The 56,417-nt window shown below is 73.9% G+C and carries 48 protein-coding genes and 1 pseudogene; 31 read left to right on the top strand and 18 right to left on the bottom strand.

The window, feature by feature from the left end; all coding sequences use genetic code 11:
* Window positions 1-18: 18 nt before the first annotated feature.
* Window positions 19-660 (top strand): GNAT family N-acetyltransferase, encoded by a 642-nt coding sequence (locus ABZ883_RS35925; RefSeq protein ID WP_360913882.1) that lies wholly within the window; start codon window positions 19-21, stop codon window positions 658-660.
* Between the two features lie 24 nt (window positions 661-684).
* On the opposite strand, the gene ABZ883_RS35920 is transcribed toward ABZ883_RS35925, so the two are convergent.
* The gene (locus ABZ883_RS35920) at window positions 685-1,122 is read right to left on the bottom strand and encodes an ATP-binding protein (RefSeq protein ID WP_360913880.1); all 438 of its coding nucleotides are present in this window, start codon (window positions 1,120-1,122) and stop codon (window positions 685-687) included.
* Between the two features lie 276 nt (window positions 1,123-1,398).
* On the opposite strand from ABZ883_RS35920, the gene ABZ883_RS35915 reads away from it, so the two are divergent.
* Window positions 1,399-2,253 carry a helix-turn-helix transcriptional regulator gene (locus ABZ883_RS35915; protein ID WP_360913878.1) on the top strand — a complete coding sequence of 285 codons (855 nt, stop codon included), beginning with the start codon at window positions 1,399-1,401 and terminating at the stop codon, window positions 2,251-2,253.
* A gap of 14 nt (window positions 2,254-2,267) precedes the next feature.
* Window positions 2,268-2,519, top strand: a complete 252-nt coding sequence (locus ABZ883_RS35910) for a DUF397 domain-containing protein (RefSeq protein ID WP_360913876.1) — start codon at window positions 2,268-2,270, stop codon at window positions 2,517-2,519.
* Window positions 2,520-2,521: 2 nt separating this feature from the next.
* Here ABZ883_RS35910 and ABZ883_RS35905 read toward each other — a convergent pair whose 3' ends face one another.
* Window positions 2,522-3,670, bottom strand: coding sequence for an 8-amino-7-oxononanoate synthase (locus ABZ883_RS35905; protein WP_360913874.1), 1,149 nt, complete (start codon window positions 3,668-3,670; stop codon window positions 2,522-2,524).
* 147 nt (window positions 3,671-3,817) lie between these two features.
* Between ABZ883_RS35905 and bioB the strand changes: the two genes are divergently transcribed.
* From bioB to ABZ883_RS35875, 6 genes are all read left to right on the top strand, one after another.
* Window positions 3,818-5,032 (top strand): biotin synthase BioB, encoded by a 1,215-nt coding sequence (bioB, locus tag ABZ883_RS35900; protein ID WP_360913872.1) that lies wholly within the window; start codon window positions 3,818-3,820, stop codon window positions 5,030-5,032.
* Window positions 5,025-6,326, top strand: coding sequence for an adenosylmethionine--8-amino-7-oxononanoate transaminase (locus ABZ883_RS35895; protein ID WP_360913870.1), 1,302 nt, complete (start codon window positions 5,025-5,027; stop codon window positions 6,324-6,326). Before bioB ends, ABZ883_RS35895 begins: the two co-directional genes overlap by 8 nt.
* Window positions 6,323-7,048 (top strand): dethiobiotin synthase, encoded by a 726-nt coding sequence (gene bioD / locus ABZ883_RS35890; protein WP_360913868.1) that lies wholly within the window; start codon window positions 6,323-6,325, stop codon window positions 7,046-7,048. Before ABZ883_RS35895 ends, bioD begins: the two co-directional genes overlap by 4 nt.
* A 138-nt stretch (window positions 7,049-7,186) precedes the next feature.
* Window positions 7,187-7,852 carry a class I SAM-dependent methyltransferase gene (locus ABZ883_RS35885; protein ID WP_360913866.1) on the top strand — a complete coding sequence of 222 codons (666 nt, stop codon included), beginning with the start codon at window positions 7,187-7,189 and terminating at the stop codon, window positions 7,850-7,852.
* Window positions 7,853-7,891: 39 nt separating this feature from the next.
* A complete protein-coding gene (locus ABZ883_RS35880) occupies window positions 7,892-8,452 on the top strand; it encodes a TetR/AcrR family transcriptional regulator (RefSeq protein WP_360913864.1) in 561 nt (186 codons plus the stop codon).
* Window positions 8,453-8,460: 8 nt separating this feature from the next.
* The gene (locus tag ABZ883_RS35875; protein ID WP_360913862.1) at window positions 8,461-9,057 is read left to right on the top strand and encodes a DUF4865 family protein; all 597 of its coding nucleotides are present in this window, start codon (window positions 8,461-8,463) and stop codon (window positions 9,055-9,057) included.
* A 16-nt stretch (window positions 9,058-9,073) separates the two neighbouring features.
* Here ABZ883_RS35875 and ABZ883_RS35870 read toward each other — a convergent pair whose 3' ends face one another.
* Together ABZ883_RS35870 and ABZ883_RS35865 are read right to left on the bottom strand one after the other, a co-directional pair.
* Window positions 9,074-9,445 carry a fic family toxin-antitoxin system, toxin component gene (locus tag ABZ883_RS35870; protein ID WP_360913860.1) on the bottom strand — a complete coding sequence of 124 codons (372 nt, stop codon included), beginning with the start codon at window positions 9,443-9,445 and terminating at the stop codon, window positions 9,074-9,076.
* Window positions 9,442-9,669 carry a toxin-antitoxin system HicB family antitoxin gene (locus tag ABZ883_RS35865; RefSeq protein ID WP_319660692.1) on the bottom strand — a complete coding sequence of 76 codons (228 nt, stop codon included), beginning with the start codon at window positions 9,667-9,669 and terminating at the stop codon, window positions 9,442-9,444. Before ABZ883_RS35865 ends, ABZ883_RS35870 begins: the two co-directional genes overlap by 4 nt.
* Before the next feature lie 195 nt (window positions 9,670-9,864).
* Between ABZ883_RS35865 and ABZ883_RS35860 the strand changes: the two genes are divergently transcribed.
* Together ABZ883_RS35860 and ABZ883_RS35855 are read left to right on the top strand one after the other, a co-directional pair.
* Window positions 9,865-10,614, top strand: a complete 750-nt coding sequence (locus ABZ883_RS35860) for an ABC transporter ATP-binding protein (RefSeq protein WP_360913858.1) — start codon at window positions 9,865-9,867, stop codon at window positions 10,612-10,614.
* 8 nt (window positions 10,615-10,622) lie between these two features.
* Entirely contained in the window at window positions 10,623-13,190 is a 2,568-nt protein-coding gene (locus ABZ883_RS35855; protein WP_360913856.1) for an FtsX-like permease family protein, read from the top strand.
* Window positions 13,191-13,472: 282 nt separating this feature from the next.
* On the opposite strand, the gene ABZ883_RS35850 is transcribed toward ABZ883_RS35855, so the two are convergent.
* Together ABZ883_RS35850 and ABZ883_RS35845 are read right to left on the bottom strand one after the other, a co-directional pair.
* Window positions 13,473-14,171, bottom strand: a complete 699-nt coding sequence (locus tag ABZ883_RS35850) for a hypothetical protein (RefSeq protein ID WP_360913854.1) — start codon at window positions 14,169-14,171, stop codon at window positions 13,473-13,475.
* Window positions 14,172-14,436: 265 nt separating this feature from the next.
* The gene (locus tag ABZ883_RS35845; RefSeq protein ID WP_360913852.1) at window positions 14,437-14,949 is read right to left on the bottom strand and encodes a hypothetical protein; all 513 of its coding nucleotides are present in this window, start codon (window positions 14,947-14,949) and stop codon (window positions 14,437-14,439) included.
* A 1,083-nt stretch (window positions 14,950-16,032) separates the two neighbouring features.
* Here ABZ883_RS35845 and ABZ883_RS35840 point away from each other — a divergent pair.
* The 4 genes from ABZ883_RS35840 (at window position 16,033) to ABZ883_RS35825 (ending at window position 19,804) form a co-directional block, all read left to right on the top strand.
* Window positions 16,033-16,488, top strand: coding sequence for a GNAT family N-acetyltransferase (locus tag ABZ883_RS35840; RefSeq protein WP_360913850.1), 456 nt, complete (start codon window positions 16,033-16,035; stop codon window positions 16,486-16,488).
* Between the two features lie 97 nt (window positions 16,489-16,585).
* Window positions 16,586-17,965 carry a hemolysin family protein gene (locus ABZ883_RS35835; RefSeq protein WP_360913848.1) on the top strand — a complete coding sequence of 460 codons (1,380 nt, stop codon included), beginning with the start codon at window positions 16,586-16,588 and terminating at the stop codon, window positions 17,963-17,965.
* Complete coding sequence (locus ABZ883_RS35830; RefSeq protein ID WP_360913846.1) at window positions 17,962-18,987, top strand: hemolysin family protein; 1,026 nt, start codon at window positions 17,962-17,964, stop codon at window positions 18,985-18,987. Before ABZ883_RS35835 ends, ABZ883_RS35830 begins: the two co-directional genes overlap by 4 nt.
* 37 nt (window positions 18,988-19,024) lie before the next feature.
* On the top strand, window positions 19,025-19,804 hold the full coding sequence (locus ABZ883_RS35825; RefSeq protein WP_360913844.1) for an SGNH/GDSL hydrolase family protein: 780 nt from the start codon (window positions 19,025-19,027) through the stop codon (window positions 19,802-19,804).
* Between the two features lie 15 nt (window positions 19,805-19,819).
* On the opposite strand, the gene ABZ883_RS35820 is transcribed toward ABZ883_RS35825, so the two are convergent.
* Complete coding sequence (locus ABZ883_RS35820; protein ID WP_360913842.1) at window positions 19,820-20,332, bottom strand: NUDIX domain-containing protein; 513 nt, start codon at window positions 20,330-20,332, stop codon at window positions 19,820-19,822.
* Between the two features lie 196 nt (window positions 20,333-20,528).
* Here ABZ883_RS35820 and purB point away from each other — a divergent pair, with 196 nt between their 5' ends.
* Window positions 20,529-21,971 carry an adenylosuccinate lyase gene (gene purB / locus ABZ883_RS35815; RefSeq protein ID WP_360913840.1) on the top strand — a complete coding sequence of 481 codons (1,443 nt, stop codon included), beginning with the start codon at window positions 20,529-20,531 and terminating at the stop codon, window positions 21,969-21,971.
* 59 nt (window positions 21,972-22,030) lie between these two features.
* Entirely contained in the window at window positions 22,031-22,519 is a 489-nt protein-coding gene (gene mug, locus ABZ883_RS35810; RefSeq protein WP_360913838.1) for a G/U mismatch-specific DNA glycosylase, read from the top strand.
* Between the two features lie 9 nt (window positions 22,520-22,528).
* Here mug and ABZ883_RS35805 read toward each other — a convergent pair whose 3' ends face one another.
* Both ABZ883_RS35805 and ABZ883_RS35800 read right to left on the bottom strand, forming a co-directional pair.
* Window positions 22,529-23,842, bottom strand: a complete 1,314-nt coding sequence (locus tag ABZ883_RS35805) for a glycoside hydrolase domain-containing protein (protein ID WP_360913836.1) — start codon at window positions 23,840-23,842, stop codon at window positions 22,529-22,531.
* A gap of 258 nt (window positions 23,843-24,100) precedes the next feature.
* A complete protein-coding gene (locus ABZ883_RS35800; RefSeq protein ID WP_360913834.1) occupies window positions 24,101-24,502 on the bottom strand; it encodes a hypothetical protein in 402 nt (133 codons plus the stop codon).
* A gap of 128 nt (window positions 24,503-24,630) precedes the next feature.
* On the opposite strand from ABZ883_RS35800, the gene ABZ883_RS35795 reads away from it, so the two are divergent.
* Complete coding sequence (locus ABZ883_RS35795) at window positions 24,631-25,788, top strand: ROK family transcriptional regulator (RefSeq protein WP_360913832.1); 1,158 nt, start codon at window positions 24,631-24,633, stop codon at window positions 25,786-25,788.
* A 236-nt stretch (window positions 25,789-26,024) separates the two neighbouring features.
* Window positions 26,025-27,569, top strand: a complete 1,545-nt coding sequence (locus ABZ883_RS35790) for an alpha/beta hydrolase (RefSeq protein ID WP_360913953.1) — start codon at window positions 26,025-26,027, stop codon at window positions 27,567-27,569.
* 22 nt (window positions 27,570-27,591) lie between these two features.
* Here ABZ883_RS35790 and ABZ883_RS35785 read toward each other — a convergent pair whose 3' ends face one another.
* The gene (locus ABZ883_RS35785) at window positions 27,592-28,356 is read right to left on the bottom strand and encodes a GntR family transcriptional regulator (RefSeq protein ID WP_360913830.1); all 765 of its coding nucleotides are present in this window, start codon (window positions 28,354-28,356) and stop codon (window positions 27,592-27,594) included.
* Between the two features lie 274 nt (window positions 28,357-28,630).
* Here ABZ883_RS35785 and ABZ883_RS35780 point away from each other — a divergent pair, with 274 nt between their 5' ends.
* Window positions 28,631-29,377 carry an SDR family oxidoreductase gene (locus ABZ883_RS35780; protein WP_360913828.1) on the top strand — a complete coding sequence of 249 codons (747 nt, stop codon included), beginning with the start codon at window positions 28,631-28,633 and terminating at the stop codon, window positions 29,375-29,377.
* A 10-nt stretch (window positions 29,378-29,387) separates the two neighbouring features.
* Here ABZ883_RS35780 and ABZ883_RS35775 read toward each other — a convergent pair whose 3' ends face one another.
* Window positions 29,388-31,217, bottom strand: a complete 1,830-nt coding sequence (locus ABZ883_RS35775) for a hypothetical protein (RefSeq protein WP_360913826.1) — start codon at window positions 31,215-31,217, stop codon at window positions 29,388-29,390.
* Between the two features lie 65 nt (window positions 31,218-31,282).
* Entirely contained in the window at window positions 31,283-32,182 is a 900-nt protein-coding gene (gene sigJ / locus ABZ883_RS35770) for an RNA polymerase sigma factor SigJ (RefSeq protein ID WP_360913824.1), read from the bottom strand.
* A gap of 207 nt (window positions 32,183-32,389) precedes the next feature.
* Between sigJ and ABZ883_RS35765 the strand changes: the two genes are divergently transcribed.
* Together ABZ883_RS35765 and ABZ883_RS35760 are read left to right on the top strand one after the other, a co-directional pair.
* A complete protein-coding gene (locus ABZ883_RS35765; protein WP_360913822.1) occupies window positions 32,390-33,838 on the top strand; it encodes an NCS2 family permease in 1,449 nt (482 codons plus the stop codon).
* A 445-nt stretch (window positions 33,839-34,283) separates the two neighbouring features.
* The gene (locus ABZ883_RS35760; protein WP_360913820.1) at window positions 34,284-35,498 is read left to right on the top strand and encodes an MFS transporter; all 1,215 of its coding nucleotides are present in this window, start codon (window positions 34,284-34,286) and stop codon (window positions 35,496-35,498) included.
* A gap of 1,006 nt (window positions 35,499-36,504) precedes the next feature.
* Here the strand turns inward: ABZ883_RS35760 and ABZ883_RS35755 are convergent.
* From ABZ883_RS35755 to ABZ883_RS35745, 3 genes are read right to left on the bottom strand one after another with little or no spacing between them, the layout of a single operon-like run.
* A complete protein-coding gene (locus ABZ883_RS35755) occupies window positions 36,505-38,364 on the bottom strand; it encodes a glycoside hydrolase family 15 protein (protein ID WP_360913818.1) in 1,860 nt (619 codons plus the stop codon).
* Between the two features lie 57 nt (window positions 38,365-38,421).
* Entirely contained in the window at window positions 38,422-41,394 is a 2,973-nt protein-coding gene (locus tag ABZ883_RS35750; RefSeq protein WP_360913816.1) for a tetratricopeptide repeat protein, read from the bottom strand.
* On the bottom strand, window positions 41,391-43,241 hold the full coding sequence (locus ABZ883_RS35745) for an HSP90 family protein (protein WP_360913814.1): 1,851 nt from the start codon (window positions 43,239-43,241) through the stop codon (window positions 41,391-41,393). Before ABZ883_RS35745 ends, ABZ883_RS35750 begins: the two co-directional genes overlap by 4 nt.
* A gap of 281 nt (window positions 43,242-43,522) precedes the next feature.
* Here ABZ883_RS35745 and ABZ883_RS35740 point away from each other — a divergent pair, with 281 nt between their 5' ends.
* From ABZ883_RS35740 to ABZ883_RS35730, 3 genes are all read left to right on the top strand, one after another.
* On the top strand, window positions 43,523-45,109 hold the full coding sequence (locus ABZ883_RS35740; protein ID WP_360913812.1) for an alkaline phosphatase D family protein: 1,587 nt from the start codon (window positions 43,523-43,525) through the stop codon (window positions 45,107-45,109).
* Between the two features lie 152 nt (window positions 45,110-45,261).
* On the top strand, window positions 45,262-45,795 hold the full coding sequence (locus ABZ883_RS35735; RefSeq protein ID WP_360913810.1) for a DUF1990 domain-containing protein: 534 nt from the start codon (window positions 45,262-45,264) through the stop codon (window positions 45,793-45,795).
* A 76-nt stretch (window positions 45,796-45,871) separates the two neighbouring features.
* On the top strand, window positions 45,872-47,263 hold the full coding sequence (locus ABZ883_RS35730; RefSeq protein WP_360913808.1) for a GNAT family N-acetyltransferase: 1,392 nt from the start codon (window positions 45,872-45,874) through the stop codon (window positions 47,261-47,263).
* Here ABZ883_RS35730 and ABZ883_RS35725 read toward each other — a convergent pair.
* Window positions 47,217-48,398 carry a PLP-dependent transferase gene (locus ABZ883_RS35725; protein WP_360913806.1) on the bottom strand — a complete coding sequence of 394 codons (1,182 nt, stop codon included), beginning with the start codon at window positions 48,396-48,398 and terminating at the stop codon, window positions 47,217-47,219. The two genes, ABZ883_RS35730 and ABZ883_RS35725, sit on opposite strands and share 47 nt — an antisense overlap.
* A gap of 59 nt (window positions 48,399-48,457) precedes the next feature.
* Between ABZ883_RS35725 and ABZ883_RS35720 the strand changes: the two genes are divergently transcribed.
* From ABZ883_RS35720 to ABZ883_RS35700, 5 genes and pseudogenes are all read left to right on the top strand, one after another.
* Entirely contained in the window at window positions 48,458-48,940 is a 483-nt protein-coding gene (locus ABZ883_RS35720; protein WP_360913804.1) for an Lrp/AsnC family transcriptional regulator, read from the top strand.
* Window positions 48,941-48,989: 49 nt separating this feature from the next.
* Window positions 48,990-50,663, top strand: coding sequence for a DUF885 domain-containing protein (locus tag ABZ883_RS35715; protein WP_360913802.1), 1,674 nt, complete (start codon window positions 48,990-48,992; stop codon window positions 50,661-50,663).
* 359 nt (window positions 50,664-51,022) lie between these two features.
* The gene (locus tag ABZ883_RS35710) at window positions 51,023-51,553 is read left to right on the top strand and encodes a GNAT family N-acetyltransferase (protein WP_360913800.1); all 531 of its coding nucleotides are present in this window, start codon (window positions 51,023-51,025) and stop codon (window positions 51,551-51,553) included.
* Window positions 51,554-51,727: 174 nt separating this feature from the next.
* Window positions 51,728-51,874: pseudogene (locus ABZ883_RS35705) on the top strand (GNAT family N-acetyltransferase); the annotation flags it as partial.
* 53 nt (window positions 51,875-51,927) lie between these two features.
* A complete protein-coding gene (locus tag ABZ883_RS35700) occupies window positions 51,928-52,737 on the top strand; it encodes an ATP-grasp domain-containing protein (protein WP_360913798.1) in 810 nt (269 codons plus the stop codon).
* 703 nt (window positions 52,738-53,440) lie between these two features.
* On the opposite strand, the gene ABZ883_RS35695 is transcribed toward ABZ883_RS35700, so the two are convergent.
* Window positions 53,441-53,950 (bottom strand): rhodanese-like domain-containing protein, encoded by a 510-nt coding sequence (locus tag ABZ883_RS35695; RefSeq protein WP_360913796.1) that lies wholly within the window; start codon window positions 53,948-53,950, stop codon window positions 53,441-53,443.
* A 94-nt stretch (window positions 53,951-54,044) separates the two neighbouring features.
* Here ABZ883_RS35695 and ABZ883_RS35690 point away from each other — a divergent pair, with 94 nt between their 5' ends.
* Entirely contained in the window at window positions 54,045-54,494 is a 450-nt protein-coding gene (locus ABZ883_RS35690) for an Lrp/AsnC family transcriptional regulator (RefSeq protein WP_360913795.1), read from the top strand.
* Here ABZ883_RS35690 and ABZ883_RS35685 read toward each other — a convergent pair.
* Window positions 54,459-56,417 (bottom strand): SbcC/MukB-like Walker B domain-containing protein (locus tag ABZ883_RS35685; RefSeq protein WP_360913793.1); only part of this gene is annotated, 1,959 nt, incomplete at its 5' end. The two genes, ABZ883_RS35690 and ABZ883_RS35685, sit on opposite strands and share 36 nt — an antisense overlap.

The raw sequence follows: 56,417 nt of genomic DNA, 5'->3' as shown, positions 1-56,417 counted from the left end.
GGTCGTAGCGTTGCGCCCATGACGTTGCCGCGCCTGCTCGCCGACGCCGCCCGGGGCGTCTTCCCGCCCGCCGACGGGTCGGTGACGATCGTGCCCCAGCCCTCGGCACGCGACGCGGGCGTCATCGCCTTCACGGCGCACAGCGTGGTCTTCGCCGACACCGACCCCGCTCGGATCCGGTCGCTGCTGCCGCCCGGTGACCTGTCGGCGCCGCTCAACCCGCCGTTCCTGACGGCGCTGTGCGGGCTGCTGGGGCGCCGGGTGAACAACATCGACCTGCTGGCGACGGCCACCGCCCTGCCCGGTCCGCCGCCCGGCCCCCCGCTCGCGCTGCGGGAGACGGCCGCCCGCGAGCACCCCCGTGCCGCGCGGGCGCTGTCGCACCGGGACGAGGTGCGGGTCTGGACGGTGCCCGGCGGCACCGTCCTCATCGGGCGCGGGGTGGCCGGTCGCTGGGAGATGGCCGTCGAGGTCGAGCCCGCGGCGCGCGGCACCGGTCTCGGCCGCCGCCTGGCCCTGGAGGCGCGCCGGCTGGTCCCGGACGGCGGGACGCTGTGGGCCCAGATCGCGCCGGGCAACGCGGCGAGCGTACGGGCGCTGCTGGCGGCCGGCTTCACCCCCGTCGGCGCGGAGGTGCTGCTCGTACCCGGCCACGGCTGACCGGCGGGCGGCCCCGTCGCGCGTTCACTCCACGGGGGCGGGCGCCGCCACCCACGGCAGGGTGATCCAGACGGTCTTGCCGCCCTCGACGGTGGGGGTGACATGGAGCCGGCCCCCGGCCTCGGCGGTGAGATGCCGGATGATCACCATGCCGCGGCCGTTGTCCTGCTGGACGGCGGCCGGCAGCCGCTGGGGCCAGCGCGGATGGCTGTCGGTGACCCCGATCCGCAACTGCTCGTCGCGGTCGAGCCGGATGTCGAGGGTGAAGGTAGGCGACTGGCCGAGGGTGTGCAGGACGGCGTTGGTCGCGAGTTCGGAGACGATGAGCCGGACGGCGTCGGCGGGCGACGAGTCCTCCGTCATCCCCCACTCCACCAGCAGGTCGCACACGTATCGACGGGCCGCGGGTACCGAGGCAGGGTCGCTCGGCAGGGTGACGGATACTTCCTGATGGTCTGCCATGGCGACGCTGTCCCTTTCCCGCCGTGACCGGGACTCCGGCACGCGCCTGTCCGGGCCGCACGCCCGGGCCGCCGGGAGCCCGTACTTCCCATACGGTGCCCACCGGCTTCCACGCGCCAGAGTGCCACCTATCGTGCCGTCAAACCGGTGCCACCACAGCTATATGCATATATCTGTCGCCCAAAGCGGTGAACTCTGCTACGAGAGAACGTATTTGCGCGGCAGACTTCGCCCGGGGACCGGCGGAGCATGCCGGGAACCAGGAGGTACACAGTCATGCAGCAGGTGCCGGCGGTCCGCCGCCGCAAGATCGGCTCCGAATTGCGCCGTCTCAGGGACACGGCCGGCCTGACGAGCGGAGAGGTCGCCCTCCGCGTGGGCTGGCACCAGTCCAAGGTGAGCCGCATCGAGACCGGCCGCAGCGGTGTGCGACCGGAGGACGTGACCGCACTGCTGGACGCGTACGACGTCCGCGACCAGCGGCTGCGCGACATGCTGGCGGCGCTGGCCGGGGGCGAAGGCGCCCGGCGCGGCTGGTGGCACGAGTACCGCGAGGAACTCCCGGACACCTACCGGGACTTCATCTCCCTGGAGACCGACGCCTGCCGCGCCCGCACGCTGGAGACCACCGTGGTGCCGGGACTGCTGCAGACCCCCGACTACGCCCGCGAGCTGACCCGTTCGGTGCTGCCCCACCTGGGCCCGCGGCAGATCGCGACGCTGGTGGACGTGCGCATCGCGCGGCAGGCGGTGCTGCGCGCCTCACCGCCACTGGAGCTGTGGGCGGTGCTCGACGAGGCGGTGCTGCGGCGCCGGGTGGGGGGACCGGAGGTGATGGCGGCGCAATTGAGCCATCTTGTGGAGCTCGGTTCCCTGCCCCATGTGCATCTGCAGGTGCTGCCTTTCTCGGCCGGTGGTCATATCGGCGTCACGGGGCCTTTCGTCATCTTCTCGTTTCCGCGCATTGCTGATCTGGATGTTGTCGTTCTCGACCAGTTGACGAGTAGTCTCTATCTGGATCAGGAAGAGGACATCAGGGCGTACGGTGCCGCTTTCAACCGACTGCGCTCCCACGCCCTGTCGAGCGAACAGTCGCTGACCTTCATCAGCGGCATCGGCAAAGGCGCGTAAGGAGGCACACCCCCATGTCCAGCGCACTGCCTCAGTACGTTTCCTCCAGTGCGTCCCTGTTCGGAATGAATTGGCGACGCAGCAGCTACAGCACGGCGGCGAACAACTGCGTCGAGACGGCCCTCGTCCCCTCGGGGCCGCTCTCGGGACAGCTCGCCGTACGCGACTCCAAGGATGTGCGCGGCCCGGCCCTGCTCTTCACCCCCACCGAGTGGAACGCGTTCCTGGACGCCGTGCGCACGGGAACCCTGACCGGGCGCCCCTGAGCTCAGCGGCGTGGCGGCGCCGTACGGACGATCGTCCCGACGGCGTCGCCGATCTCCCGGTCCGTCAGGTCGGCGCGCGCGGTCAGCCGCAGACGGGAGATCCCGTCCGGCACCGACGGGGGCCGGAAGCACCCCACGGCGAGCCCCGCCTCCCGGCAGTCCGCGGCCCACTGGACGGCCGCCTCCGGCGAGGGCGCCCGCACCGACACCACGCACGCGTCCGGCGCGGTGGCCTCCAGGCCCGCGGCGGCAAGCCTCTTGTGCAGTTCCCGGGCCACCTCACGCGCCCGCGCGGCGCGGTCCGGCTCCCGGCGCAGCAGCCGCAGCGCCCCCAGCGCGGCACCCGTGGCCGCCGGCGCCAGACCGGTGTCGAAGATGAACGTCCGCGCCGCGTTGACCAGATGCCCGATGACCCGGGCCGGGCCGAGCACCACGCCGCCCTGACTGCCCAGCGACTTGGACAAGGTGGCCGTGCACACCAGCCCCGGCGCCCCGGCGAGCCCGGCGGCCGCCGCCGCCCCCCGCCCGCCGTCACCGAGGACGCCGAGCCCGTGCGCGTCGTCGACCAGCAGGGCCGCTCCCGCCTCCGCGCAGGCCGCGGCCAGTTCGCCGAGCGGGGCCGCGTCGCCGTCGACAGAGAAGACGGAGTCGGTGACGGTCACGGCGGGCCCGTCGTGCCCGGACAGCGCCTTGCGCACGGCGGCGGGGTCGGCGTGGGGGACGACCTCGGTGGTGGCCCGGGAGAGCCGGCAGCCGTCGATGAGTGAGGCGTGGTTGCCCGCGTCGGAGACGATCAGGGTGCCCGGCTCACTGGTCAGCGCGGTGACCGCGGCGAGGTTGGCCGCGTACCCCGAGGCCAGCACCAGGGCCGCCTCGAAGCCGCAGAAGGCGGCGAGTTCGGCCTCCAGCTCGGCGTGCAGCTCGGTGCTGCCGGTCACCAGCCGTGAGCCGGTGGACCCGGCGCCCCAGCGCAGGCAGGCGTCGGCACCCGCACGGGTGACCTCCGAGTGCCGGGCCAGGCCCAGGTAGTCGTTGGAGGCGAGGTCGAGCAGCGGCGACCGGGCCGGCCGGGGCCGCAGGGTGCGCACCAGCCCTGCCGCGCCGCGCCGTTCGGCGTGCGCGTCGATCCAGTCGAACGGGTCGCGGGCCATGGTCGTCCCCGGGGTCGGTGTGAGATGTCTCCAGCACCGTAGTCTGCCCTGCCGGTTCGCACGGTGTGGTGATCCACACACCCTGCGCGAACGGTCTTGTGGGGTGCCTCATTGGCCGATGGTCGCCGCGTGCGTCAGGATCGCGGCATGGATCTGCTCAATGGGTTGGTGGAGAAGGGGCTGCGCCGCGAGCTGCCCACGCGCGAGGAGGCCCTCGCCGTGCTGGCCGGCTCCGACGACGAACTGCTCGACGTGGTGGCCGCGGCCGGCAAGGTGCGCCGCGCCTGGTTCGGCCGCCGCGTGAAGCTGAACTACCTGGTGAATCTCAAGTCGGGGCTGTGCCCCGAGGACTGCTCGTACTGCTCGCAGCGGCTGGGTTCCGAGGCCGGCGTGCTCAAGTACACCTGGCTGAAGCCCGAGGAGGCGGCGGCCGCCGCGGCGGCGGGGGTCGCCGGCGGCGCCAAGCGCGTGTGCCTGGTGGCCAGCGGACGCGGGCCCACCGACCGCGACGTGGACCGGGTCTCGAAGACCATCGAGGCCATCAAGGGTGAGAACGAGGGCGTGGAGGTCTGCGCCTGCCTCGGCCTGCTCTCCGAGGGACAGGCCGGCCGGCTGCGCGGCGCGGGCGCCGACGCGTACAACCACAACCTGAACACCTCCGAGTCGGTATACGGCGACATCACCACCACGCACACCTATGCCGACCGCGTCGACACGGTGCAGCAGGCCCAGGCGGCGGGACTGTCCGCCTGCTCCGGCCTGATCGCGGGCATGGGCGAGAGCGACGAGGACCTGGTCGACGTCGTGTTCGCGCTGCGGGAGCTGGACCCGGACTCGGTGCCCGTCAACTTCCTCATCCCCTTCGAGGGCACGCCGCTGGCCAAGGAGTGGAACCTCACCCCGCAGCGCTGCCTGCGCATCCTGGCGATGGTGCGCTTCGTCTGCCCCGACGTGGAGGTCCGTATCGCCGGAGGCCGCGAGGTGCACCTGCGCACCATGCAGCCGCTGGCGCTGCACCTGGCCAACTCGATCTTCCTGGGCGACTACCTCACCAGCGAGGGCCAGGCCGGCCAGGCCGATCTCGACATGATCGCGGACGCCGGCTTCGAGGTGGAGGGCGCCGGTACGGTCACCCTTCCCGGTCACCGCGCCGATGCCGCCGACGCGGTGGCGGCCGCCGGATGCGGCTCGCACGGCTCCGCGCAGGGCGGCTGCGGCTCGCACGGCACGGCGGACGGCGGCGGCTGCGGGCCCTGCGGCGGCCACGCGGGGAGTGTCCCGCTTCCGGCGGGTGCCGCGCGCACCGACCTGGTGGCGGTCCGCCGCCGCGGCACCGGAACGGACCTGCCGCCCAATGCCTGAACCGCTCACCGCCGGCGAGCTCCTGGCACTGGACCGGGAGCACGTCTGGCATCCGTACGGGCCGATGCCGGGCCGTCAGGAACCGCTCGTCGTCGCGTCCGCGGCCGGGGTCCGGCTGCGGCTGGCCGAACCGGTCGAGGGCGTGACCGAGCTCGTGGACGGCATGTCCTCCTGGTGGTCGGCGATCCACGGGTACAACCACCCGGTGCTCAACGAGGCGGCACGCGGCCAGCTGGACCGTATGAGCCACGTCATGTTCGGCGGGCTCACGCACGAGCCCGCCGTCCGGCTCGCCGCCCGTCTGGTGGAGATCACCCCGGAGCCGTTGCGGCATGTCTTCCTGGCCGACTCCGGCTCGGTGTCGGTGGAGGTCGCCGTCAAGATGTGCCTGCAGTACTGGCGCTCCCTCGGGCGGCCCGCCAAGCAGCGCCTGATGACCTGGCGCGGCGGCTACCACGGCGACACCTGGCAGCCCATGTCCGTGTGCGACCCCGAGGGCGGCATGCACGGGCTGTGGTCGGGGGTGCTGCCCCGCCAGGTCTTCGCCGACGCCCCGCCGGCCGCGTACGAGGAGGCGTACGCCGACCATCTGCGGGAGACCGTCGCCCGCCACGCGCACGAGCTCGCCGCGGTGGTGGTGGAGCCCGTGGTCCAGGGCGCGGGCGGCATGTCCTTCCACTCCCCCGCGTATCTGCGGGTGCTGCGCGAGACGTGCGACGAGCACGACGTGCTGCTCGTGTTCGACGAGATCGCCACCGGCTTCGGGCGGACGGGCACGCTCTTCGCCGCCGAGCAGGCGGGCGTCTCCCCCGACGTCATGTGCGTCGGCAAGGCCCTGACGGGCGGCTATCTGACGATGGCCGCGACGCTGTGCACCGCGCGCGTCGCCGACGGGATCTCCCGGGGCGAGGTCCCCGTCCTCGCCCACGGCCCCACCTTCATGGGCAACCCGCTGGCGGCGGCCGTCGCCTGCGCCTCCCTCGACCTGCTGCTCGGGCAGGACTGGGCGCAGGAGATCAAGCGCATCGAGGCCGGACTGCGGGACGGGCTCGCGCCCGCGGCCGCGCTCCCGGGCGTGCGGGACGTACGGGTGCTGGGCGCGATCGGGGTCGTCCAGCTCGACAAGGCCCTCGACGCGGCTGCCATGGCGACCGTCACGCGGGCGGCCGTCCGCGGGGGGGTATGGTTGCGCCCGTTCCGGGACTTGATCTACACGATGCCCCCGTACGTGACGGGGAACGAGGACGTCGCGCGCATCTGCGCGGCGGTGTGCGCGGCGGCGGAGGCGGCATGACGGTGTTGTTCGTGACCGGTACGGGCACGGAGATCGGCAAGACGGTGGTCACGGCGGCCGTCGCGGCGACCGCGCTCGCGGTGGGCGCCAGTGTCGCCTACCTCAAGCCCGCGCAGACCGGCCTCCGTCCCGACGAGCCGGGAGACGCCGCGGAGGTGACGCGGCTGGCGGGGTACGAGCTCACCGGAGTCGAACTCGCCCGCTACCCCGACCCCCTGGCCCCGGCCACGGCGGCCCGGCGCGCCGGCCGGCCGGCCGTGGGCCCCGGTGAGATCGCCGAGGCCGCCGCGAAGCTGGCGGCCGTCCACGACATCGTGCTGGTCGAGGGCGCGGGCGGGCTCCTGGTGCGGTTCGACGAGGAGGGCTCCACGCTGGCGGACGCGGCGAAGATGCTGGGCTCACCGGTCCTCGTCGTCGCCCCGGCCGGGCTGGGCACGCTCAACACGGCCGCGCTCACCGCGGAGGCGCTGCGGGCCCGTGCGCTGACGTGCGCCGGCTTCGTGATCGGCAGCTGGCCCGACGACCCGGACCTGGCGGCCCGCAGCAATCTCGCCGACCTCCCGGTCTGCACCGGCGCGCCGCTGGTCGGCGCCGTCCCGGCCGGGGCCGCCCAGCTCACGCCGGAGGCGTTCCAGCGGGCCGCGCCGGGCTGGATCGCCCCCCGCATCGGCGGCCTGTGGGACGTGGACGCGTTCACCGCCGTCTGGAGTTCCATCATCTGACGTCACGTCGGTTCCGGGGCGGGGCGCGCGCTCGCGCTCCCGCCCCTCGGAAGGAACCGCGCGCAAGGAGGCATGGCGGCCCCGCTCCGGCGGCACAATCCGGAAGAGGGGGGCACGACGAGGCAAAGGGGACCTGCCATGCCCAGCCGTTCCGGCGCGATGCGCGAGCCCGTCCGCCACCCGCTGTTCGCCCGCTTCTACGCCCGCTGCGCCCGGGGCGCCGAGACCCGCATGGGCCTGGCGGAGCTACGGGGGGAACTGCTGGCCGGGCTGTCCGGCCGGGTGATCGAGATCGGCGCCGGACCGGGGCTGAACTTCCGTCACTACCCGCGCACGGTCGCGGAGGTCGTGGCCATCGAGCCCGAGCGCCATCTGCGCCGGCTCGCCGCCGAGGAGGCGCGGCGGGCGCAGGTGCCGGTGGATGTGGTGCCGGGTGTCGCGGAGGCACTGCCGGTCAAGACCGAGGGTTTTGACGCGGCGGTCTCCTCCCTGGTGATGTGCTCGGTGCGGGACCCGGCACGGGCGCTCGGCGAGTTGCTGCGCGTCCTGCGGCCGGGCGGTGAACTGCGGCTGCTGGAGCACTGCCGCGCCACGGGCCGCGGGGCCGCCGCGGCACAGTGGGCGGCGGACCACACGTTCTGGCCGCTGCTGTTCGGGGGCTGCCGGACCGGACGCGACACCCCCGCGGCCGTGCGGGCGAGTGGCTTCGAACTGCTGGAGCTGCGCCGTTTCCGCATTCCGGAGCGGGGGCTGCCGGTGCCGAGCTCGCCGCACGTCCTGGCCACGGCACGCCGTCCGGGCTGATCTTGCCCGTTGTACCTACTGGTATGTACAGTCCTCCGTGTGGACACCCCCGACCGGTTGATCGAGAGCACCCGCGAACTGCTGTGGGAACGCGGCTACGTCGGCACCAGCCCCAAGGCCATCCAGCAGCGCTCCGGTGTCGGCCAGGGCAGCATGTACCACCACTTCTCCGGAAAGCCCGACCTCGCGCTCGCCGCCGTGCGACGCACCGCCGCGGAGATGCGGGCACTGGCCGAGGAGCAACTGGCCGGGCCCGGTACGGCCGTCGAGCGGATCACCCGCTACCTGCGGCGCGAGCGCGAGGTGCTGCGCGGCTGCCCTGTGGGAGGGCTCACGCAGGACCCGGAGATCGTCTCCAGCGCGCGGCTGCGCGCCCCGGTGGACGAGACCTTCGAGTGGCTGCGCGGCCGGATCGCCGACGTCCTCGCCGACGGCCAGGCGCACGGCGAACTCGCCCCCGGGCTCGACGCCGACGACATCGCCGCGACCGTGGTCGCCGTCCTCCAGGGCGGCTACGTGCTCGCCCGCGCGGCGGGCTCGGCGGCGCCCTTCGACCAGGCCGTCAGCGGAGTGCTGGCGCTGCTGTCGCACCACTCCTAGGGAGCGCCGTGTACGCGATGCAGTACGAGATCACCCTGCCCGCCGACTACGACATGAGGATCATCCGGGATCGTGTGGCCGGCCGCGGACACCTCACCGACGCGTACGAGGGCCTGGGCTTCAAGGCCTACCTCGTAAGGGAGCGCGGCATCGACGGCTCACCGGTCAACCAGTACGCGCCCTTCTACCTCTGGGGCGACACCGCCGGGATGAACCGCTTCCTGTGGGGCGGCGGCGGCTTCGGGGGCATCGTCGGCGACTTCGGCCGCCCCGGCGTGCACCACTGGACCGGCGCCGCGTTCGGGCCCGGTCCGGAGCACGGCTCCACGCCCCGGGCGGCGAGCCGCCTGCGCGAGCGCCTGCCCGAGGGCGCCGACCCGCGCGAGCCGGTGGCCCGCGCGCTGCGGCGCTGGGAGGAGCGCCGCGCCGCGCCGGGTGTCCACGCGGCGCTGCTCGCGGTCGACCCCCGGCACTGGGAGATCGTCCAGCTCACCCTGTGGGCGGACGCGGTGGCGGGCGACGACCCGGACCGCTACGCGCTCCTGCACCTGTCCGCGCCGCACTGGCGGGACCTGCCCGTCGGCAGCCGGTGGCCGCGGGACTGACGCGCGCCGCCGCCGTTCAGGCGCTCCAGCCGCGCAGCACCTCGGCGATCTCCAGCACGTCGGCCGTGCCGCTCTTGACCAGCCGGGCCAGCTCCCGCACCCGCTCCGGCGAGGTGACGACCTTCAGCCCGCTCGCGACCAGGTAGGCGTAGGCCACGGCAGAGGCGAACATGACGTTGGACCGCTCCAGGGCAGGGACGTGCACCAGCAACTGCATGAGGGCCGCGGCGCACTCATGGGGGTCGCCGTACACGGGCACACCGAATATCTCGGCCTCGTGCCGGCTGACCGCGGCGACGAGCGCGCCCCAGTCGGCGACCTGGGGGTCGCCGGGTGTGTTGTGCTCGGCGACCATGAGCAGCCAGGCGAGATCGATCCGCAGGGTCAACGACGGCCTTCGTGCTCCGCGCCGAACTCCTCGGCGAAGACGGACTCGTACTGCTTCATGAAGTCGGCGGCCGCCTCGACGAAGGTCCGCCCGTTCTCGCCCGCGTCCTGCTGGACGAGTTCCTCGATGTAGCGGTTCACACTGATCCCCCGCTGCGCGGCCCGTTCCCGGGCGGTCGCGGCGGTGGTCTCGTCGACCCGCACGTTCAACTGGGTCTTGGCCATACCGACAGGCTAGCGCCAAGGTGCTAGCAGTGACAAGTGCCCCTTACACGGACGATCCGGAGCGCGACCGCCGGACGATGCACACCGGCCCGCGACGACCTACCCTCGCCCCATACGACAGCACGCACATCGGCATGATGGGGGACAAGCGTGTCGACACCGGCAACACCGCCAACAACCGGCACACAGGACACCGTGACGGGCGCCGGGCCGGCCGCCCGGGCCCTGGCGCTGACCAAGGCGTACGGAACGGGCGAGACCCGCGTGGTGGCACTGGACGCGGTGGACGTGGACATCCAGCGGGGCCGGTTCACCGCCGTCATGGGCCCGTCCGGCTCCGGCAAGTCCACGCTGATGCACTGCCTGGCGGGGCTGGACTCGGTCACCTCCGGGCAGGTGTGGATCGGCGACACCGAGATCACGCGCCTGGGCGAACGGCAGCTGACACGTCTGCGCCGGGACCAGGTCGGATTCGTCTTCCAGGCCTTCAACCTGCTGCCGACGCTGACCGCCGCGGAGAACATCACGCTGCCGATGGACATCGCCGGTCGCAGGCCCGACCAGGAGTGGCTGGACCGCGTCATCGACACCCTGGGCCTGCGCGACCGGCTCCGGCACCGCCCGGCGCAGCTGTCCGGCGGACAGCAGCAGCGCGTCGCGTGCGCCCGCGCGCTCGCCTCCCGCCCGCAGCTGATCTTCGCCGACGAGCCCACCGGCAACCTGGACTCCCAGTCGGGCGCGGAGGTGCTGCGCTTCCTGCGGGAGGCCGTGGACCGGCTGGGCCAGACCGTGGTGATGGTGACCCACGACCCCACCGCCGCCGCGCACTCCGACCTGGTGCTCTTCCTCAACGACGGGCGCATCGTCGACGACCTGGCCCGGCCCTCGGCCGACGGCGTGCTGGAGCGGCTCAAGCGCTTCGACGCGCTGCGGAAGCAGGGCTAGGACCTCCCGTGCTCCGGGCGACGCTGCGCAGCTTCCTGGCCCACAAGGGCCGGCTGCTGCTGTCGGCGCTCGCCGTCCTGCTGTCGGTGGCGTTCGTCACCGGCAGCATGATCTTCTCCGACACCGTCAACCGCACCTTCGACCAACTCTTCGCCTCGACCGCGGCCGATGTGACGGTGGGTCCGCCCGAGGCGTTCTCCGAGAACCAGAACTACGCCTCGGGCCAGGTGGCCACCCTCCCCGCGTCGCTGCTGGCCAAGGTCAGGGCCGTGCCGGGGGTCGCCAACGCGCGCATCGACGTCACCGTCCAGAACATCACCGTCGTCGACGCCCGGAACCGCCCCGTCGGGCCGACGACCGGGGCGCCCACCCTGGCCACCAACTGGTCCGGCAATCCGCGCAGTCCGGTCCGGCTGACCAGCGGCCACGCGCCGCACGGCGACCGCGAGGCACTGATCGACGCCGACACCGCGGCCAACCGCCGGCTGCGGATCGGTGACACCCTGCGCGTGCTCGCGCAGCCGGGCGCCTTCCCCGTGCGGCTCGTCGGCATCGCCACGTTCACCACCACCAACCCGGGCGCGGCCCTGCTGTTCGTGGACACGCCCACCGCCCAGACCCGGCTGATCGGCCGGGCCGGAACCGCGACGTCGGTCGCCGCCGACGCCGCGCCCGGCGTGTCCGACGCGACGCTGAAGCGGCGGATCGCCGCCGCGCTGGGCCCCGGCTGGACGTACACGACACAGGCCGAGCAGGCGAAGTCGGCCGCCGAGTCGCTGGCGACGTTCCTCGACGTGATCAAGTACGTGATGCTGGGCTTCGCCGGGATCGCGGTCCTCGTCGGCGTCTTCCTGATCGTCAACACCTTCTCCATGCTCGTCGCGCAGCGCACGCGCGAACTCGGGCTGCTGCGGGCGCTGGGCGCGGACCGGCGGCAGGTGCGGCGCTCGGTGCTGGTGGAGGCGGCGCTCCTCGGCCTGGCCGGGTCCACCCTGGGACTGCTGTGCGGGGTCGGACTGGCGTCCGGGCTGATCCGGCTGCTGGGGGCGTTCGGGATGAACATCGGCGCCTCGCACATGGTGCTGCGCCCCCTGGTGCCGGCGGCCGCGTACGCGATCGGGCTCGTGGTGACGCTCGTCGCGGCCTACCTGCCGGCCCGCCGGGCCTCGCGGGTCTCCCCCATGGCCGCGCTGGCCGACGTCGAGGTCACCGACGGCGACCGGTCGCTGCGAGGGCGGGCCATCGCCGGCGGGCTCCTCGCCCTGCCGGCGGCGGCCGCACTCGCGGGCGCGGCCGCCGCCGGGACCATCGGTGCCGCCGCGTCCTTCCTCGGCCTGGGCATCGGGCTCTCGCTCATCGCCGCGGTCGTGGCGGGCCCGCTGCTCGTGCGCCCGGTCATCCGCGTGGTGGGCGGCGGGCTGCCGCGGGTGTTCGGGCCCGTGGGGCGGATGAGCCAGCGCAACGCGCTGCGCAATCCGCGGCGTACCGGCGCGACGGCCTCGGCGCTCATGATCGGGCTCGCGCTGGTGACCGGCATGTCGATGGCGGGGACCTCGATGGCCACCTCCTTCGACCGCGAGATCGACAAGGCGCTCGGCGCCGACTTCGTCGTCCAGGGCGACCACTTCGCGCCCTTCTCCCCCGCCGTGACCCGGGCGGTGCGCGCAGTACCGGGGGCCGGCCAGGTCGTCCCGATGCGCTATGTGCCGCTCCTCGTCACCCTGCCCGGCGGCCGCACCACCCGGCTCACCGGCGCCGCCATCGGCCCCGGCGCCGACGACGTGCTCCATCTCGACTACGCCCGCGGCGACACGGCCCGGGCACTGGCCCCGGACAGCGTCTCGCTCTCCCAGGAGTACGCGACCCGGCACGGACTGGGGATCGGCAGCAGGCTGCCGGTGCGGTTCGCCGACGGGCGCGGGGCCACGTTCACCCTGAGGGCCTTGACCACCAGCCAGGGCACCGTGTTCGGCGACGACGCCACGTTGACCATGGGACTCGCCACCGCCGAGCGCCATCTGCCGCGGAGCCAGGACGCCGCCCTGTACGTCAACGCCGCGCCCGGCACGTCGAAACCGGCGCTCCGGACGCAGCTGGAAAAGGCGCTGACGCCCTATCCGCAGGTCGAGGTCCGCGACCAGGCGGACTACAAGAAGCTCGTCCGCACCCAGATCTCCGTGCTGCTCACCCTCGTCTACGCGCTGCTCGGACTGGCGATCCTCATCGCGGTCCTCGGCGTCGTCAACACCCTTGCCCTGTCCGTGGTCGAGCGCACCCGCGAGATCGGGCTGCTGCGGGCCATCGGCCTGTCCCGCCTCCAGCTCCGGCGCATGATCCGCCTGGAGTCGGTGGTGATCGCCGTGTTCGGCGCGGTGCTGGGCCTCGGGCTCGGCCTGGTGTGGGGAGTGGTGACCCACGAGGTGCTCGCCCTGAAGGGCATCCGGGCCCTCACGGTCCCCTGGACGACCGTCGGGGCGGTCATGGCCGGCTCGGTGGTCGTCGGCCTGCTGGCCGCCCTCCTCCCGGCGCTGCGCGCCTCCCGGATGAACGTGCTGGCGGCCATCGCGCACGAGTGACGGCGTGCGCCGTGCGGTGGCCACGTGCCGCGACGTCCCGACCGTCCGCCCCTTCCGCTCGCCGGCGCGGCGCACGCCACCAGCGTCGGCGTCTTCGCGCTCAACACCAGCTGCCCTCCGGCCGGACGGACAGCTGAAACCGGGCTTCGGAACGTTTACGCGCCGGGCCTGTTGCCGCGTCGGCTGAGACTAGCTGTGAGAGACGGTCACTCGGCACGGATGTGTGTCAGAACCTCACTTCAACCGTTGCTGAGGCCCACCCCCGCCGCACCAGTAGGTGCACTACTTGCCTTTGCCTCGCTGGTAAAGCCAGATGGCGTGATCCAGTTCCCAGGGGGTGCAGCCCATGATCTGCGCTGCAGCAGTCAGCAGATTGCGTGCCTCGGGCACGCCCATAGGACGCTTCAGAACGTGGGCCAGCCAGTTCAGGACCATACGGTCCGGCTTGATGCCTGCGTCGTCGCCGGCGAGCATCCACAGGTAGCTGAGCCGGACCCCGTAGGCGCCATGGCCCGGCACCTGGGCCAGCGCCTTCTCAACCTTGGCGAGATGATGGTCGTCGGCCAGCAGTTTCTCGACGTCGACGTGGAGATTTACGCCATGGTCCACGAGGATCCGCGCATAGTCCGCGGCCGCCTCGGCCTTGAGGATCCCGCCTCTCGGTGACGTGCGCCCACGGTTGTTGAGGACGGCGGCCAAGGCGTTCATGTCCGTAGCGCACTGCACGAATCGGGACAGCGGCTCTTCCCCACCGGGGTGGTCGGTGCCGCGCGGGTAGAGCCGTTGCTCAAGTCCCGCGTGGTCGGCGTATCTGCGGCACACGTTCACGACGCCTGAGTAATGGGCATTGATCGAGAAGACCGCGTCGAGCACGCACAGCGACAGGTGAGCCCACCGCTTCAGCCCGGACTCCGGTCCGCACCGGACGATGTCCACCTTCTCGGCGGCCATGACGACCGCGTTGATCTCCTGTTCCTCCATGTTGCTCCCCCTGGTCAATCGCCCTACCGGTGTGGGCCGACTCGTCCGACCGATCACCTCTTCCATCTGGCTCCCAGGGAGCCAGACTCATCACTCGATCACGGAAGGAGTCACTTTTCATCGACCGATAGGGAGTCATGGTTCAAAGCACGGCGACACCCACCCTGGGGCTACTCCCATGCACCATCGTCGGCATCCCCCGATCGCTTTCGCCGCAGCCACGCGCGGGGTCTGACGTAAAGCCAGCAGCACTACCAGGCAGCGTTCAGGCTCGGTCGCCGACGCAGTGGGCGCACGGATTCCACTTCTCGGGCACTGTGCCGTCAATCGGGAACGTCAGAAGCTTCGCCCCGCGATAGCCCCGCTGGAACGCGTTGCAGTACAGGTCGGCGTGGTAGAAGTCACTCGTCTCGGTCGTGATGTACTCGGGATCAAACTCCCAGGTACCTGGGCGCATGTAGCGACCGGCGGAGTCCGTGCGAAGGCCCACCCTGATGTGGCCGCTCTGCCGGCCGGAGCGCGTCAGAATGTTTACGCCAGACGCCTCGGCGAACTCGTAGACGTCGAAGTTCGGGTCTGAGTAGCCCAACACCTGAGCGGTGACCCACATGACATTGGTACGGACGTTCTGGGCCTCGTTTTCGCTGAGGACCTCGTCGCCGCAGTTACTGTCACTGGCCCGATTGTGGCCCGCCCGGTCGATCCGGTACGGGGCGTCGGACCAGTCATGCTGCTTGATCTCGGCAGCGAATTGGCTGGCAAGGCGGCTGAGAGCCATGGCGTCCTCCGATAGGACGTTGTGAGGCCGTCCCCCGATGGGACAGACACTTCAAGGTACGCGGCCCATGAGTCGTCGACCCAGCGCAATCGACCACAACTAACTGCGGACTACGGCGAGATCAGTAGTCCGTCCCAAGGCGTGCAGGGCGAGGGAGGAGCCTTCCTGACGCGACGCGGTACTCGACAGGCCGGTCCTGCGTCTTTACGAGGACGCCATCAGCAGCCAGAAGCCGGAGAGCGCGCCGGGCCTGCTTCTCACGGGCGCGTTCGTCCCTGGCCTCAATGCCAGCGTCACGGAGCGCCGTGACCGCGCGCTGTGTATCCCACGTACCTCCGAGAGCCAGGACTGCGTTCACTAGCGTCTGATCGTGTGTCGCAGTCACGTTGGACCCCTTCGGGTGGCGATCGATGCCACGGCGGCGGAAGCAGTGTGGCATGTGGCACCGACAGCGGGCATGGCCCTCGTGGTGTCTGTGTCGGGATGTGGGGTCAGGTGGCGCGACGGACCATGCGCTGCTGGGCGGGATCCCAGTCACACTCGGCTTAGGTGCGGTTGATATCGGGGAGGGATGAGTGGCCAAGGTCGATGACGAAGCCCTACTCGTGGCACTCGGCGTCGCCGGGCCACATGCCGGTTCAGCGGGTGTTGCAAACGGAGCCGCCGTGGCCGCAGCCAGCGCGCTGCTGACCGGTGGCGGCCCCAGCGGGCGACGTCGCATCCGGGAGGGGGGCGGCCTGGCCGGACCTTGCAGTCAGGGCAGTCGGTCAGCTCGGGTTCGGGGGCGGGTGGGGTTTCGGGTTCGGGGGCCGTGGGTGTCCTCACTACGGTGTGCCCAGGCTGGATTCGAACTTGCGACACCCGCGTCTTCGGCCCGAGGACCCAGGTCGCCGCGGCGCACGACACCGAGCGCACGTTCGACATCCTCGTCCGGCGCCGACGATCGCGTGCAGGTGCCTCATCCGCAAGGAGCAGCACCGCGCCGGGGCGTCCGGGGGGCTTCGCCCGCGTGATCGCGGGACCCGGGCGGAACGGCACGTAAAACCCTCGACCTGCGCCGGGGCGGCCTGCTTGGGTGGGGGCGTGAACGATCTGCGGATACGCGGCGCGGCACCTGCCGACGCCGAAAGGGTGCTGGCCTTCTGGAAGGACGCGGCGGAGGGGACCACCGTCAGCGACGACCTGGCCGGGGTGCGCGGGCTCATCGCGCGCGACCCCGAGGCACTGCTCCTCGCCGAACGCGACGGGGAACTCGTCGGCACCGTGATCGCCGGCTTCGACGGCTGGCGCTGCCACCTGTACCGCCTGGCTGTGCACCCGCAACGGCGCCGCCAGGGCGTCGCGACCGCGCTGCTGGCCGCGGCCGAGACCCGCTTCACCGCGTTCGGCGGCCGCCGCGGGGACGCGATGGTGCTGGTGCGCAACGAGCGGGCCCATCACGCCTGGCGGTCGGCGGGCTACCTGCCGAACGAGGAATGGCGACGCTGGACGAAGCCCCTGGTCGGCGTGCGCCCGCCCGGCCCGCCCGCCGCCGGCTGACGCGCCCGGCCCGCGGGGGCTCGCGCCGCCTCCCCCGACGGCAGCAAAATCGCGCGCGCCACCGTCCGCTGACCGATCATGGGATCGAGGTGTCCCGATGACCGAAGTGCTCCTGCTGGCCGTCGCGCTGCTGCTCACCCTGGCGTGTGCGGTCTTCGTCGCCGCGGAGTTCTCGCTGACCACCGTCGAGCGCGCCGATCTGGAGCGCGCCGCGCGGGCCGGTGAGCGGGGCGCGTCCGCGGCGCTGCGTGCCGTGCGCACCCTGACGCTGCAGTTGTCCGGGGCCCAGCTCGGCATCACCGTCACGGGCCTGGTGATCGGCATGCTGGCCGAAGGCTCGATCGCGAAGCTGCTGGCCGGGCCCTTGCGCGCGCTCGGGATGCCGCGGGCGGGGGCGACGTCGCTCGCTCTGGTCCTGGGCACGGCGCTCTCGACAGTCGTGCTGATGGTGGTCGGCGAACTGGTCCCCAAGAACTGGGCGATCTCCCGTCCGCTGCCGGTCGCCAGGGCGGTCGCCCCCGCGCAGCGGGCGTTCACCACCGCCTTCGGCCCGCTCATCCGGCATCTCAACAACTCGGCCAACCGGATTCTGCGTCGCCTGGGCATGGAGCCCGCCGAGGAGCTCGCGTCCGCCCGCAGCCCGGAGGAGCTGGTCGCGCTGGCCCGGCACTCGGCGCGGGCCGGGGCCCTGGAGGCCGACACCGCCGAACTGTTCGTCCGCACCCTGGGCCTGGCGGAGCTGACCGCCGAGAACGTCATGACCCCCCGCGTCCAGGTCGCCTCCCTGGACGAGCGCGCGAGCTGCCAGGACGTCGCCGACGCGACCCGGGCGACCGGCCTGTCCCGCTTCCCCGTGCACCGGGGCGGACTGGACGACGTCATCGGCATCGTCCACATCAAGGACGTGCTGGCCGTGCCGGCCGAGCGCCGGCCGGGCCATCCGCTGACCCCGTTGCTGCGCGAGCCGCTGCTGGTGCCCGAGTCGCTGACCGTGGACCGGCTGCTGGACCGGCTCGCCGGGGACACGGGCATGGCGGTGGTGATCGACGAGTACGGGGGCACGGCCGGGGTCGTCACCCTGGAGGACATCGTCGAGGAGGTCGTCGGCGAGGTGCGGGACGAGCACGACCCGCAGGAGACGCCCGACATCGCCTTCGTCCACCGGGACCGCACCGGCCGCCGGGTCTACGACGCCGACGGCGCCACGCGCACCGACCAGCTGGCCCGGATCGGGCTGCGGGCGCCCGAGGGCCCGTACGAGACGCTGGCCGGCCTGATCGCGGAGCGGCTCGGCCGCATCCCCGTCACCGGGGACGTCGCCGAGGCCGCCGGGTGGGTGCTGGAGGTCACCGACGACACCGGGCACCGGGCCGCGCATGTGCGGCTGATCTCCCCGCCGCCGGGCGAGGAGCCGCCCGGCGACGGGGATGCGGCGGCGCGGGACGGGACCGGCGACGGCGCGGCGGGGGTGCGATGACCTTCCTGCAGATCCTCGTCGGCCTGCTGACGCTGGTGGTGAACGCGTTCTTCGTCGGCGCCGAGTTCGCCATGATCTCTGTGCGGCGCAGCCAGATCGAGCCCCGCGCGGAGGCCGGGGAACGCGGCGCGCGGCACGTCCTGTGGGGACTCCAGCACCTGTCGCCGCTGCTGGCCGCCGCGCAGCTGGGGATCACGCTGTGCACCCTGGTGCTCGGCATCGTGGCCGAGCCCGCCATCGAGCACCTGCTGTCCCCGCTGTTCCAGGCGCTGCACGTGCCGGAGAACGCGGTCCATGTCGCGTCGTTCGCGATCGCTCTGACCCTGGCCACGTACGCGCACATGCTGCTGGGCGAGATGGTGCCGAAGAACATCGCGCTCGCCGCGCCCGAGCGCACCGCGCTGGCGCTCGGGCCGCCGCTGGTGACGCTGGCACGGGCGCTGCGCCCGGTGATCTTCACGATCAACGCGTTCGCCAACGGGCTGCTGAAGCTGTTGCGGGTGGAGCCGAAGGACGAGGTCGCCGCCGTGTTCTCCGACGACGAGCTGGCCCGGATGGTCACCGACGCGGGGGCCGCGGGACTGCTGGACGAGCGGGCCGCGATCCGGCTGCAGGACGCCCTCGAACTGGGCCGCCGGCCGGTGGGCGAGGTCGTGGTGCCCGCCGACCGGGTGGTGGTGGCGCGCTCGGACATCACCCCCGAGGGGCTGGAGCGGCTGAGCGCGCGCTCGGGGTTCTCCCGCTTCCCGGTCACCGGGGAATCCGGCCGCGTCCTGGGCTACCTGCATGTCAAGGACGCCCTCGCCTGCGGCCCGGCCCGCCGCGACCTGCCGTTCCCGCGCGGCGCGATCCGGCGCATCACCCGCGTGGGCGCGGCGACGCCGCTGGACGACGTCCTGGCCGCGATGCGGGCCAGCGGCGCGCACCTGGCGGCGGTGGTCGACGACCAGGGGCGCGGCATGGGCCTGGTGACGATGGAGGACGTGCTCAGGCAGCTGATGGGGCACGCACCGGCCCCCTGAGGCGCCCTCGAAGCGGCCCGGTAGGATCACGGCCGCCATGGAGATGACCGCCACCCACACCAGCTTCGTCGCGCTCGGCGACTCCTTCACCGAGGGCATGTCGGACGCCCTGCCGAACGGCACCTACCGGGGCTGGGCCGACCTCCTCGCGGGCCGGCTCGCTGCGCACAGCCCGGACTTCCGCTACGCCAATCTGGCCGTACGGGGCAAGCTCATCCAGCAGATCGTCGACGAGCAGGTGGAGACCGCGGCCTCGATGGGCGCGGACCTGGTGACGCTGGTCGGCGGTCTGAACGACGTGCTGCGGCCCAAGTGCGACGTCCCGCGGGTGTGCGCGCTGCTGGAGAAGGCCGTCGAGCGGCTGTCGCCGAGCTGCCGCCAACTCGTCCTGATGCGCAGCCCCGCCCGCCGGGGCCCGGTCGCGGCCCGTTTCCAGCCGCGCATGGAGGAGCTGTTCGCCTTCATCGACCAGCTGGCCGCCCGGCACGGCGCCCTCGTGGTCGACCTGTACGGGGCAGATGTGCTGGGTGATCCGCGCCTGTGGGCGGACGACCGGCTGCACCTGGACGAGGAGGGCCACCGCCGGGTGGCCGAGGCGGTCTGGCAGGCCCTCGGCCACACCCCGGGCTTCGACTGGACAGAGGCCCTGCCCGTCGGGATCAAGCTCCCCTGGGCGGCCCGCCGGACGGCCGACCTGCGCTTCACCCGGCAGCACCTGGTCCCGTGGATCGGCCGCCGCCTCACCGGCCGCTCCTCCGGCGACGGACTGTCCCCCAAGCGCGCGGAACTGCTCCCCCTCCCGGCCGCGGACGCCTGATCCGGACCCCGGGCCTCACCATTCCTCCGAGGGCACCGGCCGGTCCGCGGCGACATACCGGCTCAGTACCTCGTGGCTGTCCGGAGTGAAGACCTGCCGTCGCATGAAGCCCGACAGCTCGCTCCCGGTCATCCAGTCGTGCCACACGACCTCGTCCCCGTCGGGCCTGACCTGGCCGAGGACGACGGCCTCGTGGATCGCGAGCCAATGAGGGCTCAGGCCGCCAAGGCTCAGGAACTTGACCACGGGGTGAACCGGCACCTGGACCCCCAGCTCCTCCTCCAGCTCGCGGGCTGCCGCCGCTTCGTACGACTCGCCCACGGCGACCGCACCGCCGACCGCGACCTCGTAGTGCCCCGGGAAGCGGGACACCCGCCCGGAACGCCGGTGGACGAGGAACCGTCCCTCTCGATCGCGACACATCGTCACGGCGATCCGGTGCAGCCAACCCCGGTGGACAGCCTCGGCGCGGCGCACCACAGCCACCACGAGATCGCGTTCATCGACCTGTTCGACCCATTCGTCCATGGGCCGACGATCGCAGCCACCTCTGACACCGCAGCGACGTCCGCCGCCTGATGTCCGGAGCCGACCGGTCCCTGAACCCCGCACCGACCTCGCGCGGACGCACCGCCACATCGCCGGCTGAGCGTTTCTGACCTGGCCTTTCCACTCCCCCCTGGGCGTGGGCGGCGGCCATGGACGGCGGGTAAACTCTCGCTACGTGACTTCCAAGCCCCGCATCCCCGACGTCCTGGCCGGCCGCTACGCATCCGTGGAGCTCGCCACCCTGTGGTCCCCCGAGCAGAAGGTGGTGCTGGAGCGCCGCCTGTGGCTGGCGGTGCTGCGGGCGCAGAAGGACCTCGGGATCGAGGTGCCGGACGAGGCCATCGCGGACTACGAGCGGGTGCTGGAGCAGGTGGACCTCGCGTCCATCGCGGAGCGCGAGAAGGTCACGCGGCACGACGTCAAGGCCCGCATCGAGGAGTTCAACGCGCTCGCGGGCCACGAGCAGGTCCACAAGGGCATGACCTCGCGCGACCTCACGGAGAACGTCGAGCAGCTGCAGATCCGGCTGTCGCTGGAGCTCGTGCGCGACCGCTCGGTGGCCGTGCTCGCCCGCCTGGGCCGGCTGGCCGCCGAGTACGGCGAGCTGGTCATGGCCGGGCGCTCCCACAACGTCGCCGCCCAGGCCACCACGCTCGGCAAGCGGTTCGCGACCGCCGCCGACGAGCTGCTGGTCGCGTTCGCCCGCGTCGAGGACCTCCTCGGCCGCTACCCGCTGCGCGGCATCAAGGGCCCGGTCGGCACCGCGCAGGACATGCTGGACCTGCTGGGCGGCGGGGCCGAGGGCGAGGCGAGGCTCGCGGAGCTGGAGCGGCGGGTCGCGCAGCACCTGGGCTTCTCGCGCGAGTTCACCTCGGTGGGCCAGGTCTACCCGCGCTCGCTGGACTACGACGCCGTCACCGCGCTGGTGCAGCTGGCCGCCGCGCCCTCCTCGCTGGCCAAGACGATCCGGCTGATGGCCGGCAACGAACTGGTCACCGAGGGCTTCCAGCCCGGGCAGGTCGGCTCCTCGGCCATGCCGCACAAGATGAACACCCGCTCCTGCGAGCGCGTCAACGGCCTGGCCGTCGTCCTGCGGGGCTACGCCTCGATGGTCGGCGAGCTGGCCGGCGACCAGTGGAACGAGGGCGACGTCTCCTGCTCGGTGGTGCGGCGCGTGGCGCTGCCGGACGCGTTCTTCGCGCTGGACGGCCTGATGGAGACCTTCCTGACGGTGCTCGACGAGTTCGGCGCCTTCCCGGCCGTCATCGCCCGCGAACTCGACCGCTACCTGCCCTTCCTGGCGACCACGAAGGTGCTCATGGCCTCGGTTCGCGCCGGGGTCGGCCGGGAGGTCGCGCACGAGGTCATCAAGGAGCACGCGGTGGCGTCCGCGCTCTCGATGCGCGAGAAGGGCGCCGACCGCAACGAGCTGCTGGACCGGCTCGCCGAGGACGAGCGGATCCCGCTGGACCGCGCGCAGCTCGACGCCCTCATGGCGGACCGGCTCTCCTTCACCGGCGCGGCGTCCGCGCAGGTCGCGGAGGTCGTCCGGCGCGTCGAGGAGGTCACGTCGCGTCATCCGCTGGCGGCCTCGTACCGGCCCGGGGCCATCCTCTGACGACCGGCAGGCCCCCGCAGGACGAGCTGGAGGCCGCCCGCGAGCGCACCGTCCCCGATGTGATCGCGGACGGTCTGCGCGTGCTCTTCTGCGGCATCAATCCGAGTCTGATGTCCGCCGCCACCGGCCATCACTTCGCGCGTCCCGGCAACAGGTTCTGGCCGGTCCTGCACGGCTCCGGGTTCACGCCGCGCCGGCTGGACCCCTCCGAGCAGGAGGAGTTGCTGTCGTACGGGCTCGGGATCACCAATGTGGCGGCGCGTGCCTCCGCCCGCGCGGACGAGCTCAGCAGGGCCGAACTCGTCGCGGGCGGAGCGCTGTTGACGGAGCGGGTGCTCCGGCACCGGCCGCGCTGGCTGGCGGTGGTGGGTGTCACCGCCTACCGGGTGGCGTTCGCCGACCCGCGTGCCGCGATCGGTCCGCAGGAGCGGACGGTCGGCGACACGCGGATCTGGGCGCTGCCCAACCCCAGCGGCCTCAACGCCGGGTGGACGACGGCGGCGATGGTGGAGGAGTTCGGGCGGCTGCGGGCCGAGGCCGGTGACTGAGTCCCGGCCTCAGCAGCGCGGCACCGGCTTGCTGTACGTGGTGCCGCTGGGTGAGGCCACGTAGTGGTCCGAGACGTAGCGGCCGCTGTCGAGCCGGTCCCAGACCGCGGTGGTGCCGACCTTGGTGCCGCTCCGCTGGCACACCACCCACGCCAGCCCGCCGTTCGGCACGGTGCCCTGGGCGGCGTACGAGGTGCCGGGGCCGCTCCGCTGGGTCAGTCCGCCGGTCGCGGTGGTCTGGTAGGGGTAGACGCAGCGCGGGAGGGGTGAGCTGTAGCCGGTCGTCGAGGGCGTGCTGACGTAGTGGTCGGTCACGTAGGTGCCGTCGCTCAGCTTGTCCCACACGGTAGTGGTGCCGACCTTCGGGCCGGGCGTCTGGCACAGGACCTGGAGTGCGGAGCGGGACGCGTGGGTCCGGACGACGGGGTAGCTGCCGGACGGCCCGGAGCGGGCGTTGAGGACGCCTGTGCCGGTCACCGTGTAGGCGTACGCGACGGTGGCGACGGGGGCGTCGAGGCGGTCGTTGTCGATGTTGACCGTGACGCCTCCGTAGGTCTCGTTGTGGCTGCCGCGGTACTGCTTGGCCCGCTGGTGGACGGCCCACTTGGCGTCCGCCACGCCGGTCCAGCCCTTGAGGGTGTCGGCGCCGTCGTAGCGCGCGATCCACAGGGCGTCGGGGCGGGCGTAGGACGCCGAGGTGAAGACGTCGGCGAGCTGCCGGGCCCCGAGGTTGAGGTTCATGTAGACGCCCGAGAGGTAGCCGAGGCGGTGCAACTCCTTGGTCCAGGCGGACAGATAGCTGAGCACGGCGGTGCGGCAGCCGGTGTCGGACTGCGTGTAGTTCTCGATGTCGTTGTAGAAGGCGCTGCCGGGGCGCATGCCGAGCGCCTTGGCCGCGGCGATGGCGTCCCGGGCCGCGGTGGTGCCCTGGGTGCGGGCGGTTGCCGCGGTGCGGCTGATCTTCGCGTCGGTGGGGCGGCCCCCGCACGGTGGCTGGAGGCCCTTGTGGATCGGCAGCAGGCGCCACTTCAGCCGGGAGACGGAGGTGACCCAGGCCACCGTCAGTTCGGGCTGGGCGCAGGTGCGGTTGACCCCGCTGATGTACACGCCGAGCGCGCGGTACGGCGAGGCGTTCCACGCCTGGATGGTGGTCAGCGGCGGGGCCGTGCAGGCGTCGAAGGCGAGCCCGGAGTAGCGGGTCGCGGTGGCGCCTGCCGGGTAGCCGGTGTTCGTGGCGGGTTCGGCGGCGGCGGCCGGTGCGAGCACCAGGGCGCTGACGACGGCCAGAACGGCCGAGAACACGGCGGCCGGCAGGCGCCGCACACGGCGGAGGGCACGGAGAGGTGGGAGGTGAACGGTACGGCGCGGGTGCGGCATGGGCGGTTCCCCCTGGATCGCGCGACGCGGCGCGGATCCGGTCGGCGTCCGGCCGTCCGTCCGCCGGGGCGTCCGGTCCGCCGGGCGGACTCCCGGGGCCTGTCCGGGCACGTGCCGCCGCGCATGATGTCGCGTCAAGCTGTTCCGCACGCAGCGTAGGCGCCCGGTCACCCAGCCGTCGAGCACTGCGGACGAGAAGCCGCTCTAAGGGATGAGGTCCGTGTCGGCGACGGCGGCGAGCAGATGCGGCCTGGCGTCGGCTATCGCTATCCAGTGCCGGCCGACCCGCCAGGTGAAGGCCTCGTCGGCGTGGCCGCTCAGGACCGCCAGCGGCGCCGGTACGGCCTCGCCCAGCGCCGAACGCTCAAGGTGGGGACGGAGGTCGACCATCGTGGCCGCTGCGCCGAAGCGGCCGGTCAGGGCGGACACGAGGGACTCGCAGGCCGCCCCCACGTCGTCCTCCCACTGCGGGAGCAGTCCCTCGTCGGGATCGCGGCCCCCGTCCCCGGCGGCGAGGTCCGCGAGGTGGAATCCGGGGTCGCCGCCGGCCGCGTCGAGGCGGGCGCGCAGCGCCTCCACGGCGGCGAGGTGACGTACGAGATCCATGGGAACAGTAAACCCCCCGGGTCCGACACTTGACGTCGCGTCACGGAAGGGACCGCCGGGCCACTCGCCGCGGACGGCCCGGGCGGGTACGATCCGGCCAACACGCGCGCACGCTGGGAGGACGTACTTTGGCGGGGCTCACCGGCGGGGATCCGTCCCTGCTCCGGCGGATCAATTCCGCTGTGGTGCTGCACGCGCTGCGTGGTGCCCCCGGGCCGAGCCTGACCGAACTGGTGCACAGCACCGGGCTGTCGCGGCCGACCGTCGAGGGTGTGATCGAGGGCCTGATGGAGTCGGGCCTGGTGGTCGAGGCGCCGCAGGAGCCGGGGGACGCGCGCAAACAGGGCCGCCCGGCGCGCAGGTTCCGCTTCCATGCCGAGGCCGGTCATCTGCTGGGCATCGAGATCGGGGCCCGCCAGGTGCGGGCGCTGCTGTCGGACCTGAGCGGCCGGGTCCTCGGTTCGCTGGCGCACGACGTGGCCGACGCGACTCCGGCGGAGGAACGGCTCGAACGAGTACGGGGCACGGTCGCCGAGCTGCTGCGCAAGGCGGGAGTGGCGCGCAGCACCTTGTGGGCGGTCGGCGTCGGCAGCCCGGGGATCGTGGAGACGGACGGCGCGGTACGGCTGAGCACGGCCCTCCCGGGGTGGACGGGCCTGCCGCTGGGCGAACGGCTGCGCCGGTCGTTCCGCTGTCCGGTGCTGGTGGAGAACGACGCGAACGCGGCGGCCGTGGCGGAGCACTGGAAGGGCGCGGCCGTCGGCACCGACGACGTCGTCTTCGTACTGGCCGGGCTCAGCCCGGGCGCGGGCTCGCTGATCGGCGGCCGGCTGCACCGGGGTTTCGGCGGGGCGGCGGGCGAGATCGGCGCCCTGCACCTGCTCGGCCGCGAGGCGACCCCGGAACGCCTGCTGTCGACGACCGGCACACCGCTGCACCCGCTGGACGAGCCCGCGGTCGCGGAGGTCTTCGCGCTGGCGAGGGCGGGCGACGCGCAGGCCCGCGAGGCTGTCGAGCGCTTCCTGCAGCGCCTGGTGCACGATGTGGCGGCGCTCGTGCTGGCCATCGACCCCGAACTCGTCGTGATCGGGGGCTGGGCGGCCGGCCTGGACGGCGTGCTGGAGCCGCTGCGCGCCGAGTTGGCCCGTTACTGCCTGCGGCCGCCGGAGGTGGCGCTGTCGGCGCTGGGGCAGGAGGCGGTGGCGACCGGCGCGCTCCGGCTGGCCCTGGACCACGTCGAGGAGCAGCTCTTCGCGGTGGCGCGCACCTCTCTGCTCAACCGCTGAGCGGCGACCGGAGCCGGGGCGATTCGAGAGCAATTCGGGGGAAATCTCACGACTCACCGGCCTGCTTGTTTTGCCGGTTTGTCCGACCAGCCGACGATCCCTGTCATCGGCAGTTGACGCCGCGCCGCGGTGGCGCGGCCGGTGGAAGGGCGTCCCGCGTGCGGCGAGCTGTGATCCTGGGTGTGTCCGTGGTCCTGGCGGCGGGGGCGCTCACCGCGGCCCCCGCCTCGGCCTTCATGCCCGGTCCCGTGGACGACCCCTTGCGGACGGCGGGTGTCGCCCTGGCCGCCGACGCGGCCGCGGACGCGGGCATCGCCTTCGGCCCCTGCCCCAAGGACAGCGGCATGGCCGCGCCGGTGCAGTGCGGCAAGGTCGCGGTGCCGGTGGACTACGCCCAGCCGAACGGCCGGCGGATCGAGCTGCTGGTGAGCCGCCTGCGCGCCACCGGCCCGGCCTCGGGCCGGCAGGGCGTGCTGCTGTTCAACCCGGGCGGCCCGGGCGCCCCCGGGCTGTGGTTCCCCGCCGTCGGTCTGAAGAGCGCGGGACCGGTGACCCGCAAGGTGTGGGCGACGGCCGCCAGGACGTACGACCTGATCGGCTTCGACGCGCGCGGCGTCGGCCACTCGGCACCCATCTCCTGCGTGCGCCCGGAGAACTACTTCCACGCGCCCTCGCCCGACCCGCGCACCGCCACCACGGCCGCCAAGAACCGGGAGCGCGCCGAGGCCAGGACCCGCGCGGACGGCTGCGGCCGCCGCTCCGGGGCCCTGCTCGCCCACATGACGAGCGCCGACATGGCACGCGACATGGACGTCATCCGCGCCGCCCTGCACGAGAGCCGCATGAACTACTACGGCGTCTCGTACGGCACCTACCTGGGCGCGGTGTACGCCACGCTCTTCCCCCGCCATGTGCGCCGCATGGTGCTGGACAGCGTCGTCGACCCGGACCCGCGGGGCGTCTGGTACGGCACCAACCTCAGCCAGGACGTGGCGTTCGAGGGCCGCTGGGCCGACTGGCGCGCCTGGGTGGCCCGTTACGACTCCGTCTACAAGCTCGGCTCCACGCCGAGCCGGGTGCAGGCCTCCTTCGACCTCGCGATGCGCAAGCTGGCCAAGAAGCCCGCCGGTGGCACCGTCGGCCCCGGCGAGCTGCACGCGGCCGCCGAGAACGCCGCCTACTACGACCAGCGTTGGGTGGTCTTCGCGCACCAGCTCTCGCGCTATCTGCACGGCGACGACAAGCCCCTGGTGGCCGCGGCGGCACCCGACCGTTCCGGGGCGAAGGACGCGGAGAACGGCGACGCGGTCTATCTGGCCGTGCAGTGCTCGGACGCCGCCTGGCCGCGCGACTGGGCCACCTGGGACCGCGACAACTCGCGCCTCGCGCTCCGGCACCCCTTCGAGACCTGGCCCAACGCCTGGATGAACCTGCCGTGCGCCACCTGGCCCGCGCCGGCCGGGGAGGCGCTCGACGTCGGCGCCCTGGCCGCCGAGCTGCCGCCGGTGCTCCTGACGCAGTCCGAACGGGACGCCGCCACGCCGTACGAGGGCGCGCTGGAGCTGCACCGCAGGCTGCCCGGCTCCCGGCTGATCACCGAGGTGGGACGCGGCTCGCACGGCCTGGTCAGCATCTGGAACCAGTGCCTGATCTCGCGTGTCGACCGCTACCTGACCTCGGGCAGCGTCGGCGACGGGGACGTGCGCTGCGCCGGGCACCCGGTGCCCGTGCCGTCCGGCGCGCAGGGCGCGAAGGACGCCAACACCGGCCGCTACTACTGACCGGGCGGCCCGGGCGGGTGCCTCAGGAGGCCGCCGCGTGCCGTTCGCCGTCGTGGTGGGTGATCTCCATGGCGCCGCTGTCGCCGAACGTGAGCCGGCAGGTGTCGGCCCGGTAGGTGGCGACCGCCACGGCGGCGACACGGCCGCCGCTGAAGTAGCGGGTGGTCACGACGAGAACCGGGGCGCCCGGCAGCCGGTCGAGCTGCTTGGCGTCCTCGGCACGGGCCGAACCCAGCTCCACCGCGCGGTCGTCCCCGTCGAGTTCGAGGGCGTGCAGCGCGCGCAGCACGGCCGGGGCGTGGCCGGCGGGCGTCAGGTCGTCCCCGAGGCCCGGCACCGAGGCCCGCGGCACGTACAGCAGCTCGGTGGCCACGGACTGGCCGCCCATCGCGCGCACCCGGCGGACGGTGTGGACCGGCTCGTCGGCGGCGATACCCAGAGCGGCGGCGACCGAGGCGGGCGCGGCGGCCTCGGCGCAGCCCACGGTGCGCCACGCGTCACCCGCGTCGCCCGGCCAAGTGCCCTGGGAGGGACCGACGGAGACGCCGACGCGGGGCGGGGCGACGGTGGTGCCGACGCCGCGGCGGCGCTGCAGGCGCCCCTCCAGCTCCAGCTGCTCCAGCGCCTGGCGCAGCGTGGCCCTGGCGACGCCGAAGCGGGCGGCGAGGTCGCGCTCGTTCGGCAGGATCTCCCCCACCGCGAACTCCGAGTCGAGGGCGTCGACGAGCACGGTCTTGAGGTGCCAGTACTTGGGCTCCGGCACATTCTCGAGCTGCGTGGTCCCCACCCTGATCCTCCGCAATCGGCCTGGCCCCACCGGGGGTTTGTTCAGCCTTGTTTCCGAACGGCTCTTTATTAAAGGTTCTTGCACTACTAGGGGACGATAGGGCCGCCCTGCGACTTGGTCAAGACCAATGCTCGCCGCCCCGGGCGGATCCGGCCGCGGCCGCCGCGCAGCGTTCACATGGTGTTCGCGCCCGTCACAGGCCGTTCGCACGCTGGTAGCGTTCGCGGTCGCCACCGGCACGTGGCGGATACACGGACGGCGAGGGAGCACGGTCATGACGGCGGTCACGGTGGTCACCGGCGGCGGGCGCGGCATCGGGGCGGCGGTGGCGCTGCGGCTCGCGCGCGACGGGCACGCCGTGGGCATCGGCTACCAGCGGGCGCGCGAGGAGGCCGAGGAGGTCGTCCGGAAGGTGCGCGAGGCGGGCGCCGAGTGCGTCGCGGTGCAGGGCGACACCAGTGACGGGGATCAGGTGGAGCGGCTCTTCGACACCGTGCGGGAGCGGCTGGGCGCGATCACCGGGTTGGTCAACAACGCGGGCGTGACCGGGCCGCTCGGCCGCTTCACCGAGACGCCGGTCGAGGAGATGCGCCGGGTCGTCGACGTCAACGTGATGGGCGCGATCCTGTGCGCGCGCCGGGCCGCGCTCGAGATGTCCACGCGGCACGGGGGCGGGGGCGGCGCCATCGTCAACATCTCCTCGGGCGCCGCGACGCTGGGCAGCCCCGGGGAGTACGTGCACTACGCGGCCAGCAAGGCCGCCGTGGACGCCCTCACGCTCGGCCTCGCCAAGGAGCTCGCCCCGGACGGCGTGCGGGTCAACTCGGTGCAGCCCGGCATGATCGTGACCGGCATCCACGCGGCCATGGGCGACGCGGAGCGGCCGTGGCGGAACCGGGACCGGGTGCCCATGCGGCGGCCCGGGGAGCCGGAGGAGGTGGCCGGCGCGGTGGCGTGGCTGATGTCGCCGGAGGCGTCGTACACCACCGGCGCGATACTGCGCGTCTCCGGCGGGCTGTAGCCGCGGGGGGTCAGGCGCCCTCCGGCACCCCGGAGCCGGCGGGGTCCTCGGCCTCGATCGCGCGGACCACGTCGGCCGCCAGCGCCGCCACCTCCGGAGGGACACCCGGGACGGCGAGGGCGAGGTGGCACAGCGACCAAGTGAGTGTCACCACACGGGACGTGCGGGCCTCCAGGGCGTCCAGCAGCCGGCGGGACACCAGTTGGGCGGCGTCCTCGCGGGCCGCGGGATCCACCCAGGCGGTGGCGACGATCGCGAGCGCGGCCGCCTCGCACACCCAGTCCTCCGCGTTGCCGAGCACGTCGGCCAGGAGCGCGCGCCGCCGGGACACCGGCCACGGCTCGTCGGTGCGGTGGTGGGCGAGCCCCAGGCACGCCCAGACCTGCGCGGCGCGGATCCACAGGTCGGGGGCCTGCGCCGCGAGCGCCCGGCCGAGTTCGTCGTCGCGCGGGGCGGGCGGGTGGACCAGGACGCCCAGCAGGTCCTCGGGGTCGAGGGCGGACAGCACCACCGCGTCGTCGTAGGCGGCGGGCAGATGCGGCCAGCCGTGCCACGCGACGCGGCGCACCGCCTCGGCGGCCTCGGGCGACGGGGGCCGCACGGCGGGGCGCGGGGTGGTCCCCTCGTACGCCCACAGCGGTGTGGTCACCGGGCGGGGCGGCACCCGCAGGTCCGGCTCGGGCACGTCCTGGACGGCGAGGGTGGCACGGGGGAAGGCCGTGCGCAGGGCGAGCAGCGCGCTCGGCGGCTCCAGGGCGGAGAGGGTGAGGCCCAGTTCGGCGTCGGCGGCGACCCGCTGCTCCAGGGCCTGGTGGAGCAGGCTGACGATCGCCTCGTTGCCGCCGGGTATCCAGTTGAGCCAGGGGCGGCCGCGGCCGAGGCGGGCGAGGAGTTCGCCGGCGTACGCGTGGTCCGGGGCGTCGCGCAGGTGGTCGGCGAGCGCGACAAGGTGCCGCGTACCGCCGTCGATCGCGTGGCGCAGGGCGTGCGCGGCCGGGGCCGCCTTGGGGTGGGCGGGGTCGGCCGCGGCGGCGCGTTCCGCCCATTCCAGGCCCTCCGCCGGACGGCCGAGGGCCTGGAGCAACTCGGCGATGTCGATGCACAGATCGAGGTCGGAGGGGTCGCGCAGCACCTCGCGGCGCCACACGTCGAGTGCCTCCTCGGGGCGGCCCGCGCTGCGCAGCGCGTAGCCGAGCATCACGGCGGCGGGGTGGCAGGGCTCCAGGGCATACGAGCGCTCGGCCCAGGCGACGGCGTCCTCGGCGCGGCCCATGCGGCGGGCGAGCGTGGAACCGCACCACAGGAGCATGGTGTGGTCGGGATGGCGGGCGACACTCGCCCGGAGCAGGTCGAGCAGCGGTACCAGGGGGGCGCGGTGCTCCTCGTCCACCGGGTCGGGCAACCGCGGGGCCACGCCGGCGGCGGCGCGGGCGACGGTGTCCGGGTCGAGGAGTTCCGCGATGCCGGGGCGGCGCAGCCAGGCGACGTCCAGCCACGGCCGGTCCGGCTCGTGGCCGGCGCACTGGGCGAGCAGGCCCAGGGCCTCGTCCCACCGCCCGGCGACCGCGCACAGGTGCCCGCGTGCGGCGACCGTCCCGATGTACGCCCGCTTCTCCGGCTCGAACCAGTCCAGGGCCTTCTCGGCGCCTCCGGCACACGCGGCGAACTCCGCCAGGGCCTCGTGTGTCTCAGGCAGGCCGGGGTCCCGGGCGAGCGCGTCCTCCAAATGGCTTGCCGCGTGCGTCAGATCGCCGTCCGCCAGGGCGATCCGGGCGGTCGCGACCTCCCCCTCGGCCTCCAGTCGCCCGGCGTCCCCACGCTCTGCGGACCGATCAGCCATGGCAGCTCCCCACCTCGCCCCTGCGCCGACTCCGGCACCCTAACCGAGCCCTCCCGCCCCACCTGTCACAGGGCGGGGGCGGGTGACGCGACGCCGGTCAGCTTGCCGGGGTTGGTGAGCACGTAGACGGTCGTGACCAGGCCGTCGGTGAGTTCGAGGGAGACCACGGTGTGCGGCAGGCCCCGGGAGGTGAGGACGAGGGAGGGGACGCCGTTGACCTCGCGGAGGGTGAACGCGGGGTCGGGCACCGGGGTGGGCGCGATCGCGTGGAGGAAGCGGGCGACCTTGGCCGCGGTCTCGATGACGCGCCGCGGGGCCTTCTGCACGCCGCCTCCGTCGCCGACCAGGCGCACGTCGGGGGCGAGGAGCGCGAGCAGGCCGTCCATGTCGCCGCCGAGGGCGGCGGCGAGGAACCGCTCGGTGATCTCGGCGGTCGCGGCCGGGTCGGCGTCGTAGCGGGCGCGCTTCTCCTCGACGTGGCGGCGGGCCCGTCCGGCCAGTTGCCGCACGGCGGGCTCGGCGCGGTCCAGGACGGCGGCGATCCGGGCGTACGGGTAGTCGAAGGCCTCGCGCAGCACGAAGACGGCGCGCTCCAGCGGCGACAGCGACTCCAGCAGCACGAGGACCGCGAGGGAGACGGACTCCGCGAGGACGACGCGGTCGGCGGTGTCGGGCACGGTGTGCGCAAAGTCGGTGGCGACGGGCTCGGGCAGCCACGGGCCGACGTACGCCTCGCGCCGCGACTGCGCCTGCCGCAGGCGGTCGATGGCGAGCCGGGTGGTGACGGTCACCAGGTAGCCGCGCGGTTCGCGCACCGCGTCCCGGTCGGCGGCGGCCCAGCGCAGCCATGCCTCCTGCACGACGTCCTCGGCGTCGGCGAAGCGGCCGAGCATGCGGTAGGCCACGCCCGTCAGGACGGGACGGTGCTCCTCGAAGACCGCTGCGGCGGCGGTGTCGTCTCCCACGCCCCCCATTCTTCCGGGCACCCGGCGGACCGGCACGGCGGGGGGAACCGTGCGAGCGACCGCTCTCAACGCCCCTCGTCGCCGGGCCGGTTGAGCGGTACACATTCGTTAGCGCAAGGAAACACTTCCAAAACCCGAACCGTCGCCCGGGCGTACACAATCCCCCCAACCAGCAGGCCGACCGATCGCCGCACCCCGAGGAGCAGCATGTCCGCGCAGGCCACCGACGTGGCGAAGGGCTCACCGCCCGCGCCAGGCAACCCACTTGACCGCTACTTCCGCATCGGGGAGCGCGGGTCGACCTTCGGCAGGGAGATCCGCGGTGGCTTCGCCACCTTCTTCACGATGGCCTACATCCTCGTGCTCAACCCCATTGTCCTGGGCAGCGCGAAGGACAAGTTCGGGCACGCCCTGTCGACGGGCCAACTGGTCACCGCCACCGCGCTGGTGGCCGCCGTCATGACCGTGATCATGGGTGTCGGCGGCAACCTCCCGCTGGCCATCGCGGCCGGCCTCGGCCTCAACGCGGTGGTCGCCTTCCAGATCGCGCCCCTGATGAGCTGGGACGACGCGATGGGCCTGGTCGTCCTGGAGGGCCTGCTGATCTGCGTCCTGGTGGTCACCGGACTGCGGGAAGCGGTGATGCACGCGATACCCCACGCGCTGAAACAGGCGATCAGCGTCGGCATCGGCCTGTTCATCGCCTTCATCGGCTTCGTCGACGCCGGTTTCGTCAGCCGCGTCCCGGACGCCGCCAACACCACCGTCCCGGTCCAACTGGGCGGCAGCGGCGCGCTGTCGGGCTGGCCGGTGCTGGTCTTCTGCCTCGGCGTGCTGCTGACGGTTGCGCTGCTGGCGCGCAAGGTGAAGGGCGCCATCCTCATCAGCATCGTGACGATGACGGTGGTCGCGATCGTCGTCGACGCGGTGGCCGACATCAAGAGCTGGGGCCTGACCACACCCAAGGTGCCGGACGATGTCTTCGCGGCGCCGGACTTCGGGCTGCTCGGGCACTTCAGTCTCTTCGGGGCCTTCGGCGAGATCAGCGTGATCACGGCCGTGCTGCTGGTCTTCACGCTCATCCTGTCGGACTTCTTCGACACGATGGGCACGGTCGTCGGCATCACCGCCGAGGCCGGCCTGCTGGACGAGGAGGGCAGGGTCCCGAACCTGGGCCGGGTGCTGCTGATCGACGGCGCCGCGGCGGTCGCGGGCGGCGCGGCCTCCGCGTCCTCCAACACCGCCTACATCGAGTCGGCGGCCGGTGTCGGCGAGGGCGCGCGCACGGGCTTCGCCAACCTCGTCACCGGCGGGCTGTTCGCGGTGGCGCTCTTCCTCAGTCCGCTGCTGACCATCGTGCCGCTCCAGGCGGCGGCGCCCGCGCTGGTGGCGGTCGGCTTCCTGATGATGACGCAGGTCAAGAACATCGGGTGGGACGACTTCGAGATCGCCCTCCCCGCCTTCCTGACGATCGCCGTGATGCCGTTCACGTACTCGATCACCAATGGCATCGGCGCCGGATTCATCGCGTACGTCGTGCTGAAGACCGTGCTGGGCAAGGCCCGGCAGGTGCACTGGCTGCTGTGGGCGGTGTCGGCGCTCTTCGTGGTGTACTTCGCGATCGATCCGCTGGAGCAGCTGCTCGGCGTGAAGTGATGCACCCGGCGACCGCGCGGCGGTCGCGGCGGGCGATGAAGACCCCGACCGGGACGGGGGCCCCCGGTCGGGGCCGCTGGCCGGGCCGGCGCTTTGCGCGACGGCCCGTACTTGTTCGAACTACGCGCGGACCGCGGTAGTTCCCGCCGTGGTCCGTGCGGGCGGTGTGAGGTGCGGCACTCCCGTGCCGGCGCCCGAACCGGCCGGACGGCCCAGCCCCTCGCGCGGGTGACGCGCGGCTGTCGGGCGGGCGGACGTCGGTTGTCGCCTGCGGGGTTCGTGCGAGCATTTGGTCTCAATCGCGCAACGACAGGTTTGAGTTGCCCTCCCCCTCTTAACCGCGCCCCTAAGTGCTTGATACACATGGTTGCGCGTTCCTGTCCGTCGACGGTCGCTCCTCCCCCACGCTTGTCGCCGAGTCCTCGGCCGTCCATCAGGAACGCCCATGTCTTCGCGGACCGCGCCCTCGCGCGCCCTGCTGCCGCTCGTCGCCCTCTTCTGCGCCGGCTACCTCGCCCCGTACCTGATGCCCACCGTCGTCGGACGGCTCACGACCGGGCTCGCCCTGAGCGGTTCGCAGGCCGGGGCCGTCGGGAGCGCACTGCTGCTGGCCTCCGCCTGCGCCGGGTTCCTGCTGGCCTCGCGCGTCGACCGGATCGGCCGGGCACTGCTGGCCAGGCGCGGCCTGCTGCTCATCGCCGGCGGCTTCGCCACGGCCGCCGCCACGCACCACGTCGCCCTGGTGGTGGCCGGCTGCGTCGCCGGGGGCTTCGGGTCCGGTACGGCGACGGCGGTGGCCGCCGTGGGCATCGCCGGGCAACGGGAACCGCACCGGGTCACCGTGCTCGGCCTGCTGGCCACCTCGGCGGTGGCCGGCGCGCTCTACCTCGTGCTGCCGGCGCTCGGCGGCGGCCACGCCCTGCCACTGGCCGCCATCGGCGCAACGGCCCTGCTCGTCCTGCCGCTCACCCGGTGGCTGTCCACCGCCCCCGTCGTCGCGTCCCGGTCCGAGACCGCCGGGCCGCTGCCGCACCGCCGCTCCGGCCTGGTGCTGGCGGCGTCGATGCTGTGCTGGTCGATGGCGCAGAACGCGCTGTGGGGCGTGAGCGGGCGCATCGGGCTGGACCGGGTCGGGCTGTCGGAGGCGGCGCTCGGCGTGGTCTTCGCGGTCGCCCTCGGCGGCGGGCTGCTCGGGGTCACCGCGGCGGGCGCGCTCGGCCCGCGGCTCGGCCGCGCGCTGCCGGTGGGCCTCGGCACCGCGCTGATCGCGGGCTGTGTGGCGGTCAGTTCCTCGGCGCACGACGCGGCGGCCTTCGCCGCCGGCGAGATCCTGTGGAACACGTTCTATCCCGTGGTGCTCTCCTACGCGATCGGCCTGGCCGCCTCGCTGGACGGCCGCGGCCGGTGGGCGGTGTACGCCGGCGCCGCCTCGTCTTTGGGGGTGGCCTGCGGCCCGCTCACCGGAGCCGTGCTCGGCGCACGCCTCGGCTTCCCCGCCATGGGCGGCGTACTCGCCGGTGTCCTCCTGGCCGCCGCCGTACCGCTCACCGCGGTCGCCCTCGGCTCCGCCACCGGCGGCCCCGGCCGCGTCGCGATCGCCGTCCGCCGCCGCAGGAACGCCGCCGCCCCCGCCCGCTCCGAACTGGGCCGCGCCGCATAGCCGTCCCGGTCCGGGCCCGGACCGGCCTGGACGGGCGCAGCCGCTGGGCCGGCTCCGCCGCCAGTAGCCGCGGGCGCGTCGCGGTCGGAACGCCGCCGCCGCCAGGCCCGAACGACACCGGCCGAACCACGCCGTCAGCCCACAGCCGATCGGCCTGGCCGTCCGCGGCCGGTGGGCGGTGTACGCCGGTTCCGCCTCGCCCCTCGGGGTCGCCAGCGGCCCACTCACCGGAGCCGTGCTCGGCGCGGGCCTCGGCTTCCCCGCGATGGGCGGCGTACTGGCCACTGCACTCCTGGCCCGGACCGCACCTGGCCGGATCGCACCCTCAGCCAAGTGCGGATGGGCCCAGCCGCCTCGCTGGACGGCCGCGGCGGCGGGCCGTTCACGCCGGTTCCGCCTCCCCCCTCGGGCTCGCTCACGCCGTGCGGGGCCGGGTACGCCGGCTCTTCGCCGCCGGCAGCCGCGGACACGTCGCGGTCGGAACGCCGCCGCCGTGGCCGCCGGGCCCGGACGACACCGGCCGAACCGCGCCGTCAGCCCACAGCCGATCGGCCTGGCAGACCGCAGCCGACCTCAGGCCCCTGGCCGCCGCCGTACCGCTCACCGAGGTCGCCCCTCGGCTCCGCCGCCAGCGGCCCCGGGACGCGCCGCGGTCGCAGTAGCGCCGCGCCACCGTCGCCGCCCGCCCCGAACTCGGCCGCGTCGCCTAACTGTCCCGGTCCGGGCCGCGTCGTCAGCCCAGTGCAAATCGGCCCGGCCGCCTCGCCCCTCGGGGTCGCCTGCGGCCCACTCACCGGCGCCGTGCTCGGCGCGGGCCTCGGCTTCCCCGCCATGGGCGGCGTACTGGCCGCAGCAGGCGGGCGGTGCAGGCCCGCTCGCCGCGGTCGCGGTCCGCCGCCGCCGCCCGCGCGGAGTCGGCCGCACAGGCCGGGCCGCGCCGTCGCCTGGCCGGCCGCGGGCACGCCGGCGCCGCCCCCTCACCGGTAGCGGCGCCCCGGCGCCACCGTCAGCCCAGGGCCTTGTCGAGGTTGAAGGCCGCGCTGATCAGGGCGAGGTGGGTGAAGGCCTGCGGGAAGTTGCCGCGCTGCTCGCCGGTGCGGTCGATCTCCTCCGCGTACAGGCCCAGGTGGTTGGCGTAGGTGAGCATCTTCTCGAAGGCCAGGCGCGCGTCGTCGGCGCGGCCTGCCCGGGTGAGGGCCTCCACGTACCAGAACGAGCAGATGGAGAACGTGCCCTCCTCGCCGCGCAGTCCGTCCGGGCTCGACATCGGGTCGTACCGGTAGACGAGGGAGTCAGACACGAGGTCCTTGCCGAGCGCGTCGAGGGTGGACAGCCACTTCGGGTCGGTCGGCGAGATGAACTTCGCGAGCGGCATCATCAGCACGGACGCGTCGAGCACGTCCTCGCCCTCGGACTGCGTGAAGGCGCGGCGCTCCTCCGACCAGCCCTCGCGCATGATCCGCCGGTAGATCGTGTCACGGGCCTTGCACCAGCGGGTGTGGTCGGCGGGCAGGCCCCGGTGGTTGGCCATGCGGATCGCCCGCTCGATCGCCACCCAGCACATCACGCGCGAGTAGAGGAAGTTCTTGCGGCCGCCGCGGGTCTCCCAGATGCCCTCGTCGGGCTGGTCCCAGTTGTCCACGACCCAGTCGACCAGGCCGCAGACGGTGTCCCAGTGGGCACTGGAGATCGGCGCTCCCCACTTGTCGTAGAGGTAGAGGGAGTCGATCAGCTCGCCGTAGATGTCCAGCTGGAGCTGCCCGACCGCGCTGTTGCCGATCCGGACCGGCGCCGAGCCCCGGTGGCCCTCCAGGTGCGGGAGTTCGCGTTCGGGCAGATCGGTGCGGCCGTCGATGCCGTACATGATCTGCAGCGGTCCGTCGCACGGTCCGCTGCCGTCGTCCTCGCAGGCGCCGAGGGCCACCCGCTCGGACAGGAAGCGCATGAAGGACTCCGCCTCGTCGGTGAACCCCAGCCGCAGCAGGGCGTAGACGCAGAACGCGGCGTCGCGGATCCACACGTAGCGGTAGTCCCAGTTGCGCTCGCCGCCGATGCGCTCGGGCAGGCTGGTGGTCGGCGCGGCCACGATGGCGCCGGTGGGCGCGTACGTGAGCAGCTTGAGCGTCAGCGCCGAGCGGTGGACCATCTCCCGCCACCGGCCCCGGTAGCGGGATTTGGACAGCCAGTGCCGCCAGTAGCGGACGGTGGCCTCGAACTCGCCCTCGGCCTCGGTCAGCGGGCAGCCGCGCAGTTCGACGCCCTCGCCGATCTGGTCCAGCGCGAAGACCGCGGTCTCGCCCTCGGCGAGCTTGAACTGCGCCCACACGTCGGTGCCGTCGGTCTCCATCGGCACCCCGGAGGTCAGCGAGAGCGTCTGGACGGCGGATTCGAAGATCGCCTGCACCCCGTGGACGTGCGTGGTGTGCGGCACCGTGCCGTACACGAAGCGCGGGGAGACCCGCACCCGGAACGGCAGCAGCCCGCGGACGCAGACCACCCGGCGGATCAGCCGGTGGCGGCCCTCGTCGTGGGAGTCGTCCACGACCGGCATGAAGTCCTGGACCTCGCCCATGCCCTCCTCGGCGAAGAAGCGGGTGATGAGGACATTGGTGTCCGGGAAGTAGAACTGCTTGGTCAGCGCCGGTACGTCGGCGGCCAGCTCGAAGCTCCCGCCGCGGTCGGCGTCGAGGATCGAGGCGAAGATGCTGGGCGCGTCGAACCGGCCGCAGCAGTACCAGTCGATGGTGCCGTCGGTACCGACCAGGGCGGCGCTGCGCAGGTCGCCGATGAGTCCGTGGGCGGCGATCGGCAGGTACCGGTCGCCGCCCGCGAGCGCGGACGGGGATGCGGGGGCTTCTGCTGTCACGGTGGCCTCCTCGGTCGCCGGGCGAACCGGATGTAGCGACAAAAGCCACCCTTCAGACTAGTCCCCCTGGACGTCCCCGCTCTCGCCGTGCACTGCGGCCTCCGCGTCCCCGGCGCCCCCGGCACGACCGGCGTCCTCGGCGTACTCGATCAGCGCATGCGCCTCGGCGACGCGCCGCTCGGCGATCGCGCCCTCCCGGCCCGCGTAGCCGGCCAGCACCTCACGCGCCCGGGCCACCGCGCGTCCCGGCAGCCCGAGGTCGGCCTCCAGCCAGGCCGCCATGAGCAGGGCGGCGCTGCGGTCGTCGCCCGGCCCGAAGGTCTCGGCGGCACGCTCGGCGAAGGCCACGCCCTCCTCGTACGCCGCGCGCGCCGAGCCGTCGTCCTCCGCGTCGCCCGGCTCGTGGTCGCAGGCACGGACGACCAGCTCGCCGCTCTGCCGGTAGGTACCGGCCAGCTCCGCGCGCAGGTGGTGCGCCCCGGACAGGTCACCGGCGGCCGTCGCGGCCGCCAGTGCCGCCTCGCCCTCGGCGGCGGCCCGCTCCATGAGACGGCGGCCCTCGGCGACGCCGCCCTGACCGTCGCGCAGGGTGATCCAGGCCCGTGCCCGCAGCGTCCTGACCACCTGCGCCGGGCGCTCCAGGCCGCGCCACAGCTCCTCGGCGCGGGCGTAGGCGCGGACGGCCTCGCCGGCCAGGCCGGCCCGCTCCAGGCAGTCGGCGGCGAGATGGGCGAGGACGGCGTGGTCCTGCTGCTCGTCCCAGCCCTTGGCGATCTCCGCGGCCAGCAGGAACTGCTCCGCGGCCGCGCGCGGCTCGTCCAGGTCCTGCAGGCACTCGCCCAGCCACCAGCGGGCCTGGACGACACGGCCGTCGTGGTGCCCGGCCTCCAGGTCCGGCAGCGCGGTCTCCAGGACGGTGGCCGCCTCGGCGGTCCGGCCCTGCCGCAGCTGTGCGCCGCCGAGCACGAGCCGCGCCCAGGCGCCGAGTCCCTCGGCCTCTCCCGCCTCGTCGGCCCAGTGCGCACCCTCCAGGGCGTGCCCGGCCGCCTCGTCGTTCCGGTCGCCGGCGGCGAGCGCCGAGGCCAGGACGGTGTGCAGGTGGGCGCGCTGCACCGGTTCGAAGTGGGCGTCGCCGTGGTCGAGGGCGGCACGGGCCGACGTCTCGGCGGTGGCATTGTCGTCGCACTGGAGGGAGAGGTCGGCGAGCAGCGCCTCCGCCTCGGCCGCGTACCAGGGCAGCCCGGCGTCGTGCCGGACGGCCGCGGCCCGCGCGAACAGCGCCGCGGCGGTCGCCACATCGCCGCGCGAGGCGGTCAGCCGGGCCTGGAGGACGAGGGCGTCCGCGAGCCGGGAGGCCATGCGCTCCGCGTCGCGGTGCTCCTCGGCGAACGCGACGAGCCGGGCGACCTCCTCCTCGGCCTCCGGTCCGGGGTTCTGCAACCGGACGCGGGCCAGCAGTGCCCCACTGAGCTGCCGCGGCGTCGCCCGGCCCGCGGCGTGGAGTGCGCGCAGAGCGTCGCAGGCGGCGTCGAAGGCCGCCAGCGCCTCGTCCGCGGGATCCGCGAGTGCGGTCGCGCAGGCGGCCCGGACACGGCAGGCGGCGGCCTCGCCCGGATCGCCAGCGGCCTCGAAGAGCTCCGCCGCGGTCTCGAAGGACGGCACGGCCGTGCCGGGGTCCTGGAAGGCGTCGAGGCCCGCGTGGTCGGCGATCTCCGCACGGGCGCGGGCGTCGAGCTCCGTCCCGGTCCGTTCGGCGGCACCTGCCAGCGCGGCCCATGCGGCGCCCGCTCCGGGGTGCTGGATCCCGGTGAGGCGGCGCGCCTCCGCGAGCAGCGCGGGCACGTCGGCGGGGGTGGCCGCCGCGGGCTCGGGAGCCGCCGCGGCGGCCCGCGGCCGCTCGGGCGTCGTCAGGCGCTGGGCCCGGACGCCGAGGGGGAGCCGGTCCACCAGCGGGCGTCCGCCGAGCCGCTCGCGCACGCGGCGGCCGACGGCGTCGTTGCCGTTGCGGGCGTCGAAGCGCGCGGCGAGCACGCCCGCCTCCCGCTCGGCGTGGGCGAGCATCTCGCCCGCGGTCCAGGAGGACCCGGCCGGCCCCGGGACGGCACGGCCGGCGTGGCCGAGGTCGACCAGGCGGCGCATGAGAAGCGCGGTGGCCACATGGAACTCCATGTGGGTGTCGGGGTCGCCGTCGTCGGTGAAGTACGCCGGGTGCTCGGCGAGGATCTCCAGGCCGCGGGCCTCGTTGCCGGTGAGCGCGCAGAACTCGACGTGGCTGCTGACCGCGCCGCGCATGCTCTCCATGGACCGCACCATGCGGTATCCGCGCAGGTGGTGGGCGCGTGCCTCGTCGAGCCGGCCGAGCCGGACCAGCGGCAGCAGGGAGGAGGCCAGCACATTGTGCGGTTCGTGCGCGCAGGTGTAGGTGCCCTGGAGGACGGGCTCCCAGGTGGCCAGCGCCTGCGCGTCCCGGCCGAGGTCGGCCTGCCAGGTGCCCTGGCCGTGCAGCTCGCAGGCGTGGCAGTCGGCCATGATGTCGCGGTCGGCGGCGAGCCAGGCGGCGAAGGCGGCCTCCGCGCGGCCGGTGTCGCCGAGGTGCCGGGCGATACGGAAGTCGCCCTGCCGCACGGCGCGTTCGGAGTGCCCGGCCAGCCGGTAGCGGTGCTCCATCTCGCTCTGCCACTTCTCGATGGAGGCGAGCGGGACGTCGGGCTGGTCGAGCATCACGCCCGCGACCCACTTGAATATCCAGTGCAGTTGACTGGTGGTGGAGCTGTCGAAGTCGGCCGGCCGCGCGTCCCACATGCGCAGCAACCGGGCGAAGGGCACGAAGAACTTGGTCCGCTCGCTGCTGTACGTGTAGGCGCTCGCGAGGTTGAAGAGCGCGTCGAGCAGCAGCGGGGTGTCGCCGGTGGCCTCGGCCTCGGCGACGAGGCGCTCGGCGCCGGCGTTGCGGGCCCGGCCCTCGGGCTCGTCGCGGTTGTGGGCCAGGGCGCGGTGCACGGCCGCGACCGCGGGGTCCTGGGTGCTCATCGGCCGTCCTCCTGTTCGCCGTCGACGGCATGGGGCTTGGGGTGGAAGCCGGGGTCGTCCCCGGTGCGGGCGGCCCATTGGAGCAGGCCGAGGAAGGCGCGGTTGAGCAGCGCGGAGTCGGCGGGGCGCAGCGGGCGCTGTGCCATCAACAGCGCCTGTCCGTACAGCGCCTCCGCGGCGGTGCCGGCGAGTTCGGCGTCGCCGAAGCCGCTGATGCGCCGGACCAGCGGGTTGAGGTGGTTGAGCACGAGCCGGGCGCGGGGCGCGCCGCCGCGCAGCGCGCCGAGGATGCCGGCCCACAGTTCGCCGGCCTGCTCCTCCTCCTCGGCGCGGGCGCGTTCGTGCCGCGCGGACCGGTCGTCCAGGTGCAGGGCGGGAACGGTGACGGGGTGGAAGGCGCGCAGGCTCACGTCGCAGCCCAGGGCGTCGAGGCGGGCCCGGGCGGCGGCCAGGAAGCCGGACAGGGCCAGTTCCTCGGCCGGGTCGACGGCGTCGAGGTGGGCGGTGACGGTGTCGGCGTCGAGTTCGGCGACGGGGGTGCCGGGCCGGACCTCGGGCAGCAGTTCCACCAGGTCGGCGTCGTAGGTGTAGCCGCCGTTGACGACGCCGATGCCCTGGGCCGCGGCGATCGGCGCGACCTGCCGGAACTCCTCGACGGTGCGGGTGAAGTGCACGACGGGGTGGCGGCGGGCGAACTCCTCCAGCGACAACTGCCCGTCGGTGGTCTCGAACGGCAGCCACGGCAGCATCGTGCGCAGCATGTCGGTGTCGTGCCGGGCCAGCGACTTGACGCCGAGGTGGTGCACGGAGAGGAACTGGGCGAGCCGCTCGGGCTCCCCCGCGGCCAGGCCGGTCAGCCAGGCCCGGACGCGTTCGCCCAGGGCCTCACGGACGGCGGCCAGGGTCTCGTCGGCGTACAGGCTCTCGCGGGAGGCGGTCGGCCGCAGGCTGTCGGTGTCGACGACGCACCGGACGAAGAACGCCCAGTCGGGCAGGAGGTCGTCGGCCCGCTCGGTGAGGAGCATGCCCTTCAGGTGCACGCGGTGCCCGGCACGCTGAGCGGGGCTGACGGCGGCGGGCAGCACGTAGCCGACCCCCCGTACCCCGGCGAGGGGGATGTCGAGGTCGATGACGTCCAGCGGGCTGAAGCCGAACCGCTCGTGGCAGTAGCGGGCGAGCGCCACGCGCCGCGCGGCCGGGCCGGGGTGCGGGCGCTCCCACACCGGCGGCCGTTCGGTCACCGGCGTACCGCCGACCCGCACGTCGTACGGCAGCAGCGAGCCGAAGTCCTTGGCGAGCGCGGTCACGCGCTCCTCGGTGAGCCATTCGCCGCTGCCGGGCCGGGCGGTGAGGTGCACGGTGGTGCCGGGCTCGGGGCGTGCCTCGTCGGGCAGGGTGCGGACGGTGTACGAACCGTCCTCGCGGGCCGTCCACTCCACGGGCGGCGCGTCCGGCACGCGGGCGGAGCGGCTGACGACCCGGATCCGGTCGGCGACCACGAAGCAGGCGAGCAGGCCGATGCCGAACTGGCCGAGGAACTCGGCGCGGGCGGACTCCAGTCCGTCGCGCTTGGAGCTGCGGCCGATGGTCGCCAGCAGGTTGTGCACATCGGCCTCGGTCAGGCCGATGCCGGTGTCCTCCACGCGCAGCCGCTCCCCGTCGGCGAACAGCTCCACGCGCGCGGGTGCCCCGGGCTGCTCGGCGCGGCGCGCGGTGATGGCGTCGACGCCGTTCTGGAGCAGTTCGCGCAGGTAGACCTTGGGGCTGGAGTAGAGGTGGTGGGAGAGGAGGTCCACCAGGCCGCGCAGGTCGACCTGGAAGGTGTGCGGTGTCTGGTCTGCAGTCATGGTGTCTGCGCCGGCAAGGCCCCGGGGGGCGGCGCGGGGTAGGGCGATCTGGTGATCGCGGCCGCCGAATGCCGCACATCGTATGGCGGCGCGGCCCGGCGTGACCAGCGCTTTCCGCGGGATCAGGCGGTGCGCGGGGCTCCCGGTGGCGCCGCGGGCCGCCGTGCCCGGCGAGGTACCGGCCGGTTGTTCACCGGTCGTTGGGGCCGACGGCACACGGCACGAGTAGGAACGGTGGCGGACACTCAACGGCCCACTTGTTGCGGACTTTGGAGGTCACGATGGCGAACGGAACAGGGAGCGGCGTCGGCCGGCGCGCGGTGGTGCGGGGCGGGCTCGCCGCCTCGGGGGCGCTGCTGGTGCCGGCGACGACGGCAGCTCCCGCGCTGGCCCTGTCGGGGCGGCCGGCGGCGACGTCCGGCGTGCAGAGCGGTGATGTGACGGCGACGGGCGGCCTGGTGTGGGTGCGCTCGGACCGGCCGGCGCGGATGGTCGTGGAGACCTGCGCGACGGGGTCGTTCCGCAACGCGCGCCGCTGGACCGGCCCGCTGGTGGGGCCGGACACCGACTTCACCGGTGCGACCCGGCTGCACGGCCTGCCGCCGGGCGAGCAGATCCACTACCGGGTGCTGCTGTCCGACCCGCACGACCCGCGCCGCACCGGCGAGCCGGTCTCCGGCACCTTCCGGACCGCGCCGCAGAGCCGCCGGGCCGGGGTGCGCTTCGTGTGGTCCGGCGACCTGGCCGGACAGGGCTGGGGCATCAACCCCGACATCGGCGGCTACCGCATCTTCGACACCATGGGGCGCCTGGACCCCGACTTCTTCCTGTGCAGCGGCGACAACATCTACGCCGACGGCCCGATCGCCGCGACCCAGGCGCTGCCCGACGGCACCGCCTACCGGAACATCACCACCGTGGAGAAGTCCAAGGTCGCCGAGACCCTGGCCGAGTTCCGCGGCAACTTCCGCTACAACCTGCTGGACGGGAACCTCAGGCGGTTCAACGCCCAGGTGCCCTCGATCATCCAGTGGGACGACCACGAGGTGCGCAACAACTGGTACCCGGGCGAGGTCGTCGGGGCCTCGGACCCGCGCTACACCGAGAAGCGCGTGGACGTCCTCGCGACCCGCGCCCGCCGCGCGTTCAGCGAGTACTTCCCCGTCTCCACGCTGCGGCCGGGCGCCGACGGCCGGGTCCACCGCGTGCTGCGGCACGGCCCGCTGCTGGACGTCTTCGTGCTCGACATGCGCACCTACCGCAACGCCAACTCCCCCGACGACCAGACCCGCGACCCGCAGGGCATCCTCGGCCGCGAGCAGCTGGAGTGGCTCAAGCGCGAGCTGTCGCGGTCCCGCGCGGTGTGGAAGGTCATCGCCGCCGACATGCCGATCGGCCTGGTCGTACCGGACACCACCGAGGGCCTGCCGAACATCGAGGCCGTGGCGCAGGGCGACCCGGGCGCGCCGCTGGGACGCGAGCTGCAGATCGCCGAGCTGCTGCGCTTCGTCAAGCACCGCCGGATCACCGGCACGGTGTGGCTGACCGCCGACGTCCACCACACCTCGGCGCAGCACTATCAGCCCTCGCGTGCCGCTTTCGCCGACTTCGAGCCGTTCTGGGAGTTCGTCTCCGGCCCGCTCAACGCAGGGGCCTTCCCGGCGAGCGCGCTGGACGGCACGTTCGGCCCGGAGCGCGTGTTCGTGAAGGCGCCGACCGCCGCGAACGTCTCCCCGGCCGAGGGCTACCAGTTCTTCGGGCAGGTCGACATCGACGGCCACACCGGGGAGCTGACGGTCCGTCTGCGGGAGCAGGACGGCAGTGTCCTGTTCACCAAGGTGCTCCGGCCGGGCCTGGTCGGGCAGTAGCGGGCCGGACGGCCACGAGGAGCGTCCCGGCGGCGGCTGTACGGTCCGCCGCCGGGACCGCGGCGGCCACTGCACGGGCGTACGCACATCCCCCGGGCAGGAGGACGAATTCACGCCTCGCCGGGGCCGCACGACCGCATCCTGCGGTAGACATGCCGGTCGTGACCGACGAACTGACCTACGACCACGCCGGCATCACCCGGGACCCCGGCGCGGCGACCCCGCCCGGGTTCCACCGGCTGCGGGAGCGCACGCGGCTCGGCGCGGGACCGGAGGTCATGGCGGCCGCCACCCGCGCCCTGTTCGGCTGGCGGATGCACCGTGCGGCGGGACTGCGGGTGCCCGCGGACACCCCGGACGCCGCGCCGGGGGTGCGGGTGCCGCTGCGCTTCGGCCCCTTGCGCGCTCCGTGCCGGGTGGTGTGGGCCGAACGGGGCCCGGAGCGGGCCGGGTTCGCGTACGGGACGCTCGCCGGACACCCCGAGCGCGGCGAGGAGTCGTTCGTCGTCGGCCGGGAGGCGGACGGCACCGTGTGGCTTGATGTGACGGCCGTCAGTGGACCCGGCGCGTGGTACGTGCGTCTACTGGGCCCTTTGGGACGCGTCACTCAGCGTGTCGTCGCCCGCCGGTACGGGCGTTGCCTGCGCCGATTGTCGCAGGACGAAACTATTGAAAAGGGGAGTTAATCGACATGGAACACCCTTTACCCGTCGGTCACAGCGCGTTCGCGATCGCGCAACACGTCTTCGGCATGGTGTTTGCATGCCGGATCTGACGTACGCCACGACCAACTCCCGTCGGCTTCGCCACCATTGGCATCGCGGCACCGTCGGGCTCGCCGCACTCCTCGTCGCGGTCGCGACGGCCGACCTCATCGCCGGACTCGCCGGACTCACCCGGCACGCAGCCGACGGCGCCGTTCTGCTGGACACCCCGGCCGCCGCCCTGATCGCCACGGCCGGCCTCCACACATGGCGGGCCCGCCGCCGCGGCCACTCACCCCCACCGGCCGGCGGCACCGCCGCCACCGCGACGGCGGAGCCGGGGGAAAGCTCCGCCGCCGACCCCGCCCGGGATGCCGGCCCCGTCCGGAACGCCGGGACGGCCCTGTGGCGGATGCGCACCACCGTGCGCGACAGGCCCGGCAGCCTCGCCGCCGTGACCACGGCACTGGCCGCCCGGGACGTGGACATCCTCACCCTCCAGACGCACCCGCTGACCGACGGGACCGTCGACGAGTTCCTGCTGCGCGCCCCCGCGGAACTGCCCGCCGGGGAACTGACCCGCGCCGCGGACACGGCCGGCGGCCGCGACACCTGGATCGAGCGGGCCGACGCCCACGACCTCGTCGACACCCCGACCCGGATGCTGACCCTCGCCACCCGCACCGCGATGGACGCCGCCGAACTTCCGCTCTCCCTGCGCCAGTTGCTCGGCCGCTGCACCATCAGGTCCACCCCGTCCGGCCAGCCCGGCGGCGACATCGCCGAGGACGCGCTGGAGGAGACCGTCATGCGGCTGCGCGACCCCGCCGGAGGGACGATCACCGTGGAACGCGCCTGCCTGCCCTTCACCCCGACCGAGTTCGCCCGCGCCCGCGCGCTGGTCGAACTGGACGACCGGCTGGGCGTGCGGGTCCCCGGGCACCGGGCCGTCCTGACCCTGCCCGAGGGCAACGAGATCACCGTCCGCCGGGCCGGCCCCGAGGACCTCGCGGCCGCCCGGGACCTGCACCTGCGCTGCTCACCGGCCACGCTGGCGCACCGCTACCACGGTCCGGTCGCCGACGTGGACCGCTACCTCACCCACCTGCTCTCCCCGCGGTTCGGCCGGACCCTCGCCGCCGAGACGGTCTCCGGCCGCGTCGTCGCCCTCGCCCACCTGCTGTGGGACGGCGACGAGACCGAGGTCGCGCTGCTCGTCGAGGACGCCTGGCAGCGCCGCGGTATCGGGCTGGAACTGCTGCGCCGGCTGGTCGCACAGGCCGTCGAGGACGGGTGCGGATGCGTGTACGCGGTGACCCGGTCGACCAACACCGCGATGATCGCGGCGATGCGCCGCCTGGACCTGCCGCTGGACTACCAGGTCGAGGACGGGACCCTGGTCATCACCGCGACGCTGTCACCGGCCGAGGCGAGCGCTCCGCTGCGCTGAGCGCCCGGTCCAGGTCGTCCCACAGGTCCTCGGCGTCCTCCAGCCCGACCGACAGCCGCAGCAGCCGGTCGCTGACGCCGGCACCGTGCCGGTCGTCCTCGTCCACGATGCGGTGGCTGATCGAGGCCGGGTGCTGGATCAGGGTGTCGACGGCGCCGAGGCTGACCGCCGGGGTGATCAGCCGGACCCCGGCGATCACCTCGTGCGGGTCGCCGTGCACCTCGAAGGCGACCATGGCGCCGCCGATCCGCGGGTAGTGCACCCGCGCCACCCGCGGGTCCGCGGCCAGCCGCTCCACCAGCGCGGCGGCCGTGGCCGACGCGGCCCGCACCCGGACCGACAGCGTCGACAGCCCACGCAGCAGCAGATAGCCGGCGAGCGGGTGGAGCACGCCGCCGGTCGCGAAGCGCACCTTGCGGAGCACGCGGGCGAACTCCTCGTCGCAGGCGACGACCCCGCCCAGGACGTCGCCGTGGCCGCCGAGGTACTTGGTGGCGCTGTGCAGCACGATCCGGGCACCGCTCTCCAGCGGGCGCTGCAGGACGGGGGTGGCGAAGGTGTTGTCGACGAGCAGCGGCACCGTGCCGCAGGAGTGGGCGACCGCCCGCAGGTCGACCTCGGCCAGCGTCGGGTTCGCCGGGGTCTCCACGATCACCAGGCCGGTGTCGGGCCGGACGGCGTCAGCGATTCCGGCGGGGTCGGTCCAGGTGACCTCGGTGCCCAGCAGCCCGCCCGTCAGCAGGTGGTCGCTGCACCCGTACAGCGGGCGCACGGCCACCACATGGCGCAGGCCCATGGCGGCCCGGGCCAGCAGGGTGGCGGTCAGCGCCGCCATGCCGCTGGCGAAGGCGACGCCGGCCTCGGCGCCCTCCAACCGGGCCAGCGCCGTCTCGAAGCGGGCGACCGTCGGGTTGTCGAGACGCGAGTAGACGGGCGACCCCTGAAGGGCGGCGCCCGTGGCGGCGAAGTCGTCCAGCCGGGCGGCCTCGGCGCGGCTGTCCCGGGAGGGGTAGGTGGTGGACAGGTCCAGAGGGACGGCGTGCAGGCCGAGATCGGTGAGGTCCTCGCGGCCCGCGTGCACGGCCTCGGTGGCGAGGGCACGGGAACGGGATGAGTGCGCGGCTGTCGTGTCCATGGCCCGATGCTGAACACCTGCCGCCCCGTAGCGGTGATCGCCCGTGTTAATTTCGGCCGGTGTCCGATTCTGTGCTTCTGGATCCGGTCGACCTCGAGATCCTGCGTCTCCTGCAGAACGATGGCCGGACGACCTACCGGGACCTCGCCGCCGCCTGCGGGGTCGCACCGTCCACCTGCCTCGACCGGGTCAACCGGCTCCGCCGCACCGGGGTGATCCTCGGCCACGAACTGCGCGTCGACCCCGCCCGGCTCGGACGGCCCCTGGAGGCACTGCTGTCGGTCCAGGTCCGGCCGCACCGCCGGGAGCTGATCGGCCCGTTCGTGGACCGGGTGCGGGCACTGCCCGAGTCACGCGCGCTCTTCCACCTCACCGGCCCGGACGACTACCTCGTGCACGTCGCCGTCGCGAGCACCGGTGATCTCCAGCGCCTGGTCGTCGACGAGTTCACCTCCCGGCCCGAAGTGGCGCGCGTCGAGACCCGGTTGATCTTCCAGCACTGGGACTGCGGACCACTGCTCCCGCCCGCGTCAGCAATATGATCCGCAATGGTGATGACGCGGCCCGGCGCTCCGTACCAGGATGTTGCCCATGTCCGACACCACCAGCAGCGCACTGCCCCGCGCGGTAGCCGACGCCTACGTCGACGAAGCCACCGAACTCGACCCCATCACCGCCACGTACCTGGGCGTCCGGACCGGGCAGGACCGGCTCCCCGACTTCTCACCGGCAGGTCTGGAGGCCCAGGCGGACCTCGCCCGGCGCACCCTGGCCGCCCTCGACTCCGCCGAGGTGCCGGACGACGACGAGCGCCGCTGCGCACGTCTGCTGCGCGAGCGGCTCACCGCCGAACTCGCCGTCCACGAGGCGGGCGAGGGCCTGCGCGCCGTCAGCAACCTGCACTCCCCCGTGCACGCGGTCCGCAACGTCTTCACGCTGATGCCCACGCAGACCGACGAGGACTGGGCCGCCGTCGCCGCCCGCCTGCGCGCGGTGCCGGAGGCCCTGGCGGGCTACCAGGCCTCCCTGGAGGCGGGCCTGGACCGCAAGCTGCCGGCCGGCCCCCGGCAGGTCGCCACCGTCGTCGTGCAGCTCGGCGAGTGGCTGGACGACGAGGCGGGCAGCTGGTTCACCCAGTTCGTCAAGGACGGCCCGCAGGCGCTGCGCACCGACCTCGACGCGGGCGCCGCCATGGCGACCGGTGCCGTGGCCGCGCTGCGCGACTGGCTGCGCGACTCCTACGCCGCCTCGGTCGAGGGCACCTCCGACGCGGTCGGCCGGGAGCGCTACGCCACCTGGGCGCGCTACTGGACCGGCTCCGACCTCGACCTGGACGAGGCGTACGCCTGGGGCTGGGAGGAGTTCCGCCGTATCGAGGCAGAGATGCGCGACGAGGCCGAGAAGGTCCTGCCCGGGTCCACCCCGATGGAGGCGCTCGCCCACCTCGACGAGCACGGCGAGGCGATCGACGGCGTCGACGCGGTACGCGACTGGCTCCAGGCCCTCATGGACGAAGCCATGAACGCGCTCGACGGCACGCACTTCGACCTCGCCGAGCCGGTCAAGCACGTCGAGTCCCGCATCGCCCCGCCCGGCAGCGCCGCCGCCCCGTACTACACGGCGCCCTCGCTCGACTTCTCCCGGCCGGGCCGCACCTGGCTGCCGACGCTGGGCCGCGAGCGCTTCCCGGTCTGGGACCTGGTCAGCACCTGGTACCACGAGGGCGTCCCCGGCCACCACCTCCAGCTCGCCCAGTGGGCCTACGTCGCCGACCGGCTCTCCCGCTACCAGGCCACCCTCGGCCAGGTCAGCGCCAACGCCGAGGGCTGGGCCCTGTACGCCGAGCGCCTGATGGACGAACTCGGCTTCCTCACCGACCCGGGCCGCCGCCTCGGCTACCTCAACGCCCAGATGCTGCGCGCCACCCGTGTGATCCTCGACATCGGCATGCACCTGGAACTGCGCGTCCCGGACGACAGCCCGTACCGGCCCGGCGAGACATGGACCCCGGAGCTGGGCCGCGACTTCTTCGGGGCATACAACGGGCTCAGCGCCGCCATGCTCGACAGCGAGATCATCCGCTACCTCGGCATGCCCGGCCAGGCCATCGGCTACAAGCTCGGCGAGCGTTCCTGGCTCGCGGGCCGGGAGGCCGCCCGCGCCGCCCACGGCGACGCCTTCGACGCCAAGGCCTGGCACATGGCCGCCCTGTCCCAGGGCTCCCTGGGCCTGGACGACCTCGTCGACGAGCTGTCCCGGCTCTGACCGTGCCCGTCCGGCGGCGGTCCGCACCGCCGCCGGACGGCGGGACGCGGGCGGTGTGGCGCGTTCCGTCGAGTGACTGTCCGGTAACGCCCTGTTGACGGGGCACGGGGCGGATAGGCTGCCCCTATGGGGGTGTTGCTCGACTTCTGTACGGGTCCACCGGTCCGTCCGTGCCGTGGCGCGACCGGGGTGGCACGGACGGACATCGCCCGGGTGCCCGGGGTCCGCGGGACCGGCCGGCCGCCCGGCCGGCGCGGGCGCCACGAGCCTTCCCGCCCGTGCGCACCCGGTCCCCAGCGCCCACGCCGCCCGCGCCGCCTCCGCGGCACCCCCGGCCCCCGAAGGAACGGTGCCACCCGATGATCCCGCACGCCTGCCACGACGAGGGCCGCCTGGTGCTCACCCACGGCCGGATCGTCCTGCGCGAACAGCTCCCCCCGGAGGCGGCCCGGCTCGCCGACGGCAAACCGGCCGGGCTGTCGTGGATCGACGGCGGGCCCGGCGAGGGCACCGTCCTCGCCGCGGGGATGATCACGATCGCGGCCGCGGCCGGGGTGTACGCGCCGGGATGGGGGCTGTTCGTGATCCAGCGGTCGGAGGACGGCCTCGCCCTCGGCGGCATAGGCTTCCACGGCCCGCCCTCAGTGGACGACCGGGTCGTCGAGATCGGCTACGACCTCTCGGAGTCGGCGCGCGGCGCCGGCTGGGCCACCGACGCCGTCCGCGTCCTCTCGCACTGGGCGCTGACCCGTGCCGAGGTGCGCACGGTGCTGGCCACGACCGATCCGGCGAACCGGCTCTCGCAACGGGTCCTGGAGCGCGCCGGGTTCGGGCGGGTCGCGGACCGCGACGCGCAGCGGGCGTACGAACTGCGGCTGCGCGCCGCCTGAGCAGTCGGCACGCGGCGCCGGCCGGGCCACCGACGCCGTCCGCGTCCTCTCGCACCGGGCACTGACCCGCGCCGAGGTGCGCACGGAACGCTCCGGAATCGGGCGCGTCGCGGACCGCGACGCACAGCGCGCCTACGAGCCGCGGCTGCGCCGCCTGAAAAGGCGGCACGCGGCGCCGGCCGGGCCACCGACGCCGTCCGCGTCCTCTCGCACCGGGCACTGACCCGCGCCGAGGTGCGCACGGTGCTGGCCACGACCGATCCGGCGAACCGGCTCTCGCAACGGGTCCTGGAACGCGCCGGGTTCGGGCGGGTCGCCTGACCGGCAGCTAAATCCGTGTCGCCCGGCGGTGCACCGGGGCATCATCGACGCTCATGAACACCTCGGCCCGCACCCTCTTCCTCTCGCCGCGCACCACGGCCACCGGCCGCGCGCTGGCGACCGCCGCGCACCGGCGCGGCATTCCCGCGCACACCCTGCGGGAGTGGCGCGTGCCGGCCGAGCTGTCGGCCGCGCCCGGCCCGTCCCTGTACGCCGGGCCGCTGTTCGCCGACGCGGTCGCGGGCGACCAGGGACTGTCTCTGGCGTTGCTGGAGGCGGACGCCGACTGGCTCGCCCGCCTGCCCCTGGAACTGACGCGACGTCATATCATGTTCACCACCCTGGCGGAGGCCCGCGGACTGCGCCGGCCGGCCTTCGTCAAGCCGCCCAACGACAAGAGCTTCCCGGCCCGCGTGTACCGGGACGGCAGCGGACTGCCGGGGCCGGACGCGGTGGACGACGACGCACCGGTGCTGGTCAGCGACATCGTCGCCTTCGACGTGGAGTACCGGCTCTTCCTGCGGGACGGGGAGGTGCTGACGGGCAGCCGGTACGCGACGGGCGGCGAGCTGGACGTGGCACCGCTGGACGCCGACCCCGCGCGGGAGGGCGTCCTGGACTTCGCCGCGCGGCTGTTCGCACCCGGGGTGCCCGCACTGCCCTCCGCCGTCGTGGTCGACGTCGGCCGCATCGGGGAGGACTGGGCCGTGGTCGAGGCCAACGCGGCCTGGGCGAGCGGGCACTACGCCTGCGACGAGGACGCCGTGCTCGACGTGGTGCTGCGCGCCGCCGCCCCTGCGGCGGCGCCCGGACTACCGGCCGACACCCGCTTCCGGCGGCCCGTCGCCACCGTCGTCCGCTGAACGCCGGACCGTCGGCCCGGGGGTACGTGGCCGGGCTCGGCGGTGAGGCCCGGCACCGCCCCGGCAGCGGAGCCCGGACCGCCGGACGACACCCGCTTCCGCGGCCCGTCACCTCCGCCCTCCGCCCTCCGCCCGGAGGAGGGCGGCGGGATGCTCAGCACCTCGATGCGGGCCGGGTCTGAACGCCGGGCCGTCGGCCCGGGGGTACCGGCCCCCCGTGTACCCGGCGCGGTACGTGCGGGCCCCGCTCTGTTCGCCGTGGGGTCGGTGCCGCACCGGGGGAACCCCATGACAGTCGCGGTTTACGCCTACGTACCGGGTGCTGCGGTCGCCGCTCGTCACCCCCCAGGACGGTTGCGGCGACTCACGGCCGATGGGGGTTCAGGTGGGCACTCGCGGTGACCCCGGACCGCCTCTTCCGGCGCTTCGTCGCCACCGTCGTCCGCTGAAGCCAGGCCGTCGGCCAACAAGTACCGGCCGGGCCCAACGGCGAGGCCCAGCACGGCCACGGCGGCAGAACCCGGACCACCGTCCCCTCCGTCAACCACTGAACGTCCGGCCGTTCGGCCGAAAGTGCCGGCAGGCCTCGAGGGTGAGGGCCGCCGCCCGGCCGGCCGCCGGCGACAAGCCGGGCGGTGGGCCGGGCCGGCCCCCACGTCTTGTACGGCGTGTTCACGGCCCCCGGTGAGGCTCGCGCCGAGCGTCAGCAGCCGCAGTCGCCGGCCGCGACGGGAGCCGCGAGCGGGTCGGCGGGCTGCCGTTCGCTGCCCGCGGCCGTCTCGTAGGCGAAGCCCTCGCGGATCCAGTACTCCATGCCGCCGAGCATCTCCTTGACCCGGTAGCCGAGCCCGGCCAGCGCGAGCGCGGCGCGCGTGGCGCCGTTGCAGCCGGGGCCCCAGCAGTGGACGACGACGGGGACGGCGGGGTCGAGGAGGGCGGGTGCCTCGTGCGGGATCCGCGCGGTCGGCAGGTGGACCGCGCCGGGGATGTGCCCCTGGTCCCAGGCCTCGATGGAACGGGAGTCGACGAGCACGAAGCCGGGTTCGCCGCCGGCCGCCAGCGCGCCGGCGACATCGGCGACATCGGTGTGGAAGGCCAGGCTCGCCGCGAAGTGGGCCGCGGCGTCGGCGGGCGCGGCGGGCGGCACCCGCAGCACGGGGTTGTCGGTGGTGGTGCCTGCGGCGGCCGCGGAAAGCGCGGAGGTCGGTGTCATGAGCAGGAATCTACGGTCGGCGGCCGGCACCCGGAAGGCACGTTCCCCGGCCTCATGGTTGCCCGGCCGGGGAATCCCCTGCTAGACACCGCTCATGACCGTGGAATCCCTTGACGCCACCGATTGGCGCATTCTGGACGCGCTCCAGCGCGACGGCCGGGCCAGCTACGCCGAACTCGCGCGGGAGGTGGCGATGTCCGCCAGCGCCGTGACCGAGCGCGTGCGCCGGCTGGAGGAGGCCGGGGTGATCACCGGGTACTCCGCGGTGGTCGACCTCGACCGGATCGGCCGCCCGATCCTCGCGTTCGTCCGGCTGCGCTATCCGCACGGCAACTACAAGCCGTTCCACGACCTGCTGGCCTCGACGCCCGAGATCCTGGAGGCGCACCACGTCACGGGCGACGACTGCTTCATCCTGAAGGTCACCGCCCGTTCGATGCGTCACCTGGAGGAGATCACCGGCCGTGTCTCCGGGCTCGGTTCGGTGACGACGAACGTGGTCTACTCCTCACCGCTCGCCCGCCGCGCGGTGGCGCAGGGATGAACCGCGCTGCCCCTTGACGACCTGGAGCTGCGCCGGGATCCGCTGCCGCAGGTCCGCGACATGGCTGACGATGCCGACCGCGCGGTCCCGCTCGCGCAGCCCGTCGAGCACGTCCAGGACCTCGTCGAGGGTCTGCTCGTCGAGGCTGCCGAACCCCTCGTCGATGAAGAGGGTGTCCAGCCGGGCGCCGCCCGCCTCGTCGGTCACCACATCGGCGAGGCCGAGCGCCAGGGCGAGTGAGGCGAAGAAGGTCTCGCCGCCGGACAGGGTGGCGGTGTCGCGTTCGGTGCCCGTCCAGGAGTCCACGGCCATCAGGCCGAGGCCGGACTTGACGCCGCGTGAGGCGCGGGCGTCGGTGTGCACGAGGGTGTACCGGCCGGAGGACATCCGCTGGAGGCGCACGCTCGCGGCGGCTGCCACCTGTTCGAGGCGGGCCGCCAGCACATAGGTCTCCAGCTCCATCCGCAGCGTGTTCTCGCCCGCTCCGGTCGCCAGGTCGGCCAGGCGGCGCAGCCGTGCGTACTCGGCGCGGGCGGGCGCCAGTTCGCGGGTACGGATCAGCGCCTCGGCGCCGAGTCGGCCGAGTGCGGCGCAGGTCGTACGGGCCGCGTCCTGACGGGCCGCGGCACCGCGCAGCCCGCCGGTGGCGTCCTCGACGGCGCGCCGGGCGCCCTCGGGGTCGGCGGGCGGCAGGGCGGCGGCCTCCGCGACGTCCAGCGCGGTGAGTTCCGCGGTGACGGCCGTCTCCTCACGGCGGCGCTCCTCCACGCGCTGCCGCAGCCGCTGCACCTCGGCCGGGTGCAGGAGCGCCGCGGCGGCGGCCTCGGGAGTGTCGAACCCGGCCCGGTAGGCGGCGTCGGCGAGGCCCGCGTCGGCCTCCTTGAGCGCGCGGGCGGTCTCCTGCTCGGCACGGGCGGCCCCGGCCGCAGCGGCGATCCGTTCGGCCTGCGCCGCGAGAGCGGCACGGCGTTCGGCGACGGTGGCGCATTCGCCCCGGGCCCGCTCCAGTTGCCCGGTCAGCGCCGCGTGCTCCTGGTCCAGCACCTCGCGGCGGGAGACGACGGAGGCGACCCGGCTCTCGGCCTCGTGCCGCAGCCGGGTACGCCGGGTGTGCTCCGCGACGGCCCGGTCGAGGGCCTGCCGGGCCTCGGGCAGCGTCGCGGCCTCGGCGGACGCCTCGCGGAAGGCGCGCTCCAGTTCCGCATGGGAGGCGGCGAGTTCGGCCTCGGGTGTCCGTCCCGCCTCGGCGACGGCGGCGTCGCGGGCCGCCGTGACGCGCGCGACGTGCGCCTGGGCGCTCTCGCGGGCTGCGGCGGCGTCCTGGTGGGCGGCCTGGGCGGCCTCCTCCTCGGCGCGGCCGACCTGCCGGTCCGAGGGCCTGGCCGGGTGCGGGTGCTCGGTCGCCCCGCAGACCAGGCAGCCCTGGCCGTCGCGGAGCCGGGTGGCGAGTTCGGCGGCGATGCCGTTGATACGGGCCTCGCGGACGTCCTGCCAGTGGTCGCGGGCGTCGGCGGCGGTGTCCCGGGCGGTCCGGAGCCGCTCCTCGGCGTCCTGCAACTCCCGCTCCCGCAGGTCGCGTTCACGGGCAGACGCGAGCTTGCGGCGGGAGGATTCCAGGGTGCCCGCGAGCTCGGCGGCGCGGGTGGTGGCGGACTGGGCCGTGTCGATCCGGCGCTCGTGGCCCGGACGGGCCCCCTCCCACTCCTCCAGCCAGGCGCCGGTGTCGGCGATCAACTGCTCGTCGGCATCCGTCTCGCGCTCCAGCCGGGCGCGCTCGGCGGCGAGTTCGGCCGCACGGTGCTCGGCGCGGGCGGCCTCGGCCAGGCCCCCCAGCTCCTCGCGCAGGCCGTTCCCGTACGCGGTGAGCTGGTCGGCGCCGGCGCCGGCGAGCGCGCCCGGCTGGAGCGCGAGACGGATGCCGAC

Source organism: Streptomyces sp. NPDC046977 (assembly GCF_040644455.1).
GTDB lineage: Bacteria > Actinomycetota > Actinomycetes > Streptomycetales > Streptomycetaceae > Actinacidiphila.
The sequence above is the reverse complement of the archived record's forward strand: the minus strand, read 5'-3'. Positions and strand labels throughout refer to the sequence as shown.

What these genes read in the sequence shown, in the direction of transcription:
- ABZ883_RS35925 (WP_360913882.1), top strand. Translation starts at nt 19, where the DNA reads ATGACGTTGCCGCGCCTGCTCGCCGACGCCGCCCGGGGCGTCTTCCCG.
- ABZ883_RS35920 (WP_360913880.1), bottom strand. Translation starts at nt 1,122, where the DNA reads ATGGCAGACCATCAGGAAGTATCCGTCACCCTGCCGAGCGACCCTGCC.
- ABZ883_RS35915 (WP_360913878.1), top strand. Translation starts at nt 1,399, where the DNA reads ATGCAGCAGGTGCCGGCGGTCCGCCGCCGCAAGATCGGCTCCGAATTG.
- ABZ883_RS35910 (WP_360913876.1), top strand. Translation starts at nt 2,268, where the DNA reads ATGTCCAGCGCACTGCCTCAGTACGTTTCCTCCAGTGCGTCCCTGTTC.
- ABZ883_RS35905 (WP_360913874.1), bottom strand. Translation starts at nt 3,670, where the DNA reads ATGGCCCGCGACCCGTTCGACTGGATCGACGCGCACGCCGAACGGCGC.
- bioB (WP_360913872.1), top strand. Translation starts at nt 3,818, where the DNA reads ATGGATCTGCTCAATGGGTTGGTGGAGAAGGGGCTGCGCCGCGAGCTG.
- ABZ883_RS35895 (WP_360913870.1), top strand. Translation starts at nt 5,025, where the DNA reads ATGCCTGAACCGCTCACCGCCGGCGAGCTCCTGGCACTGGACCGGGAG.
- bioD (WP_360913868.1), top strand. Translation starts at nt 6,323, where the DNA reads ATGACGGTGTTGTTCGTGACCGGTACGGGCACGGAGATCGGCAAGACG.
- ABZ883_RS35885 (WP_360913866.1), top strand. Translation starts at nt 7,187, where the DNA reads ATGCCCAGCCGTTCCGGCGCGATGCGCGAGCCCGTCCGCCACCCGCTG.
- ABZ883_RS35865 (WP_319660692.1), bottom strand. Translation starts at nt 9,669, where the DNA reads ATGGCCAAGACCCAGTTGAACGTGCGGGTCGACGAGACCACCGCCGCG.
- ABZ883_RS35850 (WP_360913854.1), bottom strand. Translation starts at nt 14,171, where the DNA reads ATGGAGGAACAGGAGATCAACGCGGTCGTCATGGCCGCCGAGAAGGTG.
- ABZ883_RS35845 (WP_360913852.1), bottom strand. Translation starts at nt 14,949, where the DNA reads ATGGCTCTCAGCCGCCTTGCCAGCCAATTCGCTGCCGAGATCAAGCAG.
- ABZ883_RS35835 (WP_360913848.1), top strand. Translation starts at nt 16,586, where the DNA reads ATGACCGAAGTGCTCCTGCTGGCCGTCGCGCTGCTGCTCACCCTGGCG.
- ABZ883_RS35830 (WP_360913846.1), top strand. Translation starts at nt 17,962, where the DNA reads ATGACCTTCCTGCAGATCCTCGTCGGCCTGCTGACGCTGGTGGTGAAC.
- ABZ883_RS35825 (WP_360913844.1), top strand. Translation starts at nt 19,025, where the DNA reads ATGGAGATGACCGCCACCCACACCAGCTTCGTCGCGCTCGGCGACTCC.
- ABZ883_RS35820 (WP_360913842.1), bottom strand. Translation starts at nt 20,332, where the DNA reads ATGGACGAATGGGTCGAACAGGTCGATGAACGCGATCTCGTGGTGGCT.
- ABZ883_RS35800 (WP_360913834.1), bottom strand. Translation starts at nt 24,502, where the DNA reads ATGGATCTCGTACGTCACCTCGCCGCCGTGGAGGCGCTGCGCGCCCGC.
- ABZ883_RS35790 (WP_360913953.1), top strand. Translation starts at nt 26,025, where the DNA reads ATGCCCGGTCCCGTGGACGACCCCTTGCGGACGGCGGGTGTCGCCCTG.
- ABZ883_RS35780 (WP_360913828.1), top strand. Translation starts at nt 28,631, where the DNA reads ATGACGGCGGTCACGGTGGTCACCGGCGGCGGGCGCGGCATCGGGGCG.
- ABZ883_RS35775 (WP_360913826.1), bottom strand. Translation starts at nt 31,217, where the DNA reads ATGGCTGATCGGTCCGCAGAGCGTGGGGACGCCGGGCGACTGGAGGCC.
- ABZ883_RS35765 (WP_360913822.1), top strand. Translation starts at nt 32,390, where the DNA reads ATGTCCGCGCAGGCCACCGACGTGGCGAAGGGCTCACCGCCCGCGCCA.
- ABZ883_RS35760 (WP_360913820.1), top strand. Translation starts at nt 34,284, where the DNA reads ATGTCTTCGCGGACCGCGCCCTCGCGCGCCCTGCTGCCGCTCGTCGCC.
- ABZ883_RS35750 (WP_360913816.1), bottom strand. Translation starts at nt 41,394, where the DNA reads ATGAGCACCCAGGACCCCGCGGTCGCGGCCGTGCACCGCGCCCTGGCC.
- ABZ883_RS35745 (WP_360913814.1), bottom strand. Translation starts at nt 43,241, where the DNA reads ATGACTGCAGACCAGACACCGCACACCTTCCAGGTCGACCTGCGCGGC.
- ABZ883_RS35740 (WP_360913812.1), top strand. Translation starts at nt 43,523, where the DNA reads ATGGCGAACGGAACAGGGAGCGGCGTCGGCCGGCGCGCGGTGGTGCGG.
- ABZ883_RS35735 (WP_360913810.1), top strand. Translation starts at nt 45,262, where the DNA reads ATGCCGGTCGTGACCGACGAACTGACCTACGACCACGCCGGCATCACC.
- ABZ883_RS35730 (WP_360913808.1), top strand. Translation starts at nt 45,872, where the DNA reads ATGCCGGATCTGACGTACGCCACGACCAACTCCCGTCGGCTTCGCCAC.
- ABZ883_RS35725 (WP_360913806.1), bottom strand. Translation starts at nt 48,398, where the DNA reads ATGGACACGACAGCCGCGCACTCATCCCGTTCCCGTGCCCTCGCCACC.
- ABZ883_RS35715 (WP_360913802.1), top strand. Translation starts at nt 48,990, where the DNA reads ATGTCCGACACCACCAGCAGCGCACTGCCCCGCGCGGTAGCCGACGCC.
- ABZ883_RS35710 (WP_360913800.1), top strand. Translation starts at nt 51,023, where the DNA reads ATGATCCCGCACGCCTGCCACGACGAGGGCCGCCTGGTGCTCACCCAC.
- ABZ883_RS35700 (WP_360913798.1), top strand. Translation starts at nt 51,928, where the DNA reads ATGAACACCTCGGCCCGCACCCTCTTCCTCTCGCCGCGCACCACGGCC.
- ABZ883_RS35695 (WP_360913796.1), bottom strand. Translation starts at nt 53,950, where the DNA reads ATGACACCGACCTCCGCGCTTTCCGCGGCCGCCGCAGGCACCACCACC.
- ABZ883_RS35690 (WP_360913795.1), top strand. Translation starts at nt 54,045, where the DNA reads ATGACCGTGGAATCCCTTGACGCCACCGATTGGCGCATTCTGGACGCG.